We start from the raw sequence: 42,106 nt of genomic DNA on the forward strand, positions 1-42,106 counted from the left end.
TCACCCGAAGCAGCCGCCCGGCGGAGGTCACCACGCCCACCTCGCCGCGCGCCGTGGCCGGCACCGCGGAGACGATCAGGTCGTGCTTGACCCGCTTGGCCCCGGACTCCGTGACGAGGGGCTCGTCGTTCGCGGTGCGGGCCAGCAGGCCCGTCGAGGACAGCAGCACCCGGCACGGGTCGTCCGCCACCTGGAGCGGCACGGCGGCGACCGGGGCGCCGCCGGACTCCAGCAGCGTCGTACGGCGGTCGGTGCCGAACTTCTTGGCCACCGCCGCCAGTTCGGCCGAGACCAGCTTGCGCAGCTCCGCGTCCGAGTCGAGGATCCGGGTCAGCTCCTCGATCTCCGCGTTCAGCCGGTCCTTCTCGGACTCCAGCTCGATGCGGTCGTACTTGGTGAGCCGGCGCAGCGGCGTGTCCAGGATGTACTGCGTCTGGACGTCGCTCAGCGAGAAGCGCTCGATCAGGCGCTGCTTGGCCTGCGCGGAGTTCTCGCTGGAGCGGATGAGGCGGATGACCTCGTCGATGTCGACCAGGGCGGTGAGCAGGCCCTCCACCAGGTGCAGCCGGTCTCGCCTCTTGCTTCGGCGGAACTCGCTGCGGCGCCTGACGACGGTGAAGCGGTGGTCGAGATAGACCTCCAGCAGCTCCTTGAGGCCCAGGGTGAGGGGCTGGCCGTCCACCAGGGCGACGTTGTTGATGCCGAAGGACTCCTCCATGGCCGTCAGCTTGTAGAGCTGCTCCAGGACCGCCTCGGGCACGAAGCCGTTCTTGATCTCGATGACCAGGCGCAGTCCGTGCTCGCGGTCGGTCAGGTCCTTGACGTCCGCGATGCCCTGGAGCTTCTTCGAGCCGACCAGGTCCTTGATCTTGGAGATGACCTTCTCGGGTCCGACCGCGAAGGGCAGCTCCGTGACGACGAGGCCCTTGCGACGGGCCGTCACCGTCTCCACCGACACCGTCGCGCGGATCTTGAACGTGCCGCGACCCGTCTCGTACGCGTCCCGGATTCCGGGCAGGCCGACGATCCGGCCGCCGGTGGGCAGGTCGGGGCCGGGCACGTGCTTCATCAGCGCGTCCAGGTCGGCGTTCGGGAACCGGATCAGGTGCCGGGCCGCCGCGATCACCTCGCGCAGGTTGTGCGGCGGCATGTTGGTGGCCATGCCGACCGCGATGCCCGAGGCGCCGTTGACCAGCAGGTTCGGGAAGGCGGCGGGCAGTGCCACCGGCTCCTGCTCCTGGCCGTCGTAGTTGGGGGCGAAGTCGACGGTGTCCTCGTCGATGGACTCCGTCATCAGCCCGGCGGCCTCGGCCATGCGGCACTCCGTGTACCGCATGGCGGCCGGCGGGTCGTCGTTGCCCAGCGAGCCGAAGTTGCCGTGGCCGTCCACGAGGGGGACGCGCATCGAGAAGGGCTGGGCCATGCGCACCAGCGCGTCGTAGATCGACGCGTCGCCGTGCGGGTGCAGCTTGCCCATGACCTCGCCGACGACGCGGGCGCACTTCACGTAGCCGCGCTCGGGCCGCAGGCCCATCTCGTTCATCTGGTAGACGATGCGGCGGTGCACCGGCTTGAGGCCGTCGCGGGCGTCCGGCAGCGCACGGGAGTAGATGACCGAGTACGCGTACTCGAGGAAGGAGCCCTGCATCTCGTCGACGACGTCGATGTCGAGGATCTTCTCCTCGTACGAGTCGTCGGGCGGCGGGGTCTTCGTACTACGGCGGGCCATCGCTGCCGGCTCCTTGCTGAAGCGTGAACGGTGATCTGACGCCGTCCATTGTGGACTGCGGCACTGACAGCGACGGACCAGGACCCGTCACCGGCTGCCCGGCCCGGCGCTGCCCGCAGGGTACGCCCTCGCCCCGCACCGCCGTCCCCGGCGGCCCGTCAACCGCGTTCTCGCTCTCGGCGTACGGGGTCCGGGAACTCCACCGGCGGCCCGCACGCTTGCATACAGTGGCAGGATCGACGGAATTCCGCAGTTCCGCCCACTGATTCCACCAGGTGGTACACCCCGTGGTGCCACCAGGATCTCGCGATCGAAGGGACGTACATGCCCATGGGTCACACGGCCACAGCCCAGGCAGGCTCCGGCGGCCTGACAGCGACCGAGCACCGCCTGGCCAACGGCCTGCGCGTGGTGCTCTCCGAGGACCACCTGACCCCGGTCGCGGCGGTGTGCCTCTGGTACGACGTCGGCTCGCGCCACGAGGTCAAGGGGCGTACCGGCCTGGCTCACCTTTTCGAGCACCTCATGTTCCAGGGCTCCGCCCAGGTCAAGGGCAACGGTCACTTCGAGCTGGTGCAGGGCGCCGGCGGCTCGCTCAACGGCACCACCAGCTTCGAGCGGACCAACTACTTCGAGACCATGCCCGCCCACCAGCTGGAGCTCGCCCTCTGGCTGGAGGCCGACCGCATGGGCTCCCTGCTGGCCGCCCTGGACGAGGAGTCGATGGAGAACCAGCGGGACGTCGTCAAGAACGAACGCCGCCAGCGCTACGACAACGTCCCCTACGGCACGGCCTTCGAGAAGCTGACCGCCCTCGCCTACCCGGAGGGGCACCCCTACCACCACACGCCGATCGGATCGATGGCGGACCTGGACGCGGCGACCCTGGAGGACGCACGCGCCTTCTTCCGCACCTACTACGCACCGAACAACGCGGTGCTGTCGGTCGTCGGCGACATCGACCCCGAGCAGACGCTCGCCTGGATCGAGAAGTACTTCGGCTCCATCGCCTCGCACGACGGCAAGCAGCCTCCCCGGGACGGTTCGCTGCCCGACGTCATGGGCGGGGAGCTGCGCGAGGTCGTCGAGGAGGAGGTCCCGGCCCGCGCCCTGATGGCGGCCTACCGCCTGCCCGAGGACGGCACGCGCGCGTGCGACGCGGCCGACCTGGCCCTGACCGTCCTGGGCGGCGGCGAGTCGTCCCGCCTGTACAACCGGCTCGTACGCCGCGACCGCACGGCCGTGGCCGCCGGGTTCGGCCTGCTGCGGCTCTCCGGGGCGCCCTCCCTGGGCTGGCTGGACGTGAAGACGTCCGGTGACGTCGAGGTGCCGGTCATCGAGACGGCCATCGACGAGGAGCTGGCCCGGTTCGCCGAGGAGGGTCCCACGGCCGAGGAGATGGAGCGCGCCCAGGCCCAGCTGGAGCGCGAGTGGCTGGACCGCCTGGGCACGGTGGCGGGCCGCGCGGACGAACTGTGCCGGTACGCCGTCCTGTTCGGCGACCCGCAGCTCGCCCTCACCGCCGTGCAGCGGGTGCTCGAGGTGACCGCGGAGGAGGTCCAGGAGGTCGCCAAGGCCCGCCTGCGCCCCGACAACCGCGCGGTGCTCGTCTACGAGCCCACCGCCCCGGCCCCCGCCGACGAGACCACCGTCACCGTCTCCGTGACCGACGCCAGCGACGAGAACGAGGAGGCGGCCAAGTGACCGAGCTCGCCACCATGGAATTCCACGCCCAGCCGCAGGCCGGCGAGCCCAAGCCGTGGGCGTTCCCCGCCCCCGAGCGCGGCAGCCTCGACAACGGCCTCACCGTGCTGCGCTGCCACCGCCCCGGCCAGCAGGTCGTCGCGGTCGAGGTGCTCCTGGACGCCCCCCTGGACGCCGAGCCGGCCGGTCTCGACGGCGTGGCCACGATCATGGCGCGCGCCTTCTCGGAGGGCACCGACAAGCACTCCGCCGAGGACTTCGCCGCCGAGCTGGAGCGTTGCGGCGCCACCCTGGACGCGCACGCCGACCACCCCGGCGTCCGGCTGAGCCTGGAGGTGCCCGCCTCGCGTCTCGCCAAGGCCCTCGGCCTGCTCGCCGACGCCCTCAGGGCGCCCGCCTTCGCCGACGGCGAGGTCGAACGGCTGGTGCGCAACCGGCTCGACGAGATCCCGCACGAGCTGGCCAACCCCTCCCGGCGCGCCGCGAAGGAACTCTCCAAGGAACTGTTCCCGGCGACGGCGCGCATGTCGCGCCCGCGCCAGGGCACCGAGGAGACGGTCGCGGCCATCGACTCCGCGGCCGTACGCGCCTTCTACGAGCGCCACGTCCGCCCCGCCACGGCCACCGCCGTGGTCGTCGGCGACCTCACCGGCGTCGACCTGGACGCACTGCTCGGCGACACCCTGGGCGCGTGGACCGGCTCGGCCGCCGAGCCGCGTCCCGTCCCTGCGGTGACCGCCGACGACCGGGGCCGGGTCGTCATCGTGGACCGTCCCGGCGCCGTCCAGACGCAGTTGCTGATCGGCCGCACCGGCGCCGACCGGCACGACCGCGTGTGGCCCGCGCAGGTGCTCGGCACCTACTGCCTCGGCGGCACCCTCACCTCGCGCCTGGACCGCGTCCTGCGCGAGGAGAAGGGCTACACCTACGGCGTTCGGGCGTTCGGCCAGGTCCTGCGGTCCGCGCCGGACGGCACGGGTGCCGCGATGCTCGCCATCAGCGGGTCCGTCGACACCCCCAACACCGGTCCCGCCCTGGAGGACCTGTGGACGGTGCTGCGCAAGCTCGCCGCGGAGGGCCTCACCGACGCCGAACGCGACGTTGCCGTGCAGAACCTGGTGGGCGTGGCACCGCTGAAGTACGAGACGGCGGCGGCCGTGGCGAGCACGCTGGCCGACCAGGTCGAGCAGCACCTGCCCGACGACTTCCAGGCCACGCTCTACCGTCAACTGGCCGCCACGGGCACCGTGGAGGCCACCGCGGCGGTCGTGAACGCCTTCCCGGTGGACCGCCTCGTGACGGTTCTCGTCGGCGACGCGGCGCAGATCAAGGAGCCCGTCGAGGCCCTCGGCATCGGTGAAGTGACCGTGGTGGCGGCGGAGTAGCGGCACGCGCGCGCGGTGGCCCTGGTGACCGGAGTGTCAGCAGGGCCGCAGGGCCACCGTTTGTCCGAATTGGGGGAGTGACGGCCCGTCTGCCCTGTGGCGTGCACTACAAAAAGCCTGTTGCGTTTGAGTATTGAACGCAGCCGCGTTTAGCGTCTTCCGGGCTGTTCGTCAGGCAGTGCGCCGCACCCGCGGCACCGGACAGTCATCGCCGAGTCCCCGTACGGCGCGAGCCAGGGGAGCCGGGGACCCAACGCAGTCCCTGGGGTGAATCGGACGCCCGCGCGCACCGCGAGGGGGTCCGTAGGAGACCTTCCACCTCCGAACCCGTCAGCTAACCCGGTAGGCGAGAGGGAAGGAAAGGACAAGCCTCTACATGGCGTTCACGCGCGCCACCGGGAAGCACCGCCGTCCCAGCCGGATGCACCGCACCACCGCCCGCGCGGCGGGAGTCGCGGCCCTCGCCACCACCGGCGTCGTCGGCACCCTCGCGGCTCCGGCGCTCGCCGCCGAGTCCGAGGTCGAGCAGAGCGGACTCACTCCGGTCGTCACCATCGGCGACTCCATAGCCGACGAGATCGACGCACAGGCCGTCGCCCAGAAGCAGGCGGCCCTGGACGCCGCGGCCCAGGAGGCGGCCCGCGAGCGGGCGGCCGAGGCGGCCAAGGAGGCACGCGAGGCCAAGGAGCGCGCCGCGCGGGAGGCGGAGCGCAAGCGCCTCAACACCTTCGTCGCGCCGATCACCGCGTCGTACGTCTCCACCGCGTACCAGGCCGGCAGCTCCCTGTGGTCCTCCGGCAGCCACACCGGCATCGACTTCCACGCCTCCAGCGGGACGACCGTGCACGCCGTGGGCGTCGGCACCGTCGTGGAGGCCGGCTGGGGCGGGGCGTACGGCAACCAGGTGGTGATCAAGATGCACGACGGCACGTACACGCAGTACGGGCACCTGTCGTCCATCGGCGTCTCGGTCGGCCAGTCGGTCGAGCCCGGCCAGCAGATCGGCCTGTCCGGCGCCACCGGCAACGTCACCGGACCGCATCTGCACTTCGAGGCCCGCACGAGCTCCGAGTACGGCTCGGACATGGACCCCGTCTCCTACCTCCGCTCCCACGGCGTGAACGTCTGACGCAGGCGTCCGAAAGCCCCGGCTTCCCGAGCCGGGGCTTTTCGCATTTAATATCGCTTGATTGGCCTGGGATCGTGCAACACGCGTCAGTCATCGGCGTTTCACGGGGGCAAAGGGGAGGTCGCTCATGCGTATTCCGGCGCATTCGGTGTGCACGGCGATCCGGGACGACATCGTCACCGGCGTACACGGCCGCGGGAGCCGGCTCACCGAGGAACTCCTCGCCCGCCGCTACGGAGTCTCCCGCGTGCCGGTCCGCGAGGCCCTGCGCACGCTGGAGGCCGAGGGCTTCGTGGTGACCCGGCGGCACGCGGGCGCGTGCGTGGCCGAGCCGACCGAGCGGGAGGCCGCCGACCTGCTGGAGACGCGCACGCTCCTGGAGCCGCTCGGCGCCTCCCGGGCCGCCCGGCGGCGCACCGAGGCCCACCTCAAGGTGTTGCGCGGCCTGGTCAGGCTGGGGCAGGACCGGGCCAGGCAGGGCACCGGCGAGGAACTGCGCGCACTGGGCGGCTGGTTCCACGAGACCCTCGCCCGGGCGGCGGACAGCCCCTCCCTGGCGGCGCTGCTGACCCAGCTCCGCCACAAGATCGACTGGATGTACGTCGTGGAGGCTCCGGCCGGTCCGGTGGAGTACTGGGCGGAGCACGGCGCCATCACGGATGCCGTGGCCCGGGGGGACGGCGAACGCGCGCGGGAGCTCATGACCCTGCACATCGAGCGGTCGGCGTCCGCGCACCGGCTGCGCTTCGCCTCCGGCGGCGGACGGACGGAGCGTGTGAGGAATGCGCAACATCCCGTAAACACGGCGGGCCCGCGCCGGTAACGCGTGCCGTATACAAAGGGCGGGGAATTCCGTCCGGTGTTTTTCTGCTGCCCGTGAACGGGATCAACGGGATCAACGGGATCAACGGGATCAACGGGATCAACGGGCGGGCGGGCCGAAAAAGCCGAAAGAGCAGAACGAGAAAAGAAGCGAAAGGCCCGTCCGGTGTCCCCGGCGGGCCTTTCGACGGTTCCGTCCGTCGGGCTCAGACGGTCTCGGGAAGCTCCTCGAGCCCCTCGGCGACCAGCTTCGCCAGCCGCTCCAGGGCGGCCTCGGCGCCCTCGGCGTCGGAGGCGAGGACGATCTCCTCGCCGCCCTGGGCGCCGAGCCCGAGGACGGCCAGCATGGAGGCCGCGTTGACGGGGGACCCGTCGGCCTTGGCGATCGTGACCGGGACGCCGGTGGCCGTGGCGGCTCGGACGAAGATGGAGGCGGGGCGGGCGTGGAGACCCTCGGCCCAGCCGACGTTGACGCGGCGCTCAGCCATGTGATGCTGCCCTTCAGGTGTTCAGAGGGTTGGAGTTGTCTAGACCAGCGTTGTCTAGACCAGTTTCCCACATCGTGAAGCAAGCCCGGGACGACCGCCTGCGCCGTCCCGTGCGGTGCTCGGACCGCGGCCTCGGCCCGAGCTCGTGTCCCCCACAGACTGCCCCGCGCCGTTGTCGTACGCGAGCCGTACTCTGGGGCCCATGCAGACCTCGTCGGACCGGCACGAGTACCCCGCCCACTGGGAAGCCGACGTGGTGCTGCGCGACGGCGGCACCGCGCGCGTCCGCCCCATCACCGTCGATGACGCCGAGCGCCTGGTCAGCTTCTACGAGCAGGTGTCCGAGGAGTCGAAGTACTACCGCTTCTTCGCGCCGTACCCCCGCCTGTCCGCCAAGGACGTCCACCGCTTCACGCACCACGACTTCGTGGACCGGGTGGGACTTGCGGCCACCATCGGCGGCGAGTTCATCGCCACCGTACGCTACGACCGGATCGGGGTCGGCGGGGCGCCCGCCACCTCCCCCGCCGACGAGGCCGAGGTCGCCTTCCTCGTCCAGGACGCCCACCAGGGGCGCGGCGTCGCCTCGGCCCTCCTGGAACACATCGCGGCCGTCGCCCGCGAGCGGGGCATCCGCCGCTTCGCCGCCGAGGTGCTGCCCGCCAACAACAAGATGATCAAAGTCTTCATGGACGCCGGGTACACCCAGAAGCGGAGCTTCGAGGACGGGGTGGTCCGCCTGGAGTTCGATCTCGAACCCACCGACCGCTCGCTGGCCGTGCAGTACGCGCGCGAGCACCGCGCGGAGGCCCGTTCCGTCCAGCGGCTGCTGCAACCGGGCTCGGTCGCGGTCGTCGGCACCGGCCGCACCGCGGGCGGCGTCGGCCGCAGCATCCTCGGCAACATCCGGGACGCGGGCTACACGGGCCGCCTGTATGCCGTGAACAGGGCCTTTCCCGAGGAGCAGAAGCAACTCGACGGCGTCCCGGCCTGCCGCTCCGTGCGCGACATCGCCGGGCCCGTCGACCTCGCCGTCGTCACCGTGCCCGCCGAGCACGTCCCCGACGTCGTCACCGAGTGCGGCGAGCACGGTGTGCAGGGGCTGGTGGTGATCTCCGCCGGTTACGCCGACAGCGGTCCCGAGGGACGCGAACGCCAGCGCGCCCTCGTACGGCAGGCGCGCATGTACGGCATGCGCATCATCGGACCCAACGCCTTCGGGATCATCAACACCTCCCCGGACGTGCGGCTCAACGCCTCGCTCGCCCCCCGGATGCCGCGCCCCGGCCGGATCGGCCTGTTCGCCCAGTCCGGCGCCATCGGCATCGCCCTGCTCTCCCGGCTGCACCGGCGCGGCGGCGGGGTCACCGGCCACACCGGCGTGTCCAGCTTCGTCTCCTCCGGCAACCGCGCCGACGTCTCCGGCAACGACGTCCTCCAGTACTGGTACGACGACCCGGAGACCGACGTGGCGCTGATGTACCTGGAGTCCATCGGCAACCCGCGCAAGTTCACCCGGCTGGCCCGGCGCACCGCGGCCGTCAAGCCCCTGGTCGTGGTGCAGGGGGCCCGGCACGGCGGCGTGGCACCCCAGGGGCACGCCGTACGGGCGACCCGGCTGCCGCACGCGACCGTCTCCGCGCTGCTGCGGCAGGCCGGCGTGATCCGGGTCGACACCATCACCGACCTGGTCGACGCGGGGCTGCTCCTCGCCCGCCAGCCGCTGCCCGCCGGACCGAGGGTGGCCATCCTGGGCAATTCGGAGTCCCTGGGACTGCTCACGTACGACGCGTGCCTCTCCGAGGGCCTGCGCCCGCAGCCCCCGCTGGACCTGACGACCGCCGCCTCGGCCGACGACTTCCACGCGGCCCTGGCCAGGGCCCTGGCCGACGACACGTGCGACGCGGTCGTGGTGACCGCCATCCCGACGGTGGGGGAGGGGGCGGCCAGGGACGCCGCGATCGCCAAGGCGCTGCGCTCGGCGGCGGCCGCGGTCCCCACCAAGCCGGTCCTCGTGGTCCACGTGGAGCTGGGCGGCCTGGCTCAGGCCCTGTCCGCGGCGACGAGCACCGCCCCGCAAGCGGCTCCGGGCACGGTCTCCCCGGCTGGTCCGGGCGGCAAGCCGCAGGCCACCCAGGGCGCCGCCCCCGGCCCCGTGGAGGAGGCTGCGCCCGACCAGTCCCACCCGTCCGGCCCGCCCCGTCCGACCGCCGCACCGGCCCCGCCGCAGCCCTCCGTCCGGGCCCCGGAGGGATCCCGCCTCATCCCCGCCTACCCCGCGGCCGAACGGGCCGTCCGCGCCCTCGGCGAGGCCGTCGCCTACGCCCAGTGGCGGCGCGAGGCCGCCGACCCGGGCAGGGTCCCGGAGTACGAGGACATCGACGAGAAGGGCGCCGCCGAGCAGATAGCGGGCTACCTCGCCCGCGGTCAGGGGCTCACCCTCGGCGCCCAGGAGACCTGCGAGCTGCTCGGCAGGTACGGCGTCCGGGTCCACCGCGCGCTGCCCGCCCCCACCCCCGACGACGCCGCGAGGGCCGCGCGGGCCATCGGCTACCCCGTGGCCCTCAAGGCCACCGCCCCGCACCTGCGGCACCGCGCGGACCTGGGCGGCGTACGCCTCGAGCTCGCGGACGAGGAGCAACTGCGCCGGGCCTACGCCGAACTGACCGAGCTGTTCGGGGCGCCCGCGGAGCTGCGCCCGGTGGTGCAGGGCATGGCCCCGCGCGGCGTCGACACCGTCGTACGGGCGGTCATCGACCCCGCGGCCGGCGCGGTGCTCTCCTTCGGCCTCGCCGGCGCCGCCACACAGCTGCTCGGTGACATGGCGCACCGGCTGATCCCGGTCACCGACCGGGACGCCACCTCGCTCATCCGCTCCATCCGCACGGCGCCCCTCCTCTTCGGCTGGCGCGGCTCCGCCCCCGTCGACGCCGCCGCCCTGGAGGAGCTGCTGCTGCGGGTCTCCCGGCTGGTCGACGACCACCCGGAGGTCGTCGCGGTCACCCTGGAACCCGTGGTGGTCGCCCCGCGCGGCCTGAGCGTCCTCGGCGCCTCCGTCCGCCTCGCACCCCCGCCCGCCCGCGACGACCTGGGCCCGCGGACGCTGCCGGCGTACTGATCCGCCCCGGGACGGGTGCCGCAGGAGCGTCCCTCGCAGTCAGCGGGTCCCCGTAGGATGGTCGGCATGGCCAAGACCAGTACGACGACCCAGGGGCTGCGAGCGGCGATCGAGCGCAGCGGCTACTACCCGGCCCTCGTGGCCGAGGCGGTGGAGGCCGCCGTGGGCGGCGAGCCCGTGCGGTCGTACCTGGTCCATCAGGAGACGACGTTCGACCAGAACGAGGTGCGCCGGCACGTGACCGTGCTCGTCCTCACCGGCAACCGCTTCATCGTCAGCCACACCGACGAGCAGGCCGCCGACGACACCTCCCCGACGCCGTACGCCACGACGTCCACGGAGTCCGTCAAGCTCGGCCGGATCTCGTCCATCGTCGTCAGCCGCGTCGTCGCCAACCCGGAGAAGTACAAGCCGGGCACACTGCCCCGCGAGATCGTGCTGACCATCGGCTGGGGCGCCGTCTCCCGCCTCGACCTGGAGCCCGCCGCCTGCGGCGACCCCAACTGCGAGGCCGACCACGGCTACACGGGCAGCTCGACCGCCGACGACCTCAGCCTGCGCGTCAGCGAGGCCGGGGACGGCCCCGAGACGGTGCGCCAGGCGCTCGCCTTCGCCCAGGCGCTCTCCGAGGCGACCGCGGACTCCGCCCGCTGATGGTGCAGCACACCGCCTGGGACACCCACCCGGAACCGCTCCCCGTCGACTCCGCCCCCGTCCCCGAGTACGGCACGGGCTCCCTCGCCGATCTGCTGCCCACCCTGGCCGCGGGCCTCGGCGTACCCGGCATGACCGCCGGGATCACCGAACTGACCCCCGCCGACCGCAACTGCGTCTTCCTGATCGACGGCCTCGGCTGGGAGCAACTGCGCGCCCACCCCGAGGACGCCCCCTTCCTCAGCTCGCTGCTGGACAGCTCGCGCGGCGGCACCGGGCGCCCGATCACGGCCGGCTACCCGGCGACCACGGCGACCTCCCTCGCCTCCGTCGGCACCGGCCTGCCGCCGGGCGCCCACGGCCTGCCCGGCTACACCGTGCGCAATCCCGACACCGGCACGCTGATGAACCAGCTGCGCTGGCAGCCGTGGACCGCGCCGGGCCCCTGGCAGCCGTATCCGACCGTCTTCGGCCTCGCCCACGAGGCCGGTGTGCACGCCGCCCAGGTCTCCTCGCCCACCTTCGCCAACACCCCGCTGACCAAGGTCGCGCTCAGCGGCGGCGAGTTCCACGGACGGCTGTCCGGCGAGGACCGGATGGACTGCGCGGCCGAGCAGCTGGCCCGCGCCGACCGCGCCCTCGTCTACACGTACTACGCCGAGGTCGACGGCGCCGGACACCGCTTCGGCGTCGACTCCGACACCTGGCGCGGACAGCTCGGCCACGTCGACCGGCTCGTCCAGCGCCTCGCCGAGCAGCTGCCGCCGCGCAGCGCCCTGTACGTCACCGCCGACCACGGCATGGTCGACGTGCCCTTCGACGAGGACCACCGCATCGACTTCGACGAGGACTGGGAGCTGAAGGCGGGCGTCGCCCTCCTCGGCGGCGAGGGCCGCGCCCGCCACGTCTACGCCGTCCCCGGCGCCCACAACGACGTGCTGACCTGCTGGCGCGAGGTGCTCGGCGAGCAGTTCTGGGTGGCCTCGCGCGAGGAGGCGATCGCGGCGGGCTGGTTCGGCCCCCGCGTCGACGACCGGGTCCGCGACCGCATCGGCGACGTGGTCGCCGCCGCCCGTGACGACGTCCTGCTCATCGCCTCCGAGCGCGAGCCCAAGGAGTCGGCGATGGTCGGCAACCACGGCTCGATGACCCCTGCCGAGCAGCTCGTCCCGCTGCTCGAAGTACGCTCCTGACCCGCTCACGTCCCCCTCGCTGCCGAAAGGTGCCCCACCCCTCATGCCCGAGCTGGTGTTCTTCTCCGGAACGATGGACTGCGGGAAGTCGACACTGGCTCTCCAGATCGAGCACAACCGCTCGGCGCGCGGACTGGCCGGCATGATCTTCACCCGCGACGACCGCGCGGGCGAGGGAAAACTCTCCTCCCGCCTCGGCCTGGTCACCGACGCGGTCGAGGTCGGGGACGGCCAGGACCTGTACGCCCACGTCGTCGACCACCTCTCGCAGGGCGGCCGCGTGGACTACGTCATCGCGGACGAGGCGCAGTTCCTCGCGCCGGACCAGATCGACCAGCTCGCGCGCGTGGTCGACGACCTCGACGTCGACGTGTACGCCTTCGGCATCACCACCGACTTCCGCTCCAAGCTCTTCCCGGGCTCCCAGCGGCTGGTGGAACTCGCCGACCGCGTCGAGGTGCTCCAGGTCGAGGCCCTGTGCTGGTGCGGCGCCCGCGCCACCCACAACGCCCGCACGGTGGGCGGCGTCATGGTCGTCGAGGGCGCCCAGGTGGTCGTCGGCGACGTCGCCCAGTCGCCGGACGAGATCGGCTACGAGGTGCTGTGCCGCCGCCATCACCGCAGGCGGATGACGAGCGCGACGTCGCGGGCGGCGGCGCTGTCGCCGGACGTGCTGCCGGTCACCGCCGATTGACCCGCCGGGGCACGACCGGCGGGGTGGGACATCGCCCTGCCGTCGTCCCGCTCACCGTTCGCCGCGCAGCAGCGTGAACCGCGCCCCCTCCGGATCCGCCACCGTCGCCACCCGGCCGTGGGGCGTGTCGTGGGCGGGGGCGAGGACGTGCCCGCCGAGGCCGACGACGCGTGCCACGGACTCGTCCGTGTCGGCGACCTCGAAGTACGTCGTCCAGTGCGGTCCCCTGTCGCGCGGCAGGGCGTCCCCGACGCCGTGGATGCCGGCGACGGGGCGCCCGTCGAGGCGCAGGGTGACGTAGTCGCGGTCGGTGGCGGGCTCCGGGAGCAGTTCGAAGCCGAAGACCGTCTCGTAGAACTTGGCGACGCCCGCCGTCTCGTACGTCAGCAGCTCGTTCCACGCCGGCGTGCCCGGGACCCCGGCGATGCCGGTGCCCCGGTGCGCGGCCGCCTGCCAGATGCCGAAGACGGCGCCGGCGGGGTCGGAGCCGAGGGCCATGCGGCCCGCCTCGGCCGCGTCCAGGGGACCGACGCCGATCGTGCCGCCGCACAGGCGCACGGTCCCGGCCGTCCGGTCGACGTCGTCGGAGGCGAAGTAGGGCGTCCAGGCGGTGGGCAGTTGCCGGTCCGGGGGCAGCTGCCCGATGCCGGCCACCTCCCGCCCGTCGAGCAGGGCCCGCGCGTACGGCCCCAGTTGCTGGGGGCCGGGCCGGAACTCCCAGCCGAACAGGGCGCCGTAGAAGTCGTGGGTGGCGGCCGGTCCGTGCACCATCAGACTCACCCAGCAGGGCGTGCCGGGCGCGGGCCGGGCATTCGTCTTGCCGGTCCGGCTGTCCGATCCCCGTGCGTCGGTCATCGTCACCCTCTTCTCGGCCCTCCGCGGGCCGTGCGTCCGCTTCCGCTCCGACGGGCCCCGGCACCGATACGGGCCTTTGGTGCGTGGTTCGGGCGAGCGCCCGATCGTGGGGCAGCCCGCCTGCCCGGGCAGTACAGCATGTGCCCGAATCCGTACGCCTCGTGACCGGTACTGTCCGGCGGGCAGAGTAGCCCGACATCGACGCCTCGGCCACTCGGTACGTCAGGATGGGGCCATGAACGCCATCGTCTCCGCATCCGAACTCGTCGACGAACTGGCGGGCGCCCACCCGCCCGTCCTGCTCGACGTCCGCTGGCAACTGAGCACGGCGAAGGCGGCCGGGGCCCCGCCCTTCGACGGCCGTGCCGAGTACGCGGCCGGGCATCTTCCCGGTGCCGTCTACGTCGACCTGGACCGGGAGCTGGCCTCCGCGCCCGGCGCGAGGGGCCGGCACCCGCTGCCGGACGTCGAGGAGTTCGGTGCGGCGATGCGCCGGGCGGGCGTGTCGCGGGGGCGGCCGGTGGTCGTCTACGACGGCGGGCAGGGATGGGCGGCGGCCCGTGCCTGGTGGCTGCTGCGCTGGACGGGTCACCCGAACGTGCGGGTCCTCGACGGCGGGTTGCCGGCCTGGGAGGCGCCGCTGTCGACCGGCGTCCCGACGCCCGCCGAGGGCGACTTCGCGCCGGAGCCGGGTGCGCCGGGGCTGCTGGACGCGGACGGGGCCGCCGCGCTGGCCCGGTCCGGGGTGCTGTTCGACGCCCGCGCGGGGGAGCGCTACCGGGGTGAGGTCGAGCCGATCGACCCGGTCGGCGGCCACATCCCCGGCGCGGTGTCCGCGCCGACGGCCGGCAACGTGGCCCCGGACGGCCGCTTCCTGCCCGCCGAGGAACTTCGGGCACGCTTCAAGGCCCTGGGCGCCACGGAGGACCGCGCGGTCGGCGTGTACTGCGGCTCGGGCGTGTCGGGTGCCCACGAGGTGCTCGCGCTGGCGGTGGCGGGGATTCCGGCCGCGCTGTACGTGGGCTCGTGGTCCGAGTGGTCCTCGGACCCGGCCCGGCCGGTCGCGGTGGGCCCCGACCCGCAGTAGGCCCGGGTGTGAGACGGGGCCGCACCCACCTGGGTGCGGCCCCGTCTCACACGGCACGGTCCACGGCCCTCGGTGAGGCCCCGCCCACGGGGCGGAGCCTCGCCCCGCCCACGGGGCGGAGCCTCGGCCAGTTCTGCTCTACTCCTGCTTCTTGCGCCGGGTGCCGAACACGATCTCGTCCCAGCTCGGCACCGCCGCGCGGCGGCCCGGTCGGACACCGTCGGCCTCGGCCTGGCGGTCGGTGGAACCGGTCAGGCGATCGCGGTGGCTGGCCACCGAGCGCGGCATGAGCACGTCGGCGTAGGCGGAACCGGCCGACGCCGCCGGAGCGGGAGGCTCCTCCACCTCGGGTTCCTCGACGGGCTCCTCCACCGGGTCCGGAGCGCGCTCGGGCACCACCAGGTCGCCGCGGAAGCTCGGTACGGCCTCCAGCAGGCTGGTGAGCGAGTCGCGTTCACGCTCGGCCGAGGCGGTGGCCGCGGTCTCGTCGGCCGGCTCGGACGGCGGCGGGGGCAGGCTCGGCCGCTCCCGCAGCTCCCGGTCGAGGGTGCGGTCCAGCGGCCGGTCGCGCGGCAGCCGGGCGATGCGCGGCACGAACGGGAAGCTGGGCTCGGGCGCCGCGAGGTCGTCGGACTCGCCGATCAGCGCGCGCGCCTCCGCGTCGACGGCCTGGACGAGTCGCCGGGGCGGGTCGTAGGTCCAGCTCGCCGAGTGCGGTTCGCCCGCGACGAGATAGACCAGCAGGACTTCCCAGGTGCCGTCGTCGCGGCGCCAGGAGTCCCACTGGACGGTGTCCTTGTCGGCGCCGCGCAACAGCAGCCGCTCCTGGACGGCCTCGCCGAGGGGCGGCCCGGAGTTCTCGCCGGGGCGGCGGACGGGGGTCTTGCGGGCCCGCTCCGCCATGAAGGCGCGCTCGGCCAGCACGGGCCCCTCGAAGCGCCGTACGCGGTCGACGGGGATGCCGGCCATCTGCGCGACCTCTTCCGCGGTCGCGCCGGCACGTATACGCGCCTGGATGTCACGGGGGCGGAGGTGGCTCTCCACCTCGATCTCGATCTGGCCGAGGCGGGGACGGTCGCCGCGCACGGCGGCCCGGAGCCGCTCGTCGATCGGAAGCGTGTACTCCGTGCTGTCCGCAGCCTTCAGCACCAGCCGTGTGCCGTCATTCGAGACGGCCACGACACGCAGTTCGGGCATGGGGACCTCCCGGGTGGTGCCTGCCGACGTCACGTGCGTCGCTGCTTCCGCTCTGTCGAGTGTGGCCTGCCCGGGTGCAGCCTGCCACAACCTTGCCGAGTTGCCCGGCGTGTCGGGCACGGGCCCGGGATCGCCGTTATGGCACGGTTACCTATTCGCAACGCTAAGTGACCAACTCGGTCACCCTGTGCAACTAGCCCCCTCCCGGCGGTCCTTCAAGGTGCTGGACCCCCTGGCGGGGGACCGGCTCCAGGGCTCGCAACAGTACTCCATTCGGGCCACGTGCGTGGATTGGCACGCCGCCCGACTTCTGGCAAGAGGGGGCGCTCGGCCGTCCCCGGCGGGATTTCCGCGATCTTGGACGTGGCGTACTTCACGCAATCACCCGAAACGGAACTAATGGTTTCGGTCGCACGTCCCTTTCTCGTGCAGTTGATCGCCCCCGTACGGGAAAGGCAGGCAAGGTCCGACCATGCGTGAAAGGTCCGATGACGCAGGTGAGGCGGACGTGGGTTCGAAGGGGGAGTCCCGGCGCATCGATCTGAGCGTGCCCCAGGTCGCGGGCAGCGCCCTGGCCGCGGTGGTGGCCGCCAAACTCGCCTCCTCCTTCGGCGTCTACGGCACGATCGTCGGCGCCGGTCTGATCAGCGTCGTCGCCACCTGCGGGGGCTCGGTGCTCCAGCACTTCTTCAAGCGCACCGGGGAGGAGATCCGGGTGAAGCGCACCGTCGCCGCCGGGCGGACCGGAGGCCGGGGCGCGTCGGTTCCGGCCTCGCCCGCGCAGGCGTCCGCTTCCGGCTCGGCTCCCGTTTCGGCCGCGGCTTCGGCGTCGGGCGGGTTCACCGAGGGCACCGTCTACCGTGCCCGGACCAAGGGGTGGCGCCGCCCGTTGGTCGCGGCGGCCCTCGTCTTCGGCGTCACCATGGCGGGGATCACCGTCTACGAGGTCGCCTCCGGCCAGAACCTGAGCGGCGGCCACAGCACCACCGTCGGCGACGCCTTCACCGGCCACAACAAGTCGGCGTCCGATTCGGGGGAGTCCGGCGGTTCCGGCGGCTCCGACGACCCGCGCAACGGCCGGGACTCGGGCGGTTCCGGCGACTCGGGCGACGCCGAGGACTCCGGTACGGGGAACGACGCCCCGGCCTCCATCCCCTCCGGGAGCACGGACGGCGCCGGTGAGAGCCCCTCGTCCGGCAGCGGTTCCACCGAGGACGGGGGTACGGCGGCCAGCCCGACGCCCACCCCGGACGCCACCGGCGACGAGGACGCCGGTGACACCGGGACCCCCGATCCGGGCGCCTCGGCTACGGCCCCAGAACCCGGCGCAAGTAGTCGTTCTGGAACAGACGCCCCGGGTCAAGACGGTCCCGCAGCGCCGTGAACTCGCCGAAGCGTGGATACACCCGGGAGAAGTACTCGGCATCCCGGGTGTGGACCTTGCCCCAGTGCGGCCGGCCCTCGTGCGCCGTGAAGATGCGCTCGGCGGCGGTGAAGTACGCCTGGTAGGGCGTGCCCCGGAACATGTGCACGGCGATGTACGCGCTGTCGCGGCCCGAAGCGGTGGACAGCGTGATGTCGTCGGCCGGGGCCGTGCGCACCTCGACCGGGAAGCTGATCCGCAGCCGTGACCGGTCGACCATCGCCCTCAGCTCGCGCAGCGCCTCGACGACCGCCTCGCGCGGAACGGCGTACTCCATCTCCACGAACCGCACCCGGCGCGGAGACGTGAAGACCTTGTAGGAAGTGTCCGTGTACGTCCGCGCGGAGAGCGCCCTGCTGGAGATCCGGGCGATCGCCGGGACGGTGGCGGGCGCCGCGCGGCCGACCCAGTTGACCGCCTGGAAGAGGCCGTTGGAGAGGAACTCGTCGTCCAGCCAGCCCTGGAACCGGCCCACCGGGCGCTCGGGACCGGCGCTGCGGTTGTTGCGCTTGGTGTTGGTGCTGTCGGTGTGCGGGAACCAGTAGAACTCGAAGTGCTCGTTCTCCGACCACAGTTCGTCGAAGCTGGACAGCACCCGGTCGAACGGCATCGGCTCCTCGCGGGCCGTGAGCAGGAAGATCGGCTCCACGGCGAAGGTGATCGCGGTGACGACGCCCAGTGCTCCGAGGCCGATCCGGGCGGCGGCGAACACCTCGGGGTTCTCCTCCGCGGAGCAGGTCAGCACCGAGCCGTCCGCCGTGACCAGCTCCAGGCCCCGGATCTGGGCGGCGATCGAGGCCGAGTCGCGGCCCGTGCCGTGGGTGCCGGTGCTGGTGGCCCCGGAGACGGTCTGCTCCATGATGTCGCCCATGTTGGTCAGCGACAGGCCCTCACGCGCGAGCGCCAGATTGAGCCTCTTGAGCGGGGTGCCCGCCTCGACCGTGACCGTCATGGCGTCGCGGTCAATGCTGCGGATTCCCGTCAACAGTTGAGGACGGATCAACACACCGTCCGTCGCCGCTATGGACGTGAACGAGTGCCCGGTGCCCACCGCCTTGACCCGCTGCCCGTCCTCGGCCGCCCGGCGAACGGCGTCGGCCAGTTCGTCGACGGAGGCGGGAGTGACCTCCCGCGCGGGACGCGCCGAGACATTGCCGCCCCAGTTACGCCATGTGCCGTTCCGGCCGTTCGTCCTGCCGCTCGCCGTGCGTGTGCTGCTCAACGGTCCCTCCCCGACGCGGATCCGGCCGCTTGAGCCGGCGGTACCCGAGGAAACCGACCGCGACCGCGACGGCCCCGGCCACCGCCGGAACCGCGTACCCGGCACGCGCCCCGGAAGCGTCGATCACCCAGCCGCCCGCGGAGGAGCCGAGCGCGACCCCGACCGCGAGTCCGGTGCTCACCCAGGTCATGCCCTCGGTGAGCTGCGTGCGTGGTACGTGCTCTTCGATGAGGGACATCGTCGTGATCATCGTGGGAGCGATGGACAGACCCGCAACGAACAGCGCCGCGGCCAGAAACGGCAAGTTTCCGACCAGTAGGAGGGGGATCATACTCACGGCCATCGCACACACGCCCAGGAGCCAGCGGCGTTCCGGCGGCCCGGCGAAGCGCAGCAGCCCGAAAATCATCGCCGCCGTGCACGATCCCGCCGCGTAGAGGGCGAGGACGAGGCTCGCGGCGGCCTTGTGCCCCTCCTCCTCGGCGAACGCCACGGTGACGACGTCGACGGCACCGAAGATCGTCCCCGTGGCCGCGAACGTGCCGACCAGGACCTGAAGCCCCCGGGAGCGCAGTGCCGTGCCGCCGCCCTTGTGCTCGCGCGGGTGCGGCTCCGGCTCGGTGTCGCGCTGCGAGGTCAGCCAGAAGACGCCGGTCGCCAGGAAGCACGCGGCGAGCAGCGGCCCGGCCTCCGGGAACCAGGCCGTGGACAGGCCGATGGAGATGATCGGGCCGAAGATGAAGCAGACCTCGTCCACCACGGACTCGAAGGAGTACGCGGTGTGCAGCTGCGGCGTGCCCCGGTACAGGGCCGCCCAGCGGGCCCGGACCATCGCCCCGAGGCTCGGTACGCAGCCGATGCCGACGCAGGCCACGAACAGCACCCAGTCCGGCCACCCGTAGTGCGCGGCGGGCAGCAGCACCGCCGCCGCGGTCAGCGAGACCAGCGTCGCCGGGCGCAGCACCCGGCGCTGCCCGTAGCGGTCCACCAGGCGGGAGACCTGCGGTCCGGCCACGGCGGCGGCGAGCGCGATGGTGGCCGACAGTGCCCCGGCCAGCCCGTACCGACCGGTGAGCTGGGAGATCATCGTCACCACGCCGATGCCCATCATCGACAACGGCATCCGGCCGAGGAAGCCCGCGGCGGAGAAGCCCTTGGTGCCCGGGAGGGCGAACAGGGCGCGGTAGGGGCTGGCCAACAAGGTCTCCGGAGGCGGCTCGGTTACGGCTTCGTAAGGTGCGAATGCGGTCGATACAGCTTACTCGTCCTCACGTTCGGAATCACCCCCTCGGACCTGGTGAAACGCACGGTCGGCACCCCGCCGTTTCCGCGCTGTCAGTGCCGGGTGGCAGGATCGGGGCATGCCAGACGTGCTCGATGCCAGCCCTTACGACGCCCTGCTCCTGCTCTCGTTCGGCGGCCCGGAAGGCCCCGACGACGTGGTCCCGTTCCTGGAGAACGTGACCCGGGGGCGCGGCATCCCCAAGGAACGCCTCAAGGAAGTCGGACAGCACTACTTCCGATTCGGCGGCGTCAGCCCCATCAACAACCAGAACCGCGCCCTGCTGGACGCCCTGCGCAAGGACTTCGCCGAGCACGGACTGGACCTGCCGGTCTACTGGGGCAACCGCAACTGGGCGCCCTACCTGACGGACACCCTGCGCGAGATGACCCGCGACGGCCGCCGCCGCGTCCTGGTCCTCGCCACCAGCGCCTACGCCTCGTACTCGGGCTGCCGCCAGTACCGCGAGAACCTCGCGGACGCCCTCACCGCCCTGGAGGCCGAAGGGCTGGAGCCGCCGAAGGTCGACAAGCTCCGGCACTACTTCAACCACCCGGGCTTCGTCGAGCCGATGGTCGAGGGTGTCGTCCGGTCCCTCGCCGAGCTGCCCGAGGAGGTCCGGGACGGCGCGCACATCGCGTTCTGCACCCACTCGATCCCCACCTCCGCCGCCGACACGTCCGGCCCGGTGGAGGAGCACGGCGACGGCGGGGCCTACGTGCGCCAGCACCTGGACGTGGCACAGGTGATCGCCGACGCCGTCCGCGAGCGCACCGCCGTCGACCACCCCTGGCAGCTCGTCTACCAGTCGCGCTCCGGCGCCCCGCACATCCCGTGGCTGGAGCCCGACATCTGCGACCACCTGGAGGAGCGGCAGGCGGCCGGTGTCCCCGCGGTGGTGATGGCCCCCATCGGCTTCGTCTCCGACCACATGGAGGTCCTGTACGACCTCGACACGGAGGCCACCGCCAAGGCCGAGGAGCTGGGGCTGCCGGTGCGCCGCTCGGCCACCGTGGGCGCCGACCCGCGCTTCGCCGCCGCCGTGCGCGACCTGGTCCTGGAGCGGGCGGGCGACGAGCGCGGGCAGGCGGTCACGCCCTGCGCCCTCGGCACGCTCGGTGCCAGTCACCACCTGTGCCCCGTCGGCTGCTGCCCTGCCCGTGCCCCCCGGCCCGCCGCCGCGGGCGCCGACAGTCCCTTCGCGTGAGGAGCCCCGTGACCGACGTGACGCCCCATCCGCTCCATGCCGACCTGCTGAAGATCGCCCAGGAGGCCGCTCACCGCGCGGGCGAGCTGCTGCGCGACGGACGCCCGGCCGACCTCGCGGTCGCCGCCACCAAGTCCAGCCCGATCGACGTGGTCACCGAGATGGACATCGCGGCGGAGAAGCTGATCACCGGGCTGATCGCCGACCGCCGCCCCGACGACGGCTTCCTCGGCGAGGAGGGCGCCGCCACGGAGGGCACCAGTGGCATCCGCTGGGTCATCGACCCGCTGGACGGCACGGTGAACTACCTCTACGGCCTGCCCACCTGGGCCGTCTCCATCGCCGCCGAGCAGGACGGCGAGCGGGTGGCCGGCGTGGTCGTGGCCCCCATGCGGGGCGAGTTCTACCACGCGCTGCTGGGCGGCGGCGCCTGGGCGACGGGGGCCTGGGACGGCGAGCGCAGGCTCGCCTGCCGGTCCGCGGCACCGCTCGACCAGGCGCTGGTCTCCACCGGCTTCAACTACGTCGCCGACGTCCGCGCGGAGCAGGCCGAGATCGCGCGGCGGCTGATTCCGCTGGTGCGGGACATCCGGCGCGGCGGCTCGGCCGCGATCGACCTGTGCGACGTGGCCGCGGGGCGACTCGACGGCTACTACGAGCGCGGGCTGCATCCCTGGGACCTCGCGGCGGGCGACCTGATCGCCCGTGAGGCGGGTGCGGTGACCGGTGGACGCCCCGGTGAGCGCCCCAACGGCGACCTGGCGATCGCGGCGACCCCGGCCGTCTTCGAACCCCTCCAGCGGCTCCTGACGGACTTCGGAGCGTAGGCCGCCGGCGGTCGGACGGAGGCGTGCCGACCGGCACCGGGGGAGTGCCGTCGGGCCCGCCCCGGGAGGGCCCTCTTCGGCACCTCCGGCCGAAGCGCCGGTCGGCGGCTCCCGCGCGGGCGGCTCGTCGGCCGTCGGGGTCGGTGTGCCCGTCCGGGCGGGTCCTCGGCCGAGCGAGCCGGCACCGGGTTCTTGCGCACCCTGTTCCGCGGCCCACCCGCACGGCGCCGCGGGCAGAAACGCGGTCCGGGTGCGCCCGTTGCGGTCGGGCTCGTGCGGCAGGGCCTGTCGGGTAGGGCGGCGCGGTGTTCGGTCCTTCCGAGCGACCGAGTCGTCGGCGACCCCGGCAGCGCCGTGAGCACAAGCGTGTGATCCGGTGGCGCCGGTACGGGCGGCTCGACGGGAGGTCCGTCGGCTGTACCCCGGGTGCGCGGGTCCGGGCCTTCCCGGTTCCCGAGTCGTCCGGTGTGCCAGTGCGGGCGGGGTCGTACGGCCGGTGTCGTCGGCTGTCACGCCGGGTGCGCGGGTCCGGGCCTTCCTGGTTCCCGAGTCGTCCGGTGTGCCAGTGCGGGCGGGGTCGTACGGGCGGTCCCGTTGCTGTCACGCCGGGTGCGTGTCTCCGGGCCTTCCGGGCGCCCAAGTCGGCAGCACCCGGCGCGCGAGCGGTGCGCTACGTCCCGCACCTTGGGGGTTGCCCGTCAGCACTCCGGCCGAGTGGCCGCCTGCTCGGCGTGAGCCGTGCCCGGCGAAGTGGGCGCCGGTCTCCCGGGCGGGCGGGCTCGCTGTCTGGCGGCGTCCGGCATGCGTGGCCCCTCGGGAGGCCGTTCCCGCCCGGACCGTCGGCGGTAGGCCGCTCCCGCCCGGCCCGTCGGCGCGGACCGGCTCGGGCACCCGCGCTGCCCCAGCAGCCACCCGCGTCGCGTGAAAGCCCTGCCCCTGCCGCCACCGCCCCGCGCGCACCGCAGTCACCCGCGGGCGGCAGGGCGCACGACGAGGCCCCGGTGCTGGATCCCACCGGGGCCTCGTCCTCGCGGGCCGATCAGGCGTTGGTCGCGCTGACCTCCACACCGTGCTCGGCAGCGAGACGGCGCAGATCGTCGAGCTCGCCCAGCTCCACCTCGACAAGGAACTCGTCGCCCTCGTCGCGGGCCCGGGACAGGTCGGACTCGGTCGTCTTTATGCGCTGCAGAAGTCCTGCGGTGAAAGCGTCCATGCTGCGCCCCCTCGTCCTGGGTCGTGGGTCGTTGGCACGGGGGTGTGCCGATCGGAAGGGACGATCACGTCTCCGGTGGAGTGCCCAGCGCTGCCCGGCCGGGCGGCGACGGTGCCGGACACCCACGCCCGCTCTGCGGAAGCGGACCGCGGCGTACCGCGCGGTAACGCGGTACAGGCAGAGCGTGATCGCGGGGTGTAAAGCCGTCCTCCCCCAGCGCCCCTTCGCGGAAACCTCAACCGCGCGAGAAACTTTCGCATTCCCGCTTCCACGGCCCTTCCGCGGCCTTCTTCGTCACCGAGTCCGTCACGGGCCCTCACCCGGCTTACAGCCGACTTATGGCCGAAAAGGGCAGGATGGAGGCAACACACCCACCAGCCCCCTGCCCTCGTGCGTCCGAGAAGCGCTACGCGGGTGGACACAGGAAGGACCAGCGACGTGCGCGTACTCGTCGTCGAGGACGAGCAGCTGCTCGCCGATGCGGTGGCCACCGGACTGCGCCGGGAGGCCATGGCCGTCGACGTCGTGTACGACGGTGCGGCAGCCCTCGAACGCATCGGCGTCAACGACTACGACGTGGTCGTCCTCGACCGCGACCTCCCCCTCGTGCACGGCGACGACGTCTGCCGCAAGATCGTCGAGCTGGGCATGCCCACGCGCGTGCTCATGCTCACGGCCTCCGGCGACGTCAGCGACCGGGTCGAGGGCCTGGAGATCGGCGCCGACGACTACCTGCCCAAGCCCTTCGCGTTCAGCGAGCTGATCGCCCGCGTGCGCGCCCTGGGCCGGCGGACCAGCGTGCCCCTGCCGCCCGTTCTGGAGCGTGCCGGGATCAAGCTCGACCCCAACCGCCGCGAGGTCTTCCGCGACGGCAAGGAGGTGCAGCTCGCCCCCAAGGAGTTCGCCGTCCTCGAGGTCCTCATGCGCAGCGAGGGCGCCGTGGTCTCCGCGGAGCAGCTGCTGGAGAAGGCCTGGGACGAGAACACCGACCCGTTCACCAACGTCGTGCGCGTGACCGTCATGACCCTGCGCCGCAAGCTGGGCGAGCCGCCCGTCATCGTCACCGTCCCCGGCTCCGGCTATCGGATCTGAGTGGCCGTGGCGACGACTCCCGCGCCCCCCGGGGCGCCACCCAAGCCCACGTGGGACCCCCGCTCGGCCACGCCCATGCCGTGGCTGCGCCCCACCATCCGGATAAGGCTCACGCTGCTGTACGGCGGCATGTTCCTGATCGCCGGCATCCTGCTGCTGTCGATCATCTACCTGCTGGCCGCCCAGGCGGTGCGCACCGGCAACGAACCGCTGTACAAGATCGTCGACTTCACCGATCTCAAGGTCTCCAGCAGCGACTGTCCCGTCGTCGACAACGGCAACCTGTCGCTGTCCGACTTCAACGCGGCGATCAGCGACTGCATGGACCACCAGCGCAAGGTCGCCCTGGACAACCTGCTCAGCCGCTCGCTGCTGGCGCTGCTCGGCCTCGCCGTGATCGCCTTCGCCTTCGGCTACGCCATGGCCGGGCGCGTCCTGTCGCCGCTGGGCCGGATCACCCGCACCGCGCGCGCGGTGGCCGGCTCCGACCTCTCCCGGCGCATCGAGCTGGACGGCCCGGACGACGAGCTGAAGGAGCTGGCCGACACCTTCGACGACATGCTGGAGCGGCTGCAACGGGCCTTCACCGCCCAGCAGCGCTTCGTCGGCAACGCCTCCCACGAGCTGCGCACGCCGCTGGCGATCAACCGCACCCTCCTGGAAGTGCACCTGTCCGATCCGAACGCGCCGGTGGAGCTCCAACAGCTGGGCAAGACACTGCTGGCGACCAACGAACGCAGCGAGCAGCTGGTCGAGGGCCTGCTGCTGCTGGCCCGCAGCGACAACCAGATCGTCGAGCGCAAACCCGTGGACCTCGCCGAGGTGGCCGGCCAGGCCATCGACCAGGTGCACGCCGAGGCCGAGAGCAAGGGCGTGGAGCTCCGGGGCGCCCGCGAGGCCGCGGTGGTCCAGGGCAACGGCGTCCTGCTGGAGCGGATCGCCCTGAACCTCGTCCAGAACGCCGTGCGCTACAACGTGGCCGAACAGGGCTGGGTGGAGGTCACCACGGCCGTGGAGAACGGCCAGGCGGTCCTGGTGGTCACCAACACGGGCCCGGTCGTACCGGCGTACGAGGTGGACAACCTCTTCGAGCCGTTCCGGCGGCTGCGCACCGAGCGGACGGGCAGCGACAAGGGTGTCGGGCTCGGACTGTCCATCGCGCGGTCCGTGGCCCGGGCGCACGGCGGGCACATCTACGCCCAGCCGCGCGAGGGCGGAGGGCTCGTGATGCGGGTGACGCTTCCTGTCTGAGATCATGACCCCCGACATCTCACCGAGACCCGAGGATGTTCGCTTTGAGCGGAATTTCCAGGCCACCGGCCCGGGAGTCGTGTGTGTGATCGATCACAGCGGAGGCTTTCTCGCTTTCGACTCTCCGTGATCATGCACCCTGTCGGAAAGCCGGGAAAATCCCGGTTTTCAGGGGCCCTGATCACGGGAAGTACACGGTGAGACGCCTTTGAAGTGCGGCATTCGGACCGTGTACGGTCCCCATCGCCATCCAAGCCGATCACTCATGAGGAGTCCGGTTGGGTGTCGATTGAGTAACAGACCTTGATGTGAGGCAAAATCTCCGCCTCAGGTCGGGCACAAGTCCGGCCTCTCACGCGTTACGTGCGCTGAAGACACCGCAGACACCCAGAGGGGGAGAGCGACCATGGCAACCGATTACGACACTCCACGCAAGACCGACGACGACGTCGACTCGGACAGCCTCGAAGAGCTGAAGGCCAGGCGGAACGACAAGTCCGCCTCGGCCGTCGACGTCGACGAGTTCGAGGCCGCGGAAGGCCTCGAACTTCCCGGCGCCGACCTCTCGAACGAGGAACTGGCCGTCCGTGTACTGCCGAAGCAGCAGGACGAGTTCACCTGCATGAGCTGCTTCCTGGTGCACCACCGCAGCCAGCTGGCCCGGGAGAAGAACGGCCAGCCGATCTGCCGCGACTGCGACTGAGGCGGGGTCGGCCGTGACTGGCTCGACCCCTCCCTGGAAGCGCCGTTTCTCCCGACGAGGAGCGGACCAAGGACCGTCCGACGGTCCGTACAGCGCGCGTGACGACGAGCGGGGCCCGACCGACAAGGGGAGGGCCCCGCTCGAACCGGTGGCCCTCAGCGACCTCCCGGCGACCACGCGACCGCCGACGCCCGCTGCCCGGCGCCGGGCAGCGGCGTTCCGGGAGAAGGCGGGACAGGGCGTCCGCAACGGCGGCGCCCGCGCCAGGGCCGCCCTGGCACATCTCGCCGACCGGATCATCGACCTGGCCCCGCGCGTGCCCGTACGGGACCTGGCGACGCTGCGCAGGCAGTTCCCCGGGCTCGGACCCGAAGAGCTCGCCGACCGGCTCGTGGCCGGCGCGGCCAAGGGCACGGCGACCGTGGGAGCGGGCATCGGAGCGGCGGCGATGCTGCCCGTACCACCCGCGATGCCCACGGAACTGGCCGCCGAGATCACCGGCGTCGCGGCGATCGAGCTCAAGCTGATCGCCGAACTCCACGAGGTCTACGGCGTACGCCCGCCCGGCGGCCTCGCGCAGCGCAGCACCGCGTACCTGAACTCGTGGTCGGACGAACGCGGCGTCGACGTGTCCAAGCCGTCGACCCTCGGCTCGGCGATGAACAGCCACATGAAGCGCCAGCTGCGCCAGCAGATCATGAAGCGGATGGTGCGCGACCTGCCGAACCTGATGCCGTTCATGGTGGGCGCCGCGGTGGGCGCCGTCATGAACCGCCGCGACACCAGAAAGCTGGCCGCCAGGATCCGGACCGACCTGCGCGAGAACCAGGTCGCCTGGAGTGCCCTGGACGACCTCCCCGCCCTGGAACGCCCGCAGGACGCCCTGGACATGGGCGAGATCACCAAGGGCACCGGTCCCGGCCACCTCGGCCTCGGTCCCGGCCGCCTCGGTCCCGGCCGCGGGGAAAACTTCGGCAAAGACGGTCGCTGACCCCGGCCTCCCGCCCGCGACCCGCGCCGGGGCGACCCGATCCGCCGGACAGGCGCTACGCGGCCGCGGCCTTCGCCGCCGTCAGGGCCTCGATCAGCCGCTCCGGCTCGCGCGTCGACAGGTACAGGTACGGAGTCGGGTCCTCCGGGTCCGTGACCAGCACCCGCACGGCCCGCGGGATGTAGGCGCGCAGCAGCAGGAACGCCCTGGTGTCGGCCTTGTACGTGCGCCAGGCGCGGGCCTCCTCCGGATCGAGGATCTCCGCCTCGCCCAGCGCCGAGAGCGGCACCTTCGCCTCGCCCGCGATCAGCGAGTCGCCCACGATCCGGATGCGGACCGCGCCGTACGAACTGGCCGCCACGGCCGCCACCGCGGTCCCGCCCACCAGGCCGCCCAGCAGCGGCAGGGTGCCGAAGGGCAGCAGGATCAGCGCGAACGCCAGCCCCACCAGGAAGGAGACCAGCCACCAGGAGCGGGGCGCGGTGAGGCGTTCTTCGTACGGGGCCGTGGAGAGCTGCATGGACCAAGCTTGGCACGGTATCGGTGTTCGGCCGACGCGCGGGTAAGGTCTGCGCCTGTGAGTGGTACTTCCCCAGGTCTCCAGCCCCCCGCAGACGCCGTGAAGCCCGTACGGCACCCCGACGCGCCCGCCCCCGGCGAGCTGCTCGGCGCCCACTACGGACAGTGCTTCGGCTGCGGCGGCGATCAGCCCCACGGGCTGCACCTCCAGGCGCGGGCGGGTGAAGGCGTGTCGATCACCGCCGAGTTCACCGTCCGCCCCGCCCACCAGGGCGCCCCCGGCCTGGCGCACGGCGGCGTGCTGGCCACTGCCCTGGACGAGACGCTGGGCTCGCTGAACTGGCTGCTGCGCACGATCGCGGTGACCGGACGGCTGGAGACGGACTTCCGGCTGCCGGTGCCCGTGGACACGACGCTGTACCTGGAGGCCGAGGTCACCGCGGTGGCCGGCCGGAAGATCTACTCCACCGCCACCGGCCGGATCGGCGGGCCCGAGGGCCCCGTGGCCGTCCGCGCCGACGCCCTCTTCATCGAGGTGAAGGTCGAGCACTTCGTCCAGAACGGCCGCGAGGAGGAGATCCGCGCCGCCATGGACGACCCCGACCAGCTCCGCCGCGCCCGCGCCTTCGAGGTGAACCCGTGAGCCGCCCCGACCTCGAGGTGCTGATCCGCCGCGTCGACCCCGACGTGCCGCTCCCGGCGTACGCGCAGCCCGGCGACGCGGGCGCCGACCTGCGCACCACCGTCGACTGCGAGCTGGCGCCCGGCGAACGCGCCGTTCTGCCCACGGGTGTGTCTGTGGCGCTCCCCGAGGGGTACGCGGCCTTCGTGCACCCACGTTCCGGACTGGCCGCCCGCTGCGGTGTCGCCCTCGTGAATGCCCCGGGGACGATTGATGCCGGGTACCGTGGGGAGATCAAGGTGATCGTGGTGAATCTCGACCCGCGCGAGAGCGTGCGGTTCGAGCGCTTCGACCGGATTGCCCAACTGGTCGTCCAGCAGGTCGAGAGGGTCCGCTTCCGTCAGGTCGCGGAACTTCCCGACTCGGCGCGGGCCGAGGGGGGCTTCGGGTCCACCGGTGGCCACGCCGGGTTGGACCGTGCAAGCGGCACAAGCGGTCAGGTCGCCGAAGGCGGCCCGACGGGTGGGAATCGATACGCTTCGGTCGTATCCGACCGGGAAGGACAGTGACGTGTTCGGACGTCGCAAGAAGAACGATGCCGCCGAGGACGCGGCCGGCGAGACCGAGCAGGTCGTCGACAGCGTCGACACCGAGGCGGACGAAGAGCGCGAACGCGTGCGGCTCGAGCCCGAGCCGCGCCCCGACGGGCCCTGGGACAGCACCGAGGTCCGCGACCCGGGCGAGGGCCGGGTCGACCTGGGCGGCCTGTTCATCCCCGGGGTCGACGGCATGGAACTGCGGGTGGAGGTCGCGGGGGACGCGATCGTCGCCGCGACCGTCGTGCTGCGCGACAGCGCCATCCAGCTCCAGGGCTTCGCCGCACCCAAGCGCGAAGGCATCTGGGGCGAGGTGCGCGAGGAGATCGGCTCCGGCATCACCCAGCAGGGCGGCATCATCGACGAGGTCGAGGGTCCGCTGGGCTGGGAGCTGCGGGCCCAGGTCCCGGTGCAGCTGCCGGACGGCACGGGCGGCTTCCAGGTCGTGCGGTTCGTCGGCGTGGACGGGCCGCGCTGGTTCCTGCGCGGCGTGATCTCGGGCCAGGGCGCGGTGCAGCCGCAGGCCGCCGGTCTGCTGGAGCAGATCTTCCGGGACACGGTCGTCGTCCGCGGCGAGGGCCCGATGGCCCCCCGCGACCCCATCGTCCTGAAGCTGCCGAACGACGCGCAGATGGTCCCCGAGGGTGTCCAGCAGGAGGAGGGCTCCCGCTTCGCCGGCGGCATGGGCCAGCTCCAGCGCGGACCGGAGATCACCGAGGTGCGGTAGGCGAGGACTCGGTACGGCGCTTCGCCGTACGCGCGCCACGAGGGCCGCGTCCCCAGGGGGACGCGGCCCTTTCGCGGTACGGATCGGGGGAGCGGCGTCGGACGATCGGGCCGCGGCCGTTGAATCCGTCGCCCCGAGGTGGCGATACTGGCGCCCGGTTCAGGGGCACGACGGGGAGGGCACAGCATGAGCCAGGTGGCCACGGAGACCATGGTGCGCGTCCAGGACGTGCGGAAGTCGTACGGCCGAGACAGCGCCGCCGTGCACGCCCTGCGCGGCGTCTCCTTCGACGTGCCGCGCGGGGAGCTGGTCGCCCTCAAGGGGAGGTCGGGGTCCGGGAAGACCACCCTGCTCAACATCGTCGGCGGCCTCGACACACCGGACGCCGGGCGGGTCGAGGTCGACGGCCGGGACCTCGCGGCGCTGGACGAGGACGGGCTGCTCGCCCTGCGCCGGGACCGGGTCGGCTTCGTCTTCCAGTCCTTCGGGCTGATCCCGATCCTCACCGCCGCCGAGAACGTCGGCGTACCGATGCGGCTGCGCCGGGCCGCCCCGCGCGAACGCGAGGAGCGCGTCGAGCTGCTGCTCTCCCTGGTCGGCCTCGCCGACCACGCCGCCCAGCGGCCCGGCGAGCTGTCCGGCGGGCAGCAGCAGCGGGTCGCCATCGCCCGCGCCCTCGCCAACAACCCCGCGCTGCTGATCGCCGACGAACCCACCGGCCAGCTGGACGCGGAGACCGGGCACTCCGTGATGGAGCTGCTGCGGGCCGTCGTACGCAGCGAACGGGTCACCGCCCTGGTCGCCACCCACGACGCCACCCTGCTCGACCTCGCCGACCGGGTGCTGGAGCTGCGGGACGGGGAGATCGTCGAGGAGTGACGCTCCGGCGTCAGAGTTCCGTCAAGGACGACCGGCATCCCCGCCCCCGCCCCTTTTGCCGCGATTGTTGGTCGTAGGGTCGACGCTGCGCAATCAGCGGTGACCGGAAGACAATGAGGCCATGGGACGCGGCAAGCTTCGGATCTACCTCGGTGCGGCACCGGGCGTCGGCAAGACCTACGCGATGCTGTCCGAGGCGCACCGGCGGGTCGAACGGGGCACCGACTGCGTGGTGGCCCTCGTCGAGCACCACGGCAGGGCACGCACCGAGGTGATGCTGCGCGGCCTGGAGCAGGTGCCGCGCCGGGAGGTCGAGTACCGGGGCGCCGTCTTCACCGAGCTGGACCTGGACGCGGTGCTGGCGCGCCGCCCCCGGGTGGCGCTGGTGGACGAGCTGGCCCACACCAACGTCCCCGGCCTGCGCAACGCCAAGCGCTGGCAGGACGTCGAGGAACTCCTCGCCGCCGGCATCGACGTCGTCTCGACGGTCAACATCCAGCACCTGGAGTCACTCGGCGACGTCGTGGAGTCCATCACCGGCGTACGGCAGCAGGAGACCGTGCCCGACGAGGTGGTGCGGCGCGCGGACCAGATCGAACTGGTCGACATGTCGCCGCAGGCGCTGCGCCGGCGCATGGCCCACGGCAACATCTACCAGCCGGACAAGGTCGACGCGGCCCTGTCCAACTACTTCCGCCCCGGCAACCTCACCGCCCTGCGCGAGCTGGCGCTGCTGTGGGTCGCCGACCGGGCCGACGAGTACCTCCAGCAGTACCGCAGCGAGCACCGGGTCTCGAAGATCTGGGGCTCGCGCGAGCGCATCGTGGTCGGCCTGACCGGCGGTCCCGAGGGCCGGACGCTGATACGGCGGGCCGCGCGCCTCGCCGAGAAGGGCGCCGGCGGCGAGGTACTGGCGGTGTACATAGCCCGCAGCGACGGGCTGACCTCCGCCTCCCCGAAGGAGCTGGCGGTGCAGCGCACCCTCGTGGAGGACCTCGGCGGCACCTTCCACCACGTGCTCGGCGAGGACATACCGGCCGCCCTCCTCGACTTCGCCCGAGGCGTCAACGCCACCCAGATCGTCCTCGGCTCCTCACGCCGCAAGACCTGGCAGTACGTCTTCGGACCCGGCGTCGGCGCCACCGTCGCCCGCGAGTCCGGCTCCGACCTGGACGTCCACATCGTGACCCACGAGGAGGTCGCCAAGGGGCGCGGACTGCCGGTGGCCAGGGGCGCGCGGCTCGGCCGGTCCCGGAGCGTCTGGGGCTGGTTCGTGGGCCTGGGCGGGCCGGTGCTGCTGACCCTGCTGCTCAACACCGTCCACCTCGGGCTCGCCAACGACGTGCTGTTCTACCTCGCGCTGACCGTCGCGGCCGCCCTGCTCGGCGGGCTGTACCCGGCGCTCGCCTCGGCCGCGGTCGGGTCGCTGCTGCTGAACTGGTTCTTCACGCCCCCCGTCAACCGGATCACCATCGCCGACCCGAGGAACATCCTTGCGCTCGCCATATTCGTGGGCGTCGCGCTCTCCGTCGCCTCGGTCGTCGACGTCGCGGCCCGCCGCACCCACCAGGCCGCCCGGCTGCGCGCCGAGTCGGAGATCCTGTCCTTCCTCGCCGGTGACGTGCTGCGCGGCGAGACCAGCCTGGAGACGCTGCTGGAGCGGGTGCGCGAGACCTTCGCCATGGAGTCGGCCGCCCTCCTGGAGCGGGAGGGCGACCTGGCGCCCTGGACCTGTGCGGGGCGCGCCGGGTCGGGACCGCCGGTCGACCGGCCGGAGGACGCGGACGTGGACATGCCCGTCGGCGACCACATGGCCCTCGCGCTGACCGGCCGGGTCCTGCCCGCCGAGGACCGCCGGGTGCTGGCCGCCTTCGCCGCCCAGGCCGCCGTCGTCCTGGACCGGCGCCGCCTGCGCGAGGAGGCCGACCGGGCCAGTGCGCTGGCCGAGGGCAACCGCATCCGCACGGCGCTGCTGGCCGCCGTCAGCCACGACCTGCGCACCCCGCTGGCCGGGATCAAGGCGGCGGTGACCAGCCTCAGATCCGACGACGTGGCCTGGTCCGAGGAGGACCAGGCGGAGCTGCTCGAAGGCATCGAGGAGGGCGCCGACCGCCTCGACCACCTCGTGGGCAACCTCCTCGACATGTCCCGCCTGCAGACCGGCACCGTCACCCCGCTGATCCGCGAGATCGACGTGGACGAGGTGGCGCCGATGGCACTCGGCGGGGTGCCCGAGGGCAGCGCGGAACTGGACATCCCCGAGACGCTGCCCATGGTCGCCGTGGACGCCGGGCTCCTGGAGCGGGCGATGGCCAACCTGGTGGAGAACGCCGTCAAGTACAGTCCGGACGGCCGGACCGTCCTGGTCGCGGCCAGTGCCCTCGCCGACCGCGTCGAGGTACGGGTCGTCGACCGAGGGCCGGGCGTGCCGGACGAGGCCAAGGACCGCATCTTCGAGCCGTTCCAGCGCTACGGCGACGCCCCGCGCGGGGCCGGGGTGGGACTCGGCCTGGCCGTGGCCCGCGGCTTCGCCGAGGCGATGGGCGGCACCCTGAACGCCGAGGACACCCCCGGCGGGGGCCTCACCATGGTCCTCACCCTCCGCGCGGTGGGCTCGTCCGGCTCGTCCGGTGAAACCGTGCCGACCCACCCCCTGGCCACAGCAGAAAGGCAGGCCGCCCGATGACCCGGGTGCTCGTGATCGACGACGAACCGCAGATCGTGCGGGCCCTCGTGATCAACCTCAAGGCACGGCACTACGAGGTCGACGCCGCCCACGACGGAGCCACCGCCCTCCAGCTCGCCGCCGCCCGTCACCCCGACGTGGTGGTGCTGGACCTGGGCCTGCCCGACATGGACGGCGTCGAGGTGATCAGGGGACTGCGCGGCTGGACCCGGGTGCCGATCCTGGTGCTGTCCGCCCGGCACTCCTCCGACGAGAAGGTCGAGGCGCTCGACGCGGGCGCCGACGACTACGTCACCAAGCCCTTCGGCATGGACGAGCTGCTGGCCCGGCTGCGGGCCGCCGTCCGCCGGGCCGAACCCGTCCCGGGCGGCGAGGACGAGGTCGTCGTGGACACCGCGGAGTTCACCGTCGACCTGGCCGCGAAGAAGGTCAACAGGGACGGCAGGGACGTACGCCTGACCCCCACCGAGTGGCACCTGCTGGAGGTGCTGGTGCGCAACACGGGGCGCCTGGTGAGCCAGAAGCAGCTGTTGCAGGAGGTGTGGGGGCCGTCGTACGGGACGGAGACGAACTACCTGCGGGTCTACATGGCTCAGCTGCGCCGCAAGCTGGAGGTGGACCCCGCGCACCCGCGGCACTTCATCACCGAGCCGGGCATGGGGTACCGCTTCGAGAAGTGAGCGGGAGCGCACGGGAGGTGAGGGGAGGTGAGCCTCGCCATCCCGTCGCGGGAGGGGTGCGTGGCTGTCGGCGGGCCCCGGTACGCTTCAGATATGAGTGCTGCTCCGCGTTCCGACAAGCCGGTGGGCCGGTTCCGGCGCATGTTCGACCGGCTCTCCTCGTCGCAGGAGGACCTGGAGTCGGAGGAACTGCGCGAGGACGCCGACACCGCCGGCTGCACCCGTATCGGAGACTGTCAGGACCGGCAGGTCGTGTCGGTTACTGGTACCTTGCGCACGGTCACCCTGCGACCGCGTGCGGGCGTTCCGGCCCTGGAGGCCGAGCTGTTCGACGGCTCCGCCGCCCTGGACGTGGTGTGGCTGGGCCGGCGTTCCATCGTGGGCATAGAGCCGGGGCGCAAGCTCATCGCATCGGGCCGGGTCTCCATGAGCCACGGCCGCCGGGTGCTCTTCAACCCGAAATACGAACTGAGACCCCTCGGACGGGAGTAGCCGGTGACGTCGCTCGACAAGCCGACCGAAGAGACGACAGAGGCCGACGACGCCCGGGCGGTGACGGAGGCCGCGCTGTTCGAGGCGTTCGGCGGCGTGCGGGGCATGATCGAGACGGTGCTGCCGGGGCTGCTCTTCGTCACCATCTTCACCCTCGACAACGACCTGCACATGTCGGCGATCGCCGCGCTGGCCGTGTCGGTGGTGCTGGTCGTCGTCCGGCTCGTGATGAAGGACACCGTCAAGCACGCGTTCAGCGGGGTCTTCGGCGTCGCCTTCGGCGTGGTCTTCGCGATGATGACCGACAACGCCAAGAACTTCTATCTGCCGGGCATGCTCTACACCCTGGGTCTGGCACTGGGGTACATCGTCACCTCGCTGGCCGGGGTGCCGCTCATCGGCCTGATCCTCGGCCCGGTCTTCAAGGAGAACCTCTCCTGGCGCACCCGCAACCCGGGCCGCAAGAAGGCGTACACCAAGGCCAGCTACGCCTGGGGCTTCATCCTGCTCGCCAAGTCCGCGATCCTCTTCCCGCTGTACTGGTGGGCGGACACCGAGCAGCTGGGCTGGGTCCTGGTCACCCTGAAGATCCCGCCCTTCCTGCTCGCCGTCTGGCTGACCTGGGTCTTCCTGGCCAAGGCGCCGGCGCCCATCGACGTGTTCGCGGAGATGGAGGCGGCGGAGGAGGCCGAGAAGGCCGAGCAGACGGAGAAGGCCGAGCGGGAACGGCGCGAGCAGCAGGCGGCCGACGAGAGCCTGCCGGGGCCGTCCGAGACCGACGGGGAGGCCGCGGACCTGCGCGGCGGCAGGCACCGCAAGGCCTGACGGGCCGAGACGGGACAGTACGGCGGTGGGGCGCCCGGTGCATTCCGGGCGCCCCACCGCCGTACACGGGTCCTCCGCGCCGGTCAGACCAGGCCGTCGGGCCGCCGCCGGGCCGACAGCAGGTCCTCCAGCTGCTCCTCACGGGCCTGTGCGGCGACGAAGAGCAGCTCGTCGCCCGCCTCCAGGGAGTCCTCCGGGGACGGCGTCAGCACCCGGGTGCCGCGGATGATCGTCACCAGCGAGGTGTCCTCGGGCCACTGGACGTCGCCGACCTGGGTACCGGCCAGGGCCGACTCCTCCGGCAGCGTCAGCTCGACGAGGTTGGCGTCGCCGTGGCTGAAGCGCAGCAGCCGGACCAGGTCGCCGACGCTCACCGCCTCCTCGACCAGGGCCGACATCAGGCGCGGGGTGGAGACGGCGACGTCCACGCCCCAGGACTCGTTGAAGAGCCACTCGTTCTTCGGGTTGTTCACCCGGGCGACCACGCGCGGGACGCCGTACTCCGTCTTGGCCAGCAGGGAGACGACGAGGTTGACCTTGTCGTCGCCCGTCGCGGCGATGACGACGTTGCAGCGCTGGAGCGCCGCCTCGTCCAGGGACGTGATCTCGCACGCGTCGGCGAGCAGCCACTCCGCCATCGGAACGCGCTCGACCGAGATGGCGGTCGGCGCCTTGTCGATCAGCAGGACCTCGTGGCCGTTCTCCAGGAGCTCGGCCGCGATCGAACGGCCGACCGCGCCGGCTCCGGCAATGGCGACCCTCATCAGTGACCGCCCTCCTCTTCGGGACCCTTGGCGAACGCCGCCTCGACCTTGTCGACCTCGTCGGTGCGCATCATCACGTGCACGAGGTCACCCTCCTGCAGGACGGTCTGCGAGGACGGCAGGATCGCCTCGCCGAGCCGGGTGACGAACGCCACCCGCACGCCGGTCTCCTCCTGGAGCCGGCTGATCTTGTGGCCGACCCAGGCCGTGGAGGTGTGCACCTCGGCGAGCTGGACGCCCCCGGTGGGGTCGCGCCACAGCGGCTCGGCACCCGAGGGCAGCAGTCGGCGCAGCATCTGGTCGGCCGTCCAGCGGACGGTGGCCACGGTGGGGATGCCGAGGCGCTGGTAGACCTCGGCGCGGCGCGGGTCGTAGATGCGGGCGGCCACGTTCTCCACGCCGAACATCTCCCGTGCCACGCGGGCGGCGATGATGTTCGAGTTGTCGCCGCTGGAGACGGCGGCGAAGGCGCCGGCCTCCTCGATCCCCGCCTCGCGCAGGGTGTCCTGGTCGAAACCGATGCCGGTGACCCGGCGGCCGCCGAACGAGGAACCGAGGCGTCGGAAGGCGGTGGGGTCCCGGTCGATCACGGCGACCGTGTGTCCCTGCTGCTCCAGGGTCTGGGCGAGCGCGGAGCCCACGCGTCCGCACCCCATGATGACAATGTGCATCGCCTCACACCGCGCTTCCTGCGGGCCCGTCGGCCTTAGTGGATGTCGTGCTCATGTCTCTCTTTCGGCTCGCCTGGCGACACGTCGCGGCCAGTGTGCGGGCCGCAGGGGAACATCATGCCGGTGCGCACCGACGCCGACGCCGCTAGGGGGCCGGGAGGGGGCCGGGAGGCCGGGTTCCCCCATCCGGAGCCAACCTCCCCCGTCGTCCGGATCCAACGTATCGGCAAGCCTCGCGGGCCCGCAGGAGCCGTCTCAACCCCTGGCCGACGACCCCCGGCGGCAGATGCTCCGGATGCTGGCGACCGTCAGGATCGAGAGGCCTACGAGGGTGGCGGCGCCGCCGATCAGCTCTGCGCTCAGGTGCATGGGACCTCCAGGGGCGGCAGCGGCCGGACGTCGGACGGTGCTCGTCGTTGACGGGTCAGCAGTCATATAGGCATGCGAAAGCCGTCACCTGCGGAATCCGCAGCCGGAGCGCTCCTGGAATTCACCCGTAGAGCAGACGGCGGACGGATCGGGGTGGCGGTTGGGCGGTCGCGCGTTCGAACGCCTACGATGCTCTGTTGTGTCCAAACTGACCGACGTGCCCAAGCGGATCCTCATCGGGCGCGCACTGCGCAGCGACCGGCTGGGGGAAACGCTCCTGCCGAAGCGCATCGCCCTCCCCGTGTTCGCGTCCGACCCGCTGTCCTCCGTGGCGTACGCCCCCGGGGAGGTGCTGCTCGTCCTGTCCATCGCGGGCGTGTCGGCGTACCACTTCAGCCCGTGGATCGCGGTCGCGGTCGTCGTCCTGATGTTCACGGTGGTCGCCTCCTACCGGCAGAACGTGCACGCCTACCCGAGCGGCGGCGGCGACTACGAGGTGGCCACCACCAACCTCGGCCCCAAGGCCGGTCTGACCGTCGCCAGCGCCCTGCTGGTCGACTACGTCCTGACCGTCGCGGTCTCCATCTCCTCCGGCATCGAGAACCTCGGCTCGGCGGTCCCCTTCGTCGTCGAGCACAAGGTGCTCTGCGCGGTCGCCGTGATCCTGCTGCTCACCCTGATGAACCTGCGCGGGGTCAAGGAGTCGGGCAGCCTGTTCGCGATCCCGACGTACGTCTTCGTCGCGGGCGTCTTCATCATGATCGTGTGGGGCGCCTTCCGCGGCCTGGTCCTGGACGACACCATGCGCGCCCCGACGGCGGACTACGAGATCAAGCCGGAGCACGGCGGCCTGGCCGGCTTCGCCCTGGTCTTCCTCCTGCTGCGGGCCTTCTCCTCCGGCTGTGCCGCGCTCACCGGCGTCGAGGCGATCTCCAACGGCGTCCCGGCCTTCCGCAAGCCGAAGTCGAAGAACGCGGGCACCACCCTCGCGATGATGGGCCTGCTCGCCGTGACCATGTTCTGCGGCATCATCGCGCTGGCCTCCGCGACCGACGTGCGCATGTCCGAGAACCCGGCCACCGAGCTCTTCCACAACGGCGTCGCCGTCGGCGCGGACTACGTCCAGCACCCGGTGATCTCGCAGGTCGCCGAGGCGGTCTTCGGCGAGGGAAGCTTCCTGTTCATCGTGCTGGCCGCCGCCACCGCGCTGGTCCTCTTCCTCGCCGCCAACACCGCCTACAACGGCTTCCCGCTGCTCGGCTCGATCCTCGCCCAGGACCGCTACCTGCCGCGCCAGCTGCACACCCGCGGCGACCGGCTGGCCTTCTCCAACGGCATCGTGCTCCTCGCCGGCGCCGCCATGCTCCTGGTCGTCGTCTACGGCGCGGACTCGACCCGCCTGATCCAGCTCTACATCGTCGGCGTCTTCGTGTCCTTCACGCTCAGCCAGATCGGCATGGTGCGGCACTGGAACCGCCACCTGGCCAGCGAGCGGGACCAGTCCAAGCGCCGCCACATGATGCGCTCCCGCGCCATCAACGCCTTCGGCGCCTTCTTCACCGGCCTCGTCCTGGTCGTGGTCCTGGCGACCAAGTTCACGCACGGCGCCTGGGTCGCGCTGCTCGGCATGTGCATCTTCTTCGCGACCATGACGGCGATCCGCAAGCACTACGACCGCGTCGCCGAGGAGATCGCGGCCCCGGAGGACCCCGAGGAGGCACAGAGCGACGACATGGTGCGCCCCTCCCGCGTCCACTCGGTGGTCCTGATCTCCAAGATCCACCGCCCCACGCTCCGCGCCCTCGCCTACGCCAAGCTCATGCGCTCCGACAGCCTGGAGGCGCTCAGCGTCAACGTCGACCCGGCCGAGACGAAGGCCCTGCGCGAGGAGTGGGAGCGCCGCGGCATCGCCGTACCGCTGAAGGTCCTGGACTCGCCGTACCGCGAGATCACGCGGCCGGTCATCGAGTACGTCAAGAGCCTGCGCAAGGAGTCCCCGCGCGACGCGGTCTCCGTCATCATCCCCGAGTACGTGGTCGGCCACTGGTACGAGCACCTGCTGCACAACCAGAGCGCCCTGCGCCTCAAGGGCCGCCTGCTGTTCACCCCCGGTGTGATGGTCACGTCCGTGCCGTACCAGCTGGAGTCCTCCGAGGCCGCCAGGCGCCGGGCCCGCAAGCGCCAGGACTGGAGCGCGCCCGGCGCGGTCCGGCGCGGTCCGGCCCAGCACCAGGACCGTGACCGTGACCGAGACCGAGACCGAGACCGAGACCGAGACCGTACGAAGGACTCCTCCTCGTCCACGTAGACTGGACGGCTGTTGTCCTTTGTCGTCCACGTCGCCCCCGTTCTCTGGAGTCACCCCGCCATGCAGGCAGAACCGAACAAGTCGCAGGCGGAGAAGCGAGCCGGGTCCGAGGCGGTCTCGCTGGTGGGCCAGGAGTACGAGGTCGAGGTCGGCCCCGTCGCCCACGGCGGCCACTGCATCGCCCGCACGTCCGAGGGGCAGGTGCTGTTCGTCCGGCACACGCTCCCCGGCGAGCGGGTCGTCGCCCGGGTCACCGAGGGCGAGGAGGGCGCCCGCTTCCTGCGCGCGGACGCGGTCGAGATCCTGGACCCGTCCAAGGACCGCATCGAGGCCCCCTGCCCCTTCTCGGGCCCAGGTCGCTGCGGCGGCTGCGACTGGCAGCACGCCAAGCCGGGCGCCCAGCGCCGCCTGAAGGGCGAGGTCGTCGCCGAACAGCTCCAGCGCCTGGCGGGCCTGACCCCCGATGAAGCCGGCTGGGACGGCACGGTGATGCCGGCCGAGGGCGACAAGGTGCCGGCCGGCCAGGTCCCGTCGTGGCGCACGCGCGTGCAGTACGCCGTCGACGCGGAGGGCCGCGCGGGCCTGCGCAAGCACCGCTCCCACGACGTCGAGCCGATCGACCACTGCATGATCGCGGCGGAGGGCGTCAGCGAGCTGGGCATCGAGCGCCGCGACTGGCCCGGCATGGCGACGGTGGAGGCGATCGCGGCGACCGGCTCGCAGGACCGCCAGGTCATCCTGACCCCGCGGCCGGGCGCCCGCCTGCCGATCGTCGAACTGGACCGCCCGGTCTCCGTCATGCGGGTCGGCGAGAAGGACGGCGGCGTCCACCACGTCCACGGCCGCCCCTTCGTCCGCGAGCGCGCCGACGGCCGTACCTACCGGGTCGGCTCCGGCGGCTTCTGGCAGGTCCACCCGAAGGCGGCCGACACCCTGGTGACCGCGGTCATGCAGGGCCTGCTGCCCCGCAAGGGCGACATGGCCCTGGACCTGTACTGCGGCGTCGGCCTCTTCGCCGGCGCCCTGGCCGACCGCGTCGGCGACCAGGGCGCGGTCCTCGGCATCGAGTCCGGCAAGCGCGCCGTCGAGGACGCCCGCCACAACCTCGCCGAGTTCGACCGCGTCCGCATCGAGCAGGGCAAGGTCGAGTCGGTCCTGCCCCGCACCGGGATCGACGAGGTCGACCTCATCGTCCTCGACCCGCCCCGCGCGGGCGCCGGCCGCAAGACGGTCCAGCACCTCTCCTCGCTGGGCGCCCGCCGAATCGCCTACGTGGCCTGCGACCCGGCCGCGCTCGCCCGGGACCTGGGGTACTTCCGGGACGGGGGGTACCGGGTGCGGATGCTGCGGGTGCTCGATCTGTTTCCGATGACGCACCACGTGGAGTGCGTGGCGATTCTGGAGCCTGCGGGCAAGGGGTCCTGACCTGCGGTTTGGCGTAGCGGTAGCGGGACTCGACCTGTGTCGCGGTATCCACCATGTCCAGCGTCTAGGACCCGCATTCACCTGCGGATTCGTACTGGAGTAACTGGTGGGAGCGGCAGCGCAGTATCCGGGCCTTCGGGACCCTTGACGCTCGTATGACGCTTGACTCCCGTGGTGAGGAAGACTGAACAGGGTGCTGCGACACCCGGAAGGCCCCTAGGACCTGTCGTCAAATGTCACGCCCACATCAGGAGTGATGCGAGGGCAACGGCGGCTTCGTAGGACTCCGCGTTCTTGTCGTAGCGGGTGGCGATGCCACGCCACTGTTTCAAGCGGTTGAAGCAGCGTTCCACGACGTTGCGCCGCTTGTAGACCTCATGGTCGAAGGTCGGCGGGCGGCCTCCGCGGCTGCCGCGCCGGGCCCGGTTGCGGACCTGGTCGGCGCGCTCGGGAATCGTGTGCGGGATGCCCCGACGGCGAAGCCAGGTGCGGATCGCTTTGGAGCTGTAGCCCTTGTCGCCCAGGACGTGATCGGGCCGGACTCGGGGCCGTCCCGGTCCGAGGCGGGGCACCCGGATCGCTTCCATCACGGTGGTGAACCGGGTGCAGTCGTTCGTGTTGCCGCCCGTCACGACGAAGCCGAGCGGGCGGCCGCGGCCGTCGCAGGCGAGGTGGATCTTGCTGGTCAGCCCGCCTCTGGATCGGCCGAGGGCCGGGTCCCGGAGCCCCTTTTTCGGGCCCCGGCCGCGTGCTGGTGGGCGCGGACGACCGTGGAGTCGACCGACACCAGCCACTCGACGTCGCCTGCCGCGTCCGCCTTCGCCTGCGCGGCCCGCAGCATCCGGCCGAACGTCCCGTCCGCTGCCCACCTGCGGAAACGCGTATGCAGCGTGGCCCACGGCCCGTAACACTCGGGCACGTCCCGCCAGGCCGTCCCGGTCCGGAACTTCCACACGATCCCGTTCAGGACCCTGCGGTCGTCCAGCCGCTTCCGCCCCCGCAACGAGGCGGGCAGCAGCGGCCGGACGAACTCCCACTCGGCATCAGTCAGTTCATGACGGCGTATCACGGCCCCATGATCCACCAGCCGTGATCATTTGACGACACTGCCTAGATAGAGCGGGCTGACATAAGGCTCACGCGATTACCACGAGTGACTTCCACTGCCGATCAAGTCGTCTAGGGCCTGTTGCGAAAGTGGATCTTGTTCGTTGATGATCACGTCCTGTGAGACGTGGGGATCTGACGAATGGCCAGTGGGCCCGGCTTGAGCCTCT

At 72.2% G+C, this 42,106-nt stretch carries 36 protein-coding genes, 1 pseudogene and 1 riboswitch (1 of these 38 only partly in view); of the genes and pseudogenes, 26 read left to right on the forward strand and 11 right to left on the reverse strand.

Annotation, left to right across the window (positions count from 1 at the left end; translation table 11 throughout):
- Nucleotides 1–1,729: the 5' portion of a DNA gyrase/topoisomerase IV subunit A gene (locus IE94_RS0116455; RefSeq protein ID WP_030184475.1), read on the reverse strand. 728 nt of this gene lie to the left of the window's left edge; the window shows 1,729 of its 2,457 coding nt (coding positions 1–1,729); its start codon is at nt 1,727–1,729; its stop codon lies off the left edge, out of view.
- Nucleotides 1,730–2,053: 324 nt separating this feature from the next.
- Here IE94_RS0116455 and IE94_RS0116460 point away from each other — a divergent pair, with 324 nt between their 5' ends.
- The 4 genes from IE94_RS0116460 to IE94_RS0116475 all read left to right on the forward strand — a co-directional run bounded on the left by IE94_RS0116460 (nt 2,054) and on the right by IE94_RS0116475 (nt 6,770).
- Nucleotides 2,054–3,433 (forward strand): M16 family metallopeptidase, encoded by a 1,380-nt coding sequence (locus tag IE94_RS0116460; RefSeq protein WP_030184478.1) that lies wholly within the window; start codon nt 2,054–2,056, stop codon nt 3,431–3,433.
- Entirely contained in the window at nt 3,430–4,818 is a 1,389-nt protein-coding gene (locus IE94_RS0116465) for a M16 family metallopeptidase (RefSeq protein WP_030184481.1), read from the forward strand. The genes IE94_RS0116460 and IE94_RS0116465 overlap by 4 nt, the downstream gene beginning before the upstream one ends.
- A gap of 199 nt (nt 4,819–5,017) precedes the next feature.
- A riboswitch (cyclic di-AMP (ydaO/yuaA leader) is annotated at nt 5,018–5,182 on the forward strand.
- 12 nt (nt 5,183–5,194) lie between these two features.
- The gene (locus IE94_RS0116470) at nt 5,195–5,947 is read left to right on the forward strand and encodes a M23 family metallopeptidase (protein WP_030184483.1); all 753 of its coding nucleotides are present in this window, start codon (nt 5,195–5,197) and stop codon (nt 5,945–5,947) included.
- Nucleotides 5,948–6,074: 127 nt separating this feature from the next.
- A complete protein-coding gene (locus tag IE94_RS0116475; protein ID WP_030184485.1) occupies nt 6,075–6,770 on the forward strand; it encodes a GntR family transcriptional regulator in 696 nt (231 codons plus the stop codon).
- A 205-nt stretch (nt 6,771–6,975) separates the two neighbouring features.
- On the opposite strand, the gene IE94_RS0116480 is transcribed toward IE94_RS0116475, so the two are convergent.
- Nucleotides 6,976–7,257, reverse strand: a complete 282-nt coding sequence (locus IE94_RS0116480) for an HPr family phosphocarrier protein (RefSeq protein WP_003973180.1) — start codon at nt 7,255–7,257, stop codon at nt 6,976–6,978.
- Nucleotides 7,258–7,459: 202 nt separating this feature from the next.
- On the opposite strand from IE94_RS0116480, the gene IE94_RS0116485 reads away from it, so the two are divergent.
- The 4 genes from IE94_RS0116485 (at nt 7,460) to IE94_RS0116500 (ending at nt 12,916) form a co-directional block, all read left to right on the forward strand.
- Nucleotides 7,460–10,375, forward strand: a complete 2,916-nt coding sequence (locus IE94_RS0116485) for a bifunctional acetate--CoA ligase family protein/GNAT family N-acetyltransferase (RefSeq protein WP_030184487.1) — start codon at nt 7,460–7,462, stop codon at nt 10,373–10,375.
- 66 nt (nt 10,376–10,441) lie between these two features.
- Nucleotides 10,442–11,029, forward strand: coding sequence for a DUF5998 family protein (locus IE94_RS0116490; RefSeq protein ID WP_030184489.1), 588 nt, complete (start codon nt 10,442–10,444; stop codon nt 11,027–11,029).
- The gene (locus IE94_RS0116495) at nt 11,029–12,222 is read left to right on the forward strand and encodes an alkaline phosphatase family protein (RefSeq protein WP_030184490.1); all 1,194 of its coding nucleotides are present in this window, start codon (nt 11,029–11,031) and stop codon (nt 12,220–12,222) included. Before IE94_RS0116490 ends, IE94_RS0116495 begins: the two co-directional genes overlap by 1 nt.
- 43 nt (nt 12,223–12,265) lie before the next feature.
- Nucleotides 12,266–12,916 (forward strand): thymidine kinase, encoded by a 651-nt coding sequence (locus tag IE94_RS0116500; protein ID WP_030184493.1) that lies wholly within the window; start codon nt 12,266–12,268, stop codon nt 12,914–12,916.
- A gap of 51 nt (nt 12,917–12,967) precedes the next feature.
- Here IE94_RS0116500 and IE94_RS0116505 read toward each other — a convergent pair whose 3' ends face one another.
- The gene (locus IE94_RS0116505; RefSeq protein WP_030184496.1) at nt 12,968–13,771 is read right to left on the reverse strand and encodes a VOC family protein; all 804 of its coding nucleotides are present in this window, start codon (nt 13,769–13,771) and stop codon (nt 12,968–12,970) included.
- Between the two features lie 235 nt (nt 13,772–14,006).
- Between IE94_RS0116505 and IE94_RS0116510 the strand changes: the two genes are divergently transcribed.
- Nucleotides 14,007–14,858, forward strand: a complete 852-nt coding sequence (locus IE94_RS0116510; protein WP_030184498.1) for a sulfurtransferase — start codon at nt 14,007–14,009, stop codon at nt 14,856–14,858.
- A gap of 138 nt (nt 14,859–14,996) precedes the next feature.
- Here the strand turns inward: IE94_RS0116510 and sepH are convergent, their stop codons facing one another.
- Nucleotides 14,997–16,055: a septation protein SepH gene (gene sepH / locus IE94_RS0116515; protein ID WP_030184501.1), complete on the reverse strand. Its 1,059-nt coding sequence runs from the start codon at nt 16,053–16,055 to the stop codon at nt 14,997–14,999.
- 472 nt (nt 16,056–16,527) lie between these two features.
- On the opposite strand from sepH, the gene IE94_RS0116520 reads away from it, so the two are divergent.
- Nucleotides 16,528–17,439: a hypothetical protein gene (locus IE94_RS0116520; RefSeq protein WP_030184503.1), complete on the forward strand. Its 912-nt coding sequence runs from the start codon at nt 16,528–16,530 to the stop codon at nt 17,437–17,439.
- On the opposite strand, the gene IE94_RS0116525 is transcribed toward IE94_RS0116520, so the two are convergent.
- Both IE94_RS0116525 and IE94_RS0116530 read right to left on the reverse strand, forming a co-directional pair.
- Nucleotides 17,363–18,700 (reverse strand): D-arabinono-1,4-lactone oxidase, encoded by a 1,338-nt coding sequence (locus tag IE94_RS0116525; RefSeq protein ID WP_030184507.1) that lies wholly within the window; start codon nt 18,698–18,700, stop codon nt 17,363–17,365. The two genes, IE94_RS0116520 and IE94_RS0116525, sit on opposite strands and share 77 nt — an antisense overlap.
- Entirely contained in the window at nt 18,642–19,898 is a 1,257-nt protein-coding gene (locus tag IE94_RS0116530) for an MFS transporter (RefSeq protein WP_030184510.1), read from the reverse strand. The genes IE94_RS0116525 and IE94_RS0116530 overlap by 59 nt, the downstream gene beginning before the upstream one ends.
- A gap of 163 nt (nt 19,899–20,061) precedes the next feature.
- On the opposite strand from IE94_RS0116530, the gene IE94_RS0116535 reads away from it, so the two are divergent.
- Both IE94_RS0116535 and IE94_RS0116540 read left to right on the forward strand, forming a co-directional pair.
- Entirely contained in the window at nt 20,062–21,189 is a 1,128-nt protein-coding gene (locus IE94_RS0116535) for a ferrochelatase (protein ID WP_030184511.1), read from the forward strand.
- An 8-nt stretch (nt 21,190–21,197) separates the two neighbouring features.
- Nucleotides 21,198–22,016 carry an inositol monophosphatase family protein gene (locus IE94_RS0116540; RefSeq protein ID WP_030184512.1) on the forward strand — a complete coding sequence of 273 codons (819 nt, stop codon included), beginning with the start codon at nt 21,198–21,200 and terminating at the stop codon, nt 22,014–22,016.
- A 1,039-nt stretch (nt 22,017–23,055) separates the two neighbouring features.
- On the opposite strand, the gene IE94_RS40395 is transcribed toward IE94_RS0116540, so the two are convergent.
- Nucleotides 23,056–23,229, reverse strand: coding sequence for a hypothetical protein (locus tag IE94_RS40395; protein WP_007387792.1), 174 nt, complete (start codon nt 23,227–23,229; stop codon nt 23,056–23,058).
- Nucleotides 23,230–23,667: 438 nt separating this feature from the next.
- Between IE94_RS40395 and IE94_RS0116550 the strand changes: the two genes are divergently transcribed.
- From IE94_RS0116550 to IE94_RS0116565, 4 genes are all read left to right on the forward strand, one after another.
- On the forward strand, nt 23,668–24,321 hold the full coding sequence (locus IE94_RS0116550) for a response regulator transcription factor (protein ID WP_003993508.1): 654 nt from the start codon (nt 23,668–23,670) through the stop codon (nt 24,319–24,321).
- Between the two features lie 6 nt (nt 24,322–24,327).
- A complete protein-coding gene (locus IE94_RS0116555) occupies nt 24,328–25,572 on the forward strand; it encodes a sensor histidine kinase (protein WP_030184514.1) in 1,245 nt (414 codons plus the stop codon).
- 406 nt (nt 25,573–25,978) lie between these two features.
- Nucleotides 25,979–26,275: a DUF4193 domain-containing protein gene (locus IE94_RS0116560; protein ID WP_003993510.1), complete on the forward strand. Its 297-nt coding sequence runs from the start codon at nt 25,979–25,981 to the stop codon at nt 26,273–26,275.
- A 13-nt stretch (nt 26,276–26,288) separates the two neighbouring features.
- The gene (locus IE94_RS0116565; protein ID WP_030184517.1) at nt 26,289–27,266 is read left to right on the forward strand and encodes a hypothetical protein; all 978 of its coding nucleotides are present in this window, start codon (nt 26,289–26,291) and stop codon (nt 27,264–27,266) included.
- Between the two features lie 55 nt (nt 27,267–27,321).
- Here IE94_RS0116565 and IE94_RS0116570 read toward each other — a convergent pair whose 3' ends face one another.
- Nucleotides 27,322–27,786, reverse strand: coding sequence for a DUF3093 domain-containing protein (locus IE94_RS0116570; protein WP_030184518.1), 465 nt, complete (start codon nt 27,784–27,786; stop codon nt 27,322–27,324).
- Between the two features lie 57 nt (nt 27,787–27,843).
- Between IE94_RS0116570 and IE94_RS0116575 the strand changes: the two genes are divergently transcribed.
- From IE94_RS0116575 to IE94_RS0116610, 8 genes are all read left to right on the forward strand, one after another.
- Entirely contained in the window at nt 27,844–28,428 is a 585-nt protein-coding gene (locus IE94_RS0116575) for a PaaI family thioesterase (protein WP_030184520.1), read from the forward strand.
- A complete protein-coding gene (dut, locus tag IE94_RS0116580) occupies nt 28,425–28,976 on the forward strand; it encodes a dUTP diphosphatase (protein ID WP_030184524.1) in 552 nt (183 codons plus the stop codon). Before IE94_RS0116575 ends, dut begins: the two co-directional genes overlap by 4 nt.
- Nucleotide 28,977: 1 nt before the next feature.
- Nucleotides 28,978–29,730: a DUF3710 domain-containing protein gene (locus IE94_RS0116585; protein ID WP_003973152.1), complete on the forward strand. Its 753-nt coding sequence runs from the start codon at nt 28,978–28,980 to the stop codon at nt 29,728–29,730.
- Between the two features lie 186 nt (nt 29,731–29,916).
- Nucleotides 29,917–30,609, forward strand: a complete 693-nt coding sequence (locus IE94_RS0116590) for an ABC transporter ATP-binding protein (protein ID WP_030184527.1) — start codon at nt 29,917–29,919, stop codon at nt 30,607–30,609.
- 121 nt (nt 30,610–30,730) lie between these two features.
- Complete coding sequence (locus IE94_RS0116595) at nt 30,731–33,295, forward strand: sensor histidine kinase (RefSeq protein ID WP_030184530.1); 2,565 nt, start codon at nt 30,731–30,733, stop codon at nt 33,293–33,295.
- A complete protein-coding gene (locus IE94_RS0116600; RefSeq protein ID WP_030184532.1) occupies nt 33,292–33,975 on the forward strand; it encodes a response regulator in 684 nt (227 codons plus the stop codon). Before IE94_RS0116595 ends, IE94_RS0116600 begins: the two co-directional genes overlap by 4 nt.
- Before the next feature lie 93 nt (nt 33,976–34,068).
- Nucleotides 34,069–34,467, forward strand: a complete 399-nt coding sequence (locus IE94_RS0116605) for an OB-fold nucleic acid binding domain-containing protein (protein WP_078606511.1) — start codon at nt 34,069–34,071, stop codon at nt 34,465–34,467.
- A gap of 3 nt (nt 34,468–34,470) precedes the next feature.
- Complete coding sequence (locus tag IE94_RS0116610) at nt 34,471–35,292, forward strand: DUF3159 domain-containing protein (RefSeq protein WP_030184534.1); 822 nt, start codon at nt 34,471–34,473, stop codon at nt 35,290–35,292.
- A gap of 83 nt (nt 35,293–35,375) precedes the next feature.
- On the opposite strand, the gene IE94_RS0116615 is transcribed toward IE94_RS0116610, so the two are convergent.
- Complete coding sequence (locus tag IE94_RS0116615) at nt 35,376–36,056, reverse strand: potassium channel family protein (RefSeq protein ID WP_030184535.1); 681 nt, start codon at nt 36,054–36,056, stop codon at nt 35,376–35,378.
- On the reverse strand, nt 36,056–36,727 hold the full coding sequence (locus IE94_RS0116620; protein WP_030184536.1) for a potassium channel family protein: 672 nt from the start codon (nt 36,725–36,727) through the stop codon (nt 36,056–36,058). Before IE94_RS0116620 ends, IE94_RS0116615 begins: the two co-directional genes overlap by 1 nt.
- 568 nt (nt 36,728–37,295) lie before the next feature.
- On the opposite strand from IE94_RS0116620, the gene IE94_RS0116630 reads away from it, so the two are divergent.
- A complete protein-coding gene (locus tag IE94_RS0116630; protein ID WP_030184539.1) occupies nt 37,296–39,404 on the forward strand; it encodes an APC family permease in 2,109 nt (702 codons plus the stop codon).
- 60 nt (nt 39,405–39,464) lie between these two features.
- Nucleotides 39,465–40,829: a class I SAM-dependent RNA methyltransferase gene (locus IE94_RS0116635; protein ID WP_030184541.1), complete on the forward strand. Its 1,365-nt coding sequence runs from the start codon at nt 39,465–39,467 to the stop codon at nt 40,827–40,829.
- Between the two features lie 236 nt (nt 40,830–41,065).
- Here the strand turns inward: IE94_RS0116635 and IE94_RS38135 are convergent.
- A pseudogene (locus IE94_RS38135) lies at nt 41,066–41,895 on the reverse strand (IS5 family transposase).
- Between the last annotated feature and the right edge of the window lie 211 nt (nt 41,896–42,106).

The organism is Streptomyces violaceorubidus, assembly GCF_000717995.1.
GTDB classification, from domain to species: Bacteria; Actinomycetota; Actinomycetes; order Streptomycetales; family Streptomycetaceae; genus Streptomyces; species Streptomyces violaceorubidus.

What these genes read in the sequence shown, in the direction of transcription:
- IE94_RS0116460 (WP_030184478.1), top strand. Translation starts at nt 2,054, where the DNA reads ATGCCCATGGGTCACACGGCCACAGCCCAGGCAGGCTCCGGCGGCCTG.
- IE94_RS0116470 (WP_030184483.1), top strand. Translation starts at nt 5,195, where the DNA reads ATGGCGTTCACGCGCGCCACCGGGAAGCACCGCCGTCCCAGCCGGATG.
- IE94_RS0116475 (WP_030184485.1), top strand. Translation starts at nt 6,075, where the DNA reads ATGCGTATTCCGGCGCATTCGGTGTGCACGGCGATCCGGGACGACATC.
- IE94_RS0116480 (WP_003973180.1), bottom strand. Translation starts at nt 7,257, where the DNA reads ATGGCTGAGCGCCGCGTCAACGTCGGCTGGGCCGAGGGTCTCCACGCC.
- IE94_RS0116485 (WP_030184487.1), top strand. Translation starts at nt 7,460, where the DNA reads ATGCAGACCTCGTCGGACCGGCACGAGTACCCCGCCCACTGGGAAGCC.
- IE94_RS0116490 (WP_030184489.1), top strand. Translation starts at nt 10,442, where the DNA reads ATGGCCAAGACCAGTACGACGACCCAGGGGCTGCGAGCGGCGATCGAG.
- IE94_RS0116495 (WP_030184490.1), top strand. Translation starts at nt 11,029, where the DNA reads ATGGTGCAGCACACCGCCTGGGACACCCACCCGGAACCGCTCCCCGTC.
- IE94_RS0116500 (WP_030184493.1), top strand. Translation starts at nt 12,266, where the DNA reads ATGCCCGAGCTGGTGTTCTTCTCCGGAACGATGGACTGCGGGAAGTCG.
- IE94_RS0116505 (WP_030184496.1), bottom strand. Translation starts at nt 13,771, where the DNA reads ATGACCGACGCACGGGGATCGGACAGCCGGACCGGCAAGACGAATGCC.
- IE94_RS0116510 (WP_030184498.1), top strand. Translation starts at nt 14,007, where the DNA reads ATGAACGCCATCGTCTCCGCATCCGAACTCGTCGACGAACTGGCGGGC.
- sepH (WP_030184501.1), bottom strand. Translation starts at nt 16,055, where the DNA reads ATGCCCGAACTGCGTGTCGTGGCCGTCTCGAATGACGGCACACGGCTG.
- IE94_RS0116520 (WP_030184503.1), top strand. Translation starts at nt 16,528, where the DNA reads ATGCGTGAAAGGTCCGATGACGCAGGTGAGGCGGACGTGGGTTCGAAG.
- IE94_RS0116535 (WP_030184511.1), top strand. Translation starts at nt 20,062, where the DNA reads ATGCCAGACGTGCTCGATGCCAGCCCTTACGACGCCCTGCTCCTGCTC.
- IE94_RS40395 (WP_007387792.1), bottom strand. Translation starts at nt 23,229, where the DNA reads ATGGACGCTTTCACCGCAGGACTTCTGCAGCGCATAAAGACGACCGAG.
- IE94_RS0116560 (WP_003993510.1), top strand. Translation starts at nt 25,979, where the DNA reads ATGGCAACCGATTACGACACTCCACGCAAGACCGACGACGACGTCGAC.
- IE94_RS0116570 (WP_030184518.1), bottom strand. Translation starts at nt 27,786, where the DNA reads ATGCAGCTCTCCACGGCCCCGTACGAAGAACGCCTCACCGCGCCCCGC.
- IE94_RS0116590 (WP_030184527.1), top strand. Translation starts at nt 29,917, where the DNA reads ATGAGCCAGGTGGCCACGGAGACCATGGTGCGCGTCCAGGACGTGCGG.
- IE94_RS0116595 (WP_030184530.1), top strand. Translation starts at nt 30,731, where the DNA reads ATGGGACGCGGCAAGCTTCGGATCTACCTCGGTGCGGCACCGGGCGTC.
- IE94_RS0116600 (WP_030184532.1), top strand. Translation starts at nt 33,292, where the DNA reads ATGACCCGGGTGCTCGTGATCGACGACGAACCGCAGATCGTGCGGGCC.
- IE94_RS0116605 (WP_078606511.1), top strand. Translation starts at nt 34,069, where the DNA reads ATGAGTGCTGCTCCGCGTTCCGACAAGCCGGTGGGCCGGTTCCGGCGC.
- IE94_RS0116615 (WP_030184535.1), bottom strand. Translation starts at nt 36,056, where the DNA reads ATGAGGGTCGCCATTGCCGGAGCCGGCGCGGTCGGCCGTTCGATCGCG.
- IE94_RS0116620 (WP_030184536.1), bottom strand. Translation starts at nt 36,727, where the DNA reads ATGCACATTGTCATCATGGGGTGCGGACGCGTGGGCTCCGCGCTCGCC.
- IE94_RS0116635 (WP_030184541.1), top strand. Translation starts at nt 39,465, where the DNA reads ATGCAGGCAGAACCGAACAAGTCGCAGGCGGAGAAGCGAGCCGGGTCC.